Source organism: Cobetia sp. ICG0124 (assembly GCF_004006355.1).
In the GTDB taxonomy this organism is placed as follows: Bacteria; Pseudomonadota; Gammaproteobacteria; order Pseudomonadales; family Halomonadaceae; genus Cobetia; species Cobetia marina.
Genome location: NZ_CP024893.1, coordinates 862,199 through 918,187 on the forward strand (window position 1 = coordinate 862,199; position 55,989 = coordinate 918,187).

At 63.7% G+C, this 55,989-nt stretch carries 52 protein-coding genes, 5 pseudogenes and 2 riboswitches (2 of these 59 only partly in view); of the genes and pseudogenes, 36 read left to right on the top strand and 21 right to left on the bottom strand.

Translation table 11 applies throughout. The features are described from left to right. The 4 genes in view from pgi to edd are tightly spaced (at most 45 nt apart) and all read right to left on the bottom strand, a layout consistent with a single transcriptional unit that may run on beyond the window. Positions 1 to 1,032, bottom strand: the 5' portion of a protein-coding gene (pgi, locus tag CU110_RS03900) for a glucose-6-phosphate isomerase (RefSeq protein WP_127734618.1). 603 nt of this gene lie to the left of the window's left edge; the window shows 1,032 of its 1,635 coding nt (coding positions 1-1,032); the start codon lies at positions 1,030 to 1,032; its stop codon lies off the left edge, out of view. Further along, positions 1,020 to 1,913, bottom strand: a complete 894-nt coding sequence (locus CU110_RS03905) for a D-hexose-6-phosphate mutarotase (protein WP_127734620.1) — start codon at positions 1,911 to 1,913, stop codon at positions 1,020 to 1,022. The genes pgi and CU110_RS03905 overlap by 13 nt, the downstream gene beginning before the upstream one ends. A gap of 45 nt (positions 1,914 to 1,958) precedes the next feature. Next, complete coding sequence (glk, locus tag CU110_RS03910) at positions 1,959 to 2,975, bottom strand: glucokinase (protein WP_084208028.1); 1,017 nt, start codon at positions 2,973 to 2,975, stop codon at positions 1,959 to 1,961. Further along, a complete protein-coding gene (gene edd, locus CU110_RS03915) occupies positions 2,972 to 4,831 on the bottom strand; it encodes a phosphogluconate dehydratase (protein ID WP_127734622.1) in 1,860 nt (619 codons plus the stop codon). Before edd ends, glk begins: the two co-directional genes overlap by 4 nt. 230 nt (positions 4,832 to 5,061) lie before the next feature. Here edd and gap point away from each other — a divergent pair, with 230 nt between their 5' ends. The 4 genes from gap to CU110_RS03935 all read left to right on the top strand — a co-directional run bounded on the left by gap (position 5,062) and on the right by CU110_RS03935 (position 8,347). Beyond that, positions 5,062 to 6,066, top strand: a complete 1,005-nt coding sequence (gene gap / locus CU110_RS03920; RefSeq protein WP_084208030.1) for a type I glyceraldehyde-3-phosphate dehydrogenase — start codon at positions 5,062 to 5,064, stop codon at positions 6,064 to 6,066. Between the two features lie 239 nt (positions 6,067 to 6,305). After that, entirely contained in the window at positions 6,306 to 6,515 is a 210-nt protein-coding gene (locus CU110_RS03925) for a hypothetical protein (protein ID WP_127734624.1), read from the top strand. Beyond that, entirely contained in the window at positions 6,475 to 7,569 is a 1,095-nt protein-coding gene (locus CU110_RS03930; RefSeq protein ID WP_127734626.1) for a GGDEF domain-containing protein, read from the top strand. The genes CU110_RS03925 and CU110_RS03930 overlap by 41 nt, the downstream gene beginning before the upstream one ends. Further along, positions 7,520 to 8,347, top strand: a complete 828-nt coding sequence (locus tag CU110_RS03935; RefSeq protein ID WP_164850266.1) for a dienelactone hydrolase family protein — start codon at positions 7,520 to 7,522, stop codon at positions 8,345 to 8,347. Before CU110_RS03930 ends, CU110_RS03935 begins: the two co-directional genes overlap by 50 nt. Here the strand turns inward: CU110_RS03935 and pncB are convergent. After that, entirely contained in the window at positions 8,319 to 9,503 is a 1,185-nt protein-coding gene (gene pncB / locus CU110_RS03940; protein ID WP_127734630.1) for a nicotinate phosphoribosyltransferase, read from the bottom strand. The genes CU110_RS03935 and pncB overlap by 29 nt on opposite strands. A gap of 68 nt (positions 9,504 to 9,571) precedes the next feature. Between pncB and CU110_RS03945 the strand changes: the two genes are divergently transcribed. From CU110_RS03945 to CU110_RS03960, 4 genes are all read left to right on the top strand, one after another. After that, positions 9,572 to 10,819, top strand: a complete 1,248-nt coding sequence (locus CU110_RS03945) for a GNAT family N-acetyltransferase (RefSeq protein ID WP_240665470.1) — start codon at positions 9,572 to 9,574, stop codon at positions 10,817 to 10,819. Beyond that, entirely contained in the window at positions 10,783 to 11,106 is a 324-nt protein-coding gene (locus CU110_RS03950) for a phasin family protein (RefSeq protein WP_240665471.1), read from the top strand. Before CU110_RS03945 ends, CU110_RS03950 begins: the two co-directional genes overlap by 37 nt. A 334-nt stretch (positions 11,107 to 11,440) precedes the next feature. Beyond that, entirely contained in the window at positions 11,441 to 11,947 is a 507-nt protein-coding gene (locus CU110_RS03955; RefSeq protein WP_127734635.1) for a hypothetical protein, read from the top strand. 87 nt (positions 11,948 to 12,034) lie between these two features. After that, positions 12,035 to 12,313 (top strand): peptidylprolyl isomerase, encoded by a 279-nt coding sequence (locus tag CU110_RS03960; protein WP_043331408.1) that lies wholly within the window; start codon positions 12,035 to 12,037, stop codon positions 12,311 to 12,313. 46 nt (positions 12,314 to 12,359) lie between these two features. Here CU110_RS03960 and thiC read toward each other — a convergent pair whose 3' ends face one another. The 6 genes from thiC to CU110_RS03990 all read right to left on the bottom strand — a co-directional run bounded on the left by thiC (position 12,360) and on the right by CU110_RS03990 (position 19,161). After that, positions 12,360 to 14,369: a phosphomethylpyrimidine synthase ThiC gene (thiC, locus tag CU110_RS03965; RefSeq protein ID WP_084208037.1), complete on the bottom strand. Its 2,010-nt coding sequence runs from the start codon at positions 14,367 to 14,369 to the stop codon at positions 12,360 to 12,362. A 126-nt stretch (positions 14,370 to 14,495) separates the two neighbouring features. Further along, positions 14,496 to 14,636, bottom strand: a riboswitch (TPP riboswitch). 40 nt (positions 14,637 to 14,676) lie between these two features. Then, positions 14,677 to 15,336 (bottom strand): thiaminase II, encoded by a 660-nt coding sequence (gene tenA / locus CU110_RS03970; RefSeq protein WP_077375119.1) that lies wholly within the window; start codon positions 15,334 to 15,336, stop codon positions 14,677 to 14,679. 24 nt (positions 15,337 to 15,360) lie between these two features. Then, a riboswitch (TPP riboswitch) is annotated at positions 15,361 to 15,499 on the bottom strand. Between the two features lie 53 nt (positions 15,500 to 15,552). Then, positions 15,553 to 15,927, bottom strand: a complete 375-nt coding sequence (locus CU110_RS03975; RefSeq protein WP_127734637.1) for a DUF2064 domain-containing protein — start codon at positions 15,925 to 15,927, stop codon at positions 15,553 to 15,555. Between the two features lie 329 nt (positions 15,928 to 16,256). After that, positions 16,257 to 16,967 (bottom strand): TIGR04283 family arsenosugar biosynthesis glycosyltransferase, encoded by a 711-nt coding sequence (locus CU110_RS03980; RefSeq protein ID WP_127734639.1) that lies wholly within the window; start codon positions 16,965 to 16,967, stop codon positions 16,257 to 16,259. 34 nt (positions 16,968 to 17,001) lie between these two features. Beyond that, a complete protein-coding gene (locus CU110_RS03985; RefSeq protein ID WP_084208039.1) occupies positions 17,002 to 18,048 on the bottom strand; it encodes a hypothetical protein in 1,047 nt (348 codons plus the stop codon). A gap of 78 nt (positions 18,049 to 18,126) precedes the next feature. Continuing rightward, a complete protein-coding gene (locus CU110_RS03990; protein WP_240499668.1) occupies positions 18,127 to 19,161 on the bottom strand; it encodes a lysophospholipid acyltransferase family protein in 1,035 nt (344 codons plus the stop codon). 113 nt (positions 19,162 to 19,274) lie between these two features. On the opposite strand from CU110_RS03990, the gene CU110_RS16535 reads away from it, so the two are divergent. Continuing rightward, entirely contained in the window at positions 19,275 to 21,425 is a 2,151-nt protein-coding gene (locus tag CU110_RS16535; RefSeq protein WP_164850268.1) for an MFS transporter, read from the top strand. Here the strand turns inward: CU110_RS16535 and CU110_RS04000 are convergent. After that, positions 21,422 to 22,093, bottom strand: coding sequence for a 2OG-Fe(II) oxygenase (locus tag CU110_RS04000; protein WP_127734643.1), 672 nt, complete (start codon positions 22,091 to 22,093; stop codon positions 21,422 to 21,424). The genes CU110_RS16535 and CU110_RS04000 overlap by 4 nt on opposite strands. Further along, complete coding sequence (locus CU110_RS04005) at positions 22,077 to 22,706, bottom strand: CoA pyrophosphatase (RefSeq protein WP_077375099.1); 630 nt, start codon at positions 22,704 to 22,706, stop codon at positions 22,077 to 22,079. The genes CU110_RS04000 and CU110_RS04005 overlap by 17 nt, the downstream gene beginning before the upstream one ends. An 83-nt stretch (positions 22,707 to 22,789) precedes the next feature. On the opposite strand from CU110_RS04005, the gene CU110_RS04010 reads away from it, so the two are divergent. After that, the gene (locus tag CU110_RS04010) at positions 22,790 to 23,419 is read left to right on the top strand and encodes an NUDIX hydrolase (RefSeq protein WP_127734645.1); all 630 of its coding nucleotides are present in this window, start codon (positions 22,790 to 22,792) and stop codon (positions 23,417 to 23,419) included. Here CU110_RS04010 and CU110_RS04015 read toward each other — a convergent pair. Continuing rightward, positions 23,374 to 23,685: an NGG1p interacting factor NIF3 gene (locus tag CU110_RS04015; RefSeq protein WP_084208043.1), complete on the bottom strand. Its 312-nt coding sequence runs from the start codon at positions 23,683 to 23,685 to the stop codon at positions 23,374 to 23,376. The two genes, CU110_RS04010 and CU110_RS04015, sit on opposite strands and share 46 nt — an antisense overlap. Positions 23,686 to 23,771: 86 nt before the next feature. Between CU110_RS04015 and ftsB the strand changes: the two genes are divergently transcribed. The 14 genes and pseudogenes from ftsB (at position 23,772) to CU110_RS04085 (ending at position 35,318) form a co-directional block, all read left to right on the top strand. Next, positions 23,772 to 24,146 (top strand): cell division protein FtsB, encoded by a 375-nt coding sequence (ftsB, locus tag CU110_RS04020; RefSeq protein WP_077375092.1) that lies wholly within the window; start codon positions 23,772 to 23,774, stop codon positions 24,144 to 24,146. Positions 24,147 to 24,214: 68 nt separating this feature from the next. After that, a pseudogene (locus tag CU110_RS04025) lies at positions 24,215 to 24,888 on the top strand (2-C-methyl-D-erythritol 4-phosphate cytidylyltransferase). Positions 24,889 to 24,965: 77 nt separating this feature from the next. Next, complete coding sequence (gene ispF, locus CU110_RS04030; RefSeq protein ID WP_205632762.1) at positions 24,966 to 25,472, top strand: 2-C-methyl-D-erythritol 2,4-cyclodiphosphate synthase; 507 nt, start codon at positions 24,966 to 24,968, stop codon at positions 25,470 to 25,472. After that, the gene (locus tag CU110_RS04035) at positions 25,465 to 26,640 is read left to right on the top strand and encodes a tRNA pseudouridine(13) synthase TruD (protein ID WP_338079147.1); all 1,176 of its coding nucleotides are present in this window, start codon (positions 25,465 to 25,467) and stop codon (positions 26,638 to 26,640) included. Before ispF ends, CU110_RS04035 begins: the two co-directional genes overlap by 8 nt. A 19-nt stretch (positions 26,641 to 26,659) precedes the next feature. Next, positions 26,660 to 27,406 carry a 5'/3'-nucleotidase SurE gene (gene surE / locus CU110_RS04040; RefSeq protein WP_077375086.1) on the top strand — a complete coding sequence of 249 codons (747 nt, stop codon included), beginning with the start codon at positions 26,660 to 26,662 and terminating at the stop codon, positions 27,404 to 27,406. A gap of 4 nt (positions 27,407 to 27,410) precedes the next feature. Beyond that, a pseudogene (locus CU110_RS04045) lies at positions 27,411 to 28,102 on the top strand (protein-L-isoaspartate(D-aspartate) O-methyltransferase). Next, complete coding sequence (locus CU110_RS04050) at positions 28,099 to 29,052, top strand: DUF368 domain-containing protein (protein ID WP_240499669.1); 954 nt, start codon at positions 28,099 to 28,101, stop codon at positions 29,050 to 29,052. The pseudogene CU110_RS04045 and the gene CU110_RS04050 overlap by 4 nt, the downstream one beginning before the upstream one ends. Beyond that, positions 29,045 to 30,079, top strand: a complete 1,035-nt coding sequence (locus CU110_RS04055) for a peptidoglycan DD-metalloendopeptidase family protein (protein WP_240665472.1) — start codon at positions 29,045 to 29,047, stop codon at positions 30,077 to 30,079. Before CU110_RS04050 ends, CU110_RS04055 begins: the two co-directional genes overlap by 8 nt. 61 nt (positions 30,080 to 30,140) lie before the next feature. Further along, positions 30,141 to 31,117 (top strand): annotated as a pseudogene (gene rpoS / locus CU110_RS04060) (RNA polymerase sigma factor RpoS). A gap of 78 nt (positions 31,118 to 31,195) precedes the next feature. Beyond that, complete coding sequence (locus CU110_RS04065) at positions 31,196 to 32,566, top strand: TolC family outer membrane protein (RefSeq protein ID WP_077375077.1); 1,371 nt, start codon at positions 31,196 to 31,198, stop codon at positions 32,564 to 32,566. A 68-nt stretch (positions 32,567 to 32,634) separates the two neighbouring features. Continuing rightward, the gene (gene alr, locus CU110_RS04070; RefSeq protein ID WP_084208045.1) at positions 32,635 to 33,768 is read left to right on the top strand and encodes an alanine racemase; all 1,134 of its coding nucleotides are present in this window, start codon (positions 32,635 to 32,637) and stop codon (positions 33,766 to 33,768) included. A 60-nt stretch (positions 33,769 to 33,828) separates the two neighbouring features. After that, positions 33,829 to 34,746 (top strand): LpxL/LpxP family Kdo(2)-lipid IV(A) lauroyl/palmitoleoyl acyltransferase, encoded by a 918-nt coding sequence (gene lpxL / locus CU110_RS04075; RefSeq protein WP_077375072.1) that lies wholly within the window; start codon positions 33,829 to 33,831, stop codon positions 34,744 to 34,746. 8 nt (positions 34,747 to 34,754) lie between these two features. Continuing rightward, positions 34,755 to 35,147, top strand: coding sequence for a hypothetical protein (locus CU110_RS04080; RefSeq protein ID WP_127734647.1), 393 nt, complete (start codon positions 34,755 to 34,757; stop codon positions 35,145 to 35,147). A gap of 9 nt (positions 35,148 to 35,156) precedes the next feature. Beyond that, positions 35,157 to 35,318: a DUF1328 domain-containing protein gene (locus CU110_RS04085; protein WP_084208047.1), complete on the top strand. Its 162-nt coding sequence runs from the start codon at positions 35,157 to 35,159 to the stop codon at positions 35,316 to 35,318. Here the strand turns inward: CU110_RS04085 and CU110_RS04090 are convergent, their stop codons facing one another. The 5 genes from CU110_RS04090 to CU110_RS04110 all read right to left on the bottom strand — a co-directional run bounded on the left by CU110_RS04090 (position 35,319) and on the right by CU110_RS04110 (position 40,692). Then, positions 35,319 to 36,695 carry a DUF2254 domain-containing protein gene (locus CU110_RS04090; RefSeq protein ID WP_127734649.1) on the bottom strand — a complete coding sequence of 459 codons (1,377 nt, stop codon included), beginning with the start codon at positions 36,693 to 36,695 and terminating at the stop codon, positions 35,319 to 35,321. A 14-nt stretch (positions 36,696 to 36,709) separates the two neighbouring features. Next, positions 36,710 to 38,371: an energy-dependent translational throttle protein EttA gene (ettA, locus tag CU110_RS04095; protein ID WP_077375059.1), complete on the bottom strand. Its 1,662-nt coding sequence runs from the start codon at positions 38,369 to 38,371 to the stop codon at positions 36,710 to 36,712. A gap of 82 nt (positions 38,372 to 38,453) precedes the next feature. Continuing rightward, entirely contained in the window at positions 38,454 to 38,699 is a 246-nt protein-coding gene (locus CU110_RS04100) for a hypothetical protein (protein WP_077375056.1), read from the bottom strand. A gap of 66 nt (positions 38,700 to 38,765) precedes the next feature. Continuing rightward, on the bottom strand, positions 38,766 to 39,206 hold the full coding sequence (locus CU110_RS04105; protein WP_077375053.1) for a PAS domain-containing protein: 441 nt from the start codon (positions 39,204 to 39,206) through the stop codon (positions 38,766 to 38,768). 184 nt (positions 39,207 to 39,390) lie between these two features. Next, positions 39,391 to 40,692, bottom strand: a complete 1,302-nt coding sequence (locus tag CU110_RS04110; protein ID WP_084208048.1) for an MFS transporter — start codon at positions 40,690 to 40,692, stop codon at positions 39,391 to 39,393. Positions 40,693 to 40,740: 48 nt separating this feature from the next. Between CU110_RS04110 and CU110_RS04115 the strand changes: the two are divergent. Then, positions 40,741 to 40,941: pseudogene (locus CU110_RS04115) on the top strand (Rdx family protein); the annotation flags it as partial. A 117-nt stretch (positions 40,942 to 41,058) separates the two neighbouring features. Here CU110_RS04115 and CU110_RS04120 read toward each other — a convergent pair. Beyond that, a complete protein-coding gene (locus CU110_RS04120) occupies positions 41,059 to 42,069 on the bottom strand; it encodes a zinc transporter ZntB (RefSeq protein ID WP_127734651.1) in 1,011 nt (336 codons plus the stop codon). Between the two features lie 3 nt (positions 42,070 to 42,072). On the opposite strand from CU110_RS04120, the gene CU110_RS04125 reads away from it, so the two are divergent. Continuing rightward, the gene (locus CU110_RS04125; RefSeq protein ID WP_084208049.1) at positions 42,073 to 42,993 is read left to right on the top strand and encodes a DMT family transporter; all 921 of its coding nucleotides are present in this window, start codon (positions 42,073 to 42,075) and stop codon (positions 42,991 to 42,993) included. Between the two features lie 36 nt (positions 42,994 to 43,029). On the opposite strand, the gene ppk2 is transcribed toward CU110_RS04125, so the two are convergent. Beyond that, a complete protein-coding gene (gene ppk2, locus CU110_RS17850) occupies positions 43,030 to 44,577 on the bottom strand; it encodes a polyphosphate kinase 2 (RefSeq protein ID WP_346427159.1) in 1,548 nt (515 codons plus the stop codon). 138 nt (positions 44,578 to 44,715) lie between these two features. On the opposite strand from ppk2, the gene CU110_RS04135 reads away from it, so the two are divergent. From CU110_RS04135 to CU110_RS04170, 10 genes and pseudogenes are all read left to right on the top strand, one after another. Beyond that, a complete protein-coding gene (locus CU110_RS04135; protein WP_127734653.1) occupies positions 44,716 to 45,450 on the top strand; it encodes an ABC transporter ATP-binding protein in 735 nt (244 codons plus the stop codon). Continuing rightward, positions 45,443 to 45,997, top strand: a complete 555-nt coding sequence (locus CU110_RS17855; RefSeq protein ID WP_346427160.1) for a hypothetical protein — start codon at positions 45,443 to 45,445, stop codon at positions 45,995 to 45,997. The genes CU110_RS04135 and CU110_RS17855 overlap by 8 nt, the downstream gene beginning before the upstream one ends. After that, entirely contained in the window at positions 45,903 to 47,975 is a 2,073-nt protein-coding gene (locus tag CU110_RS04140; RefSeq protein ID WP_346427161.1) for an FtsX-like permease family protein, read from the top strand. Before CU110_RS17855 ends, CU110_RS04140 begins: the two co-directional genes overlap by 95 nt. A 225-nt stretch (positions 47,976 to 48,200) precedes the next feature. Then, the gene (glyA, locus tag CU110_RS04145) at positions 48,201 to 49,463 is read left to right on the top strand and encodes a serine hydroxymethyltransferase (protein ID WP_077375029.1); all 1,263 of its coding nucleotides are present in this window, start codon (positions 48,201 to 48,203) and stop codon (positions 49,461 to 49,463) included. Between the two features lie 246 nt (positions 49,464 to 49,709). Further along, positions 49,710 to 50,597, top strand: a complete 888-nt coding sequence (locus CU110_RS04150) for an FCD domain-containing protein (RefSeq protein WP_084209624.1) — start codon at positions 49,710 to 49,712, stop codon at positions 50,595 to 50,597. Between the two features lie 141 nt (positions 50,598 to 50,738). Next, on the top strand, positions 50,739 to 51,707 hold the full coding sequence (locus CU110_RS04155; RefSeq protein ID WP_205632764.1) for a TRAP transporter substrate-binding protein: 969 nt from the start codon (positions 50,739 to 50,741) through the stop codon (positions 51,705 to 51,707). Between the two features lie 221 nt (positions 51,708 to 51,928). Then, positions 51,929 to 52,324 (top strand): annotated as a pseudogene (locus CU110_RS16540) (TRAP transporter small permease); the annotation flags it as partial. Positions 52,325 to 52,393: 69 nt separating this feature from the next. Next, a complete protein-coding gene (locus tag CU110_RS04160; protein WP_077375014.1) occupies positions 52,394 to 53,695 on the top strand; it encodes a TRAP transporter large permease subunit in 1,302 nt (433 codons plus the stop codon). Between the two features lie 304 nt (positions 53,696 to 53,999). Beyond that, positions 54,000 to 54,896 carry an HAD-IIB family hydrolase gene (locus tag CU110_RS04165; protein ID WP_164850270.1) on the top strand — a complete coding sequence of 299 codons (897 nt, stop codon included), beginning with the start codon at positions 54,000 to 54,002 and terminating at the stop codon, positions 54,894 to 54,896. Between the two features lie 41 nt (positions 54,897 to 54,937). After that, a protein-coding gene (locus CU110_RS04170) for a glycosyl transferase (RefSeq protein ID WP_077375009.1) crosses the window boundary here: on the top strand, positions 54,938 to 55,989 show its 5' portion. It continues 160 nt past the right edge of the window; only the first 1,052 of its 1,212 coding nucleotides appear in the window; the start codon lies at positions 54,938 to 54,940; the stop codon falls past the right edge of the window.

Consider the following 55,989-nt stretch of genomic DNA (forward strand, 5'->3'; position numbering starts at 1 on the left):
GGGCAGCTGATGCAGGGCTTGATCGTAGGGCACGATGGCCTGGGTTTCGGCACCCATGAAGTTGATGTACCAGATACCGATGAGGGCCATCAGGACCGGCATGTTCTCGCCTAGCGGCGCTTCGATGAAGTGCTGGTCCATCTCATAGGCGCCTTCCAGCAGTTCCATGAAGCCGTCATAGCCGATGGAGAGGGCGATCGGCAGACCGATGGATGACCACATGGAATAGCGGCCCCCGACCCAGGCCCAGAATTCGAAGACGTTCTCTTCGCGGATGCCGAATTCCTTGGCCGCCTTGCGGTTGGTGGAGGCCGCGACGAAGTGGGCGCCGACGTCGGCATCCTGACCTGCCTGCTCCAGGAACCAGCGACGTGCTGACTTCGCATTGAGCAGGGTCTCCTGCGTGGAGAAGGTCTTGGTGGAGACGATGAACAGGGTCGTGGCCGGATCGAGGCGCTTGAGCACCTTCTGGATGTGGTTGCCATCCACGTTGGAGACGAAGTGGAAGTTCAGCTCCGGATGACGATGCTTGAGCAGGGCGCGGCAGGCCATGTTGGGGCCGAGGTCGGAGCCTCCGATGCCGATATTGACGACATCGCGGATGCGTTGTCCGTCATAGCCTTTCCATTCGCCGCTGCGCACGCTTTCGCAGAAGGCGCGGATCTGCTCGCGAGTGCTGTGGATCTCCGGCATCACGTCCTTGCCGTCGACGATGACCGGCGTATTGGACTGGCTGCGCAGGGCCGTGTGAAGGACGGGGCGATTCTCGGTCACGTTGATGATGTCACCCGAGAACATCTGGGAGCGACGCTGAACGAGGGCAGAGTGGTCTGCCAGCTCGATCAGTGCCTTCATCACTTCGTCGGAAATGTGGTGCTTGGAATAGTCGAGGAACAGGCCGCCGACCCGGAGACTCATCTTCTCGAAGCGCTTGGGGTCCGCGGCAAAGTAGTCGCGAATACGGTCGTTGCGGGTTACCTCGCCTAGCCGGGTCAGCGCCTGCCAGGAAACACTACGGGTCAATTGCAGCATGGAAGTGTCCATCGTATGGGTTGTGGAAGAGGGGAGATGTGCTGTACCAGCAGATGTTGCGCGCCCGGCGGCAGCCAGACGGGGTCAAGGCGGGTACAGGCAGTCTCGACACACAGGAAGCCACGGGCGTTCTCGACGCTGGTATCGGCCGGCGGTGCATCGCCCGGGTGCCAGACGACCGTGGAGTCGGAGCCCTGCTTTGCAATGCGCAGTCTGCGCTGGCCATCCTCGAGCACCTGGACCTGGCTTGACTGGTAGATGCGATCCAGCGGGCCGCGAATGCCCAGCTCGCCTTGCTGATCAAGACGCGAGAAGTCCTGACGCTTGTCCAGATAGCTGGCGCCGGCGAGGCCGGTGACGCGGCACTGGAAGGCATCTTCCACGGCAAAGTAGGTATGCAGGGCGCCGGTCATCTTGACCGGGTCCTCGCCGCGATTTTCCGTGATCAGCTCCACCTTCAGAAAGTGGCGACCCGCGAAGATGACGACGCGAGGCGAGAGTGCCGCGTGCAGGGGAGATTGCGGAGAGGCGTGGATCTCGACGCCTTCCTCCTCGTCTTCCTCTACCGCGTCGATGCGCCACTCGGCCTTGCGCGCCGGGCCATGCAGCTCTGTCTCGCCCTCAGGATACTCGTCAGCGAACCAGGGCCAGCACAGCGGAATGCCGCCACGAATGCTGCCCGGAAGCGTCGCCGGCGTCTCGGTGACCCACAGCCAGGGGCGCTGGGAGGCTGGCTGGTAATGCAGCACCTGGGCGCCCTGGTGGCAGACGACCAGCTCGCCCCAGGCGCGGTTGAGGATCAGGAGCATGCGGCCTTGCCATTCGCAGGTACGTTGGCCGCTCGTGGCATCCACCAGTGCGCGCAGACTTTCAGGAATCATCTCGAGCTTCCTCGACGGTTCAGGAGCGTGGCCGACGGCATCGCGTCAGGCCACCTCTTCATTGTGCAGTGCCTCGGCGGCCCCCAGCAGACCGGTCCACGGCGCGGTCACCACCCAGGTAGGGATCGCGGCATTGTAACGGCTCATGCGGTTCTTGTCGGCGAAGGCGCGGCGAAAATCGCTTTGCCCGAGCAGGTCAAGGTTGCGCGGCAGGACGCCGCCGCAGAGATACACGCCGCCACGCGCGCCGAGCGCCAGGGCAAGATCCCCGGCCACGTCTCCCAGAATCTTCATGAAGCGCAGCACGGCATCGCAAGCCAGGCTGTCCTTGGGTTGCCCGTGCGCATCGCGGGCATGGGCGGCCTGGCTGACGTCCGCGGCACTTTCGAGCGGAGTCGGCAGGCCGCGCAGTTCGCCCAGCGCCCGGTAGATCTCGAGCATTCCCTGGCCACAGAGCAGGCGTTCCACCGAGACTCTGCCGTGCCAGCGCCGGAAGATCTTCAGCAGCGCATCCTCGAGCGCATCGGTGGGGGCAAAACTGACATGCCCACCTTCGGTGGCCAGCGGAATCCAGTTGTGGGTGCCATGTACCAGACCCGCGACACCCAGCCCTGTTCCCGGGCCCATGATCAGACGGGGGGCGGCATCATTGCCCGCTCCTTCCGTGAGTTCCTCACCGATGGGCAGTCGCTCATCGGGCTCGATGTGCGGCACGCCCAGTGCCATGGCGGTGAAGTCATTGAGGCACTTGAAGCGTGTCAGGCCCAAGGATTCGCGCACGTCGCTCTTGGCGAATGACCAATGGTTGTTGGTCATGCTGACCTGCTCCTCATGGACCGGGCAGGCAAAGGCGAGGCAGGCCTCCTTGGGTTGTTCGTCAGGGGCAAGCCCCAGTCTCTGGTAGTAGGCCTGGACGGCCTCCACGAGTCCGGAATGCTCGGCGCAGGCCAGCGTGTGGATGTCATGGAGGGTGTGGCTGCCCGGCTGGACAAGCGCCAGCCGGGCATTGGTACCACCAATGTCGCCTACCAAGGCAAAGCGGCTCGGTGTCTCACGAGTCATCGTGTGGCGTCCTGGTCGTGGCCGCTGCCGGGCTGGTCGCCGTAGCCTGCGAAGCTGGAGGCACCTTCTTCGGCGCCACCGACCAGGGAGCGCATCCCGGAGAACAGCTCACGGCCCAGGCCATGGTGGTAGCTGTCACGGGAGATGCCTTCGGCCTCACGAGCCTGCCATTCGCCTTCCTCGACCAGGGCTTCCAGTGTGCCGGCGTTGGCATCCAGACGAACGATATCGCCTTCGCGCAGTCGTGCCAGCGGCCCACCGTCCAGCGCTTCCGGGGTCATGTGGATGGCGGCCGGCACCTTGCCGGAGGCGCCGGACATGCGGCCATCCGTCACCAGCGCGACCTTGAAACCGCGGTCCTGCAGGATACCGAGATAGGGCGTCAGCTTGTGCAGTTCCGGCATGCCGTTGGCGCGCGGACCCTGATAGCGGACCACGGCGACCATGTCCTGTTCCAGTTCGCCGGCCTCGAAGGCGGCCTTGAGCTCGTCCTGATCGCTGAACAGCTTCACGGGGGCTTCGACGAGGCGGTGCTCTTCCTTGACGGCGGAGACCTTGATCACGCCACGCCCCAGATTGCCTTCGAGCACGGTCAGGCCGCCTGTCGGTGCGAACGGATTGGCGACCGGACGCAGCACGTCCTCGTCGAGGCTGTCGGTGGGGCCATCCTTCCAGACCAGCTTGCCGCTCTCGAGGAAGGGCTCACGCACGTAGCCGGCCAGGGTGCCGCCGTCCTGGGTGGTGATGTCGTGCAGCAGTCCCGCCTTGAGCAGCTCGCGAATCAGGAAGCTCATGCCACCGGCTGCCTGGAAGTGGTTGATGTCAGCCTGACCGTTGGGATAGATGCGCGTCAGGCTGGGGACCACGGCGGAAAGCTCGGTGAAGTCATCCCAGGTGATGGTCACGCCTGCCGCACCCGCCATCGCGACCAGATGCAGGGTGTGGTTGGTGGAGCCGCCGGAGGCCAGCAGGCCGACCATGGCGTTGACGATGGCGCGAGCGTCGATCTGGCGATAGAAGGGACGATAGTCGCCGCCGACTTCGCTGTTGCGGATGGTCTGCTCGGCAGCGTGACGGGTCAGGGCGTCGCGCAGCGGGGTGCCCGGATTGACGAAGGAGGCGCCCGGCAGGTGCAGGCCCATCAATTCGATCATCAGCTGGTTGGAGTTGGCGGTGCCATAGAAGGTGCAGGTGCCCGGACTGTGGTAGGAGGCGGACTCGGCTTCCAGCAGCGCGTCGCGGCCCACCTTGCCTTCGGCGAACAGCTGACGTACCCGCGCCTTCTCGTTGTTGGGCAGGCCGGAGGGCATCGGGCCCGCGGGCACGAACAGGCTCGGCAGGTGACCGAAGCGCGCCGCGGCGATGAACAGGCCCGGCACGATCTTGTCGCAGACACCCAGGAACAGGGCGCCGTCGAACATGTTGTGTGACAGGCCGATGGCGGCGGCCATGGCGATCAGGTCGCGGGAGAACAATGACAGTTCCATGCCCGGCTGCCCCTGGGTCACGCCATCACACATCGCGGGTACGCCGCCGGCGAACTGGGCCGTGGACCCCATCGCCTGCACCGCTTCCTTGATGATGCGCGGGTAATCCTCGAATGGCTGGTGCGCGGACAACATGTCGTTATATGACGAAATAATGCCGAGGTTGGCCGAGTTCATCAGCTTGAGGCGATTCTTGTCGGTCTCACCGCAGGCAGCGAAGCCGTGCGCCAGGTTGCCGCAGGAGAGTTCGGAACGATGGACGCCACGGCGTTGCTGGCTTTCCATCAGTTGCTCATAGGCAGCACGACGTTCGCTGGAGCGATCAATGATGCGCTGAGTCACGCGCTCGACGGTCGGATTGACGGACATGCTCTTACCTCATGGGTCAGGCGGCGCAGGGCGCCGAGGCTGGCGAAGAAAGCAGGCTACAGTAGCGCGTCACGTTGCTCAGGAAACGCATTTGTTCGAAATATTCGGTAAACTTAACAAAAAAACTGCTTGAAGACTGGACGACTTTCGGCCAAATTAACGTAAAAGCGTGTAGGATACTTTCATGAGCCACGTTGCCTGCACCTGCCATACGCCACAGGAGTTGAGTCATGACATTACGCGTCGCCATCAACGGTTTTGGTCGCATCGGTCGCAACGTGCTGCGTGCGCTGTATGAAGGCCAATACAATGATCGCATTCAGGTCGTTGCCATCAACGATCTGGGAGATCCGAAGCTCAACGCTCATCTGTTGAGCCGCGACACCGTGCATGGTCGTTTCGCCGAGACGGTCTCTCATGACGAAGAGAACCTGTTCGTCGGTGAAGACAAGATTCGTATCCTGGCGGAACGCGATCCGGCCAAACTGCCGTGGTCCAGCCTGAATGTTGACCTGGTGATGGAATGCACGGGTCTGTTCACCAAGCGTGCCGCTGCCGCCAAGCATATCGAAGCCGGCGCCAAGCGTGTGCTGATCTCCGCGCCGAGCGGTGATGCCGATGCCACCATCGTGTTCGGTGTCAACGAAGACACGCTGAAGGCGGAGCATCAGGTCGTGTCCAACGCGTCCTGCACCACCAACTGCCTGGCACCGGTCGCCAAGGCGCTGAACGACGAAGTCGGCATCGAGAACGGTCTGATGACCACCATCCATGCCTACACCAACGATCAGAACCTGTCGGATGTCTACCACTCCGACCCGTACCGTGCCCGCAGTGCCACGCACTCCATGATTCCGACCAAGACCGGTGCCGCGGCAGCCGTGGGCCTGGTGCTGCCGGAACTCAATGGCAAGCTGGACGGTCTGGCGATTCGCGTGCCGGTGATCAATGTCTCGCTGGTCGATCTGACCTTCACGGCCTCTCGCGAGACCTCCATCGAAGAGATCAATGCCATCGTGACCAAGGCTGCCGAAGGCTCCAGCGTGCTGGCCGTCAACGAGCTGCCGCTGGTGTCCATCGACTTCAACCACGATGCGCATTCCTCCACCTTCGACAGCAACCACACTCGCGTCAGCGAAGGGCGTCTGGTCAAGGTCATGGCGTGGTACGACAACGAATGGGGCTTCTCCAATCGCATGCTCGACACCGCACTGGCCATGCAGGCCGCCAAGTAAGGACAGGCTCCCCCCAGGTGAGGACGAGTGGCCCGAGGATTCTCGCGTCGCGCTCAGGCTCCACGGACAAGGCAATGTCACTCGTCCCCTCTCAATCGTGTGTCGGTCAGGGTTGGCGCCAAGACCGGCTTCGATGCTGCTCGGAATGACATCGCGTCATCCACTCTTTGAACCTCCCAGTCATGGGAGGTTTTTTTTTTCTCGGCAGATCTCTTGACTTCCAAAGCAGGCTGTCTCAGATGCACGATGCCATTCGCGAAGCCCACGAACTGATCGGTGCGACGCTGCGCGATCCCGGGACACAACGTCAGGGACGCGTGGTCGGCATGGATCTCGGGCGTGTGCAGCCGGCCATCTATGTTCTCTGGCAGGAGAGTGCCGCCGCAGAGCGCATTGACATGACGCCGGATGACTTTCGTTCATTGCTGGAGCACTCCCGCGCCCGTTGAGGATGCCTCGCGCTTCCTGTCGCATCTCAATGACCAGGAGCGGCAAAGACTGCTTGAATCGGCACGCGCCAGTGCCGAAACCCAGTCGCCCTGGGAGCCGGATATCTACTATGAGCATCCAGATGGGGAAACCCGGCGACTGGCCTGCGTGGCCTTGCCCCAACCGATGGACCCCATCGATGGCAGCGTGACATGGAATGGTTACTGTGACGACATCACGGCGCGCCATCACATCGAGCGGGCGCTGCGTCAGAGCGAGGAGCGCTATCGATTCATTCTCGATTCCGTCAGCGACATGGTCAGCATTGAAGGCAGTGACGGGATCTGTCAGTACATCAGCCCATCCGTCGAGAGGCTTTGCGGGTTTGGCGTGAATGACATCGAGGGCAGCGAGATCAAGCTGCTGATTCATCCGGATGACAGAGACCGCGTCGCCAGGAAGGTCCATCGTTCCGCCTGCCTTGGAGAGGTCTTTCGTGTCGACTTCCGAATTCTCCACAAGCAGGGCCATACGCTGTGGTTCGAATCCATCTCCACGCCCTCGATGGACCCCAAGACCGGCCGCTATCTCCGGATTCTGTCGGTCTCGCGCAATATCAATGAACGCAAGCTGATCGAACAGCGGCGCGAGCATGAAGCCATGACGGACGCGATGACCGGTGCCATGACCCGCAGCTGCTTCCTCTCCATGCTGGATACGTTGCTGGTATCCGCCTCGCGGGACCAGATTGCCCTGGTCCTGTTCGATGTGGATCACTTCAAGCGGGTCAATGACAGCTTCGGTCATGCCGCCGGGGACCAGTTGTTGAGTGGGTTGGGCGGCATCTGTCAGCAGCAATTGCGGCGCAATGACTATTTCGGGCGATTGGGGGGCGAGGAATTCGGCATCTTGCTGGCTGATGCCGGGGTCGCTACCGCTGTCGGCATGGCAGAGCGTCTGCGTCAGAAGATTGCACAAGGAGTGGGCGATGCGTATGTTACGTGGCTGGTGCGCCGGAAGTCTGTTGTTTGCACAATCGGTGCTGTCCGCGGGGCAGGCATTGGCGGCCGATGATGGCACCCTCGTCGACCGTCTCGAAGGGCCGCAGGTCGTCACCGAGGTCGTGACCTATCGTGCCAATGGTGAGGAGCATGTCGGGCTGATCGCGCGTGATGCCAAGGCCAAGGGGCGTCGCCCCGGCATACTGCTGGTCCATGAGTGGTGGGGGCTCAACAGTTATGCTCGCAAGCGCGCGGAGCAGCTGGCGGGGCTCGGCTATGTCGTGATGGCGGTAGACATGTACGGTGAAGGCCGCACGGCGGAGCATCCCGAGGATGCCAAGGCCTTCTCGTCGGCGGTGATGAGTGACTGGCCGAAGGCCGAATCCAGCTTCAATTCGGCGCTGGCGGTGCTGCGTTCTCGCCCCGAGGTGGATGGTGACCGCCTTGCGGCCATCGGCTATTGCTTCGGGGGAGGTGTCGTGTTGAACATGGCGCTTTCCGGCGCTCCGCTCAAGGCTGTCGTCAGCTTCCACGGCAGCCCTGGAATCGCCGTCGAGAATCCCGAGCCCTTCGCCGGACGCGTCGTGATCCAGAATGGCGAGGCGGATTCTCTGGTATCGCAGCAAGGATTGGACACGCTGCTGTCTACCTTTGAATCCCTCGGTACGCGGACGACCCTGATCCAGTATCCGGGGGCGAAGCATGCGTTCACCAATCCGGAGTCGGATGCCAAGGCCGCCAGGTACGACCTCCCGCTCGGCTATGATGCGTCGGCGGATGCTGCCTCCTGGCAGGTCATGCTCAATCTGTTCAATGGCGTGTTCAAGTCACCGAAGAATCCAGCTCCTTGAGCGAGAGCACCTGATGCGCGAGACGAATCATGTCCGGATCACCCGTATGCTTGCTGGACACATCCGACAGCTTGATCACCGGCACCCAATCCTGACCCTCGGGCCGGGCTTCCGTCATCTTGATGACCATGTTCATCGGCTGGGGGCCGACGTCATTGGTGAAATTGGTGCCGATCCCGAACGACATGCCGATACGACCGGCACAGTAGCGCACGATACGGTCAACCTTGTCGGTATCCAGACCATCCGAGAAGATGATCGTCTTGGTCTTGGGATCAATGCCCAGCGACTCATAGTGGCGAATGGTCGCTTCGGCAAACTCGATGGGATCACCGCTGTCGTGCCGTACCCCATCAAACAGCTTGGCGAACTTCTTGTCGAAGCTTCTGAAGAAGGCACGACTGGTAAAGGTATCTGAAAGCGCGATCCCCAGATCACCCCGGTAGACCTTCACCCAGTTTTCCAGCGCCAGGATGTTGGCCATCTTGAACCCGAAGCGCGCTGCATGAAACATGAACCACTCGTGAGCATGCGTCCCGATGGGCTTGGTGCCATGACGCTGGGCCATGTGGACATTGCTGGTGCCGATGAAGCAGCCACGGCCCTGTTCCTTGAGGGCGGCCACTACCTGATCATGGACCGCATAGGAATGGCGACGACGCGTCCCGAACTCGGCGACACGTACCCCCAGACGCTTGTAGTGCTCGATCTTGGTCAGCGTACTGTCACGCACGCTCTTGTCGCTGTCACGCTGATCGCCACCAAGGCGGTACCAGAGCTCACTGATCATCGCCATCAGCGGGACTTCCCACAGGATGGTGCGGTACCAGTAGCCCTCGATATGGACCTCAAGCTCCTCACCCGACTGGGTGATGGTGATTTCCGCGGGATCGAAGCGAAAGCCGGCAAGAAAGTCACGATAGGTGGGGTCGAGGAAGGGGCACTGTTGCTCCAGAAACTCCTTTTCCTCAGCACTCAGCGCCAGGCGTGCCATGTCATCCACGGCCGCGCGCAGTGCTTCGCCGAATCCCGGGGGGAAGGCATGCTGGCCCCGGTTGATGAAGGCGTAACGGGTGCGTGCGTAGGGAAACAGTTTCACCACCGCGTTCTGCATGGTGAACTTGTAGAAATCATTATCGAGAATCGAGTGCAGCATCGAGGCTCGCTCAGGTATGAGGCGGCTCACAGGAGCCGGAATCGCTGGCGGGGAACTGGCATCTGGACGTGCTCTCGTCGATCAGCGCTGTCACGCCCGCAGAATGGGATGCGCTGGCGGGAAAAGAGTATCCCTTTCTGCAACATGCCTATCTTCGTGCACTGGAAGACAGCGGCGCGGCCTGCGCGTCTACGGGCTGGTACCCGGCGCACTTGCTGGTGCGTGACGAGTCAGGACGGCTTGTCGCCGGCTTGCTGCGCTATCTCAAGCTGCACTCGCGGGGCGAGTATGTCTTTGATCAGCAATGGGCCGAGGCGCTGGAGCAGGCCGGTGGGCGTTATTATCCCAAGCAGCTGTCGGCAGTTCCCTTCACGCCGAGCGCTGGTCCGCGGCTGGTCCTGGCCTCATCGGAGACGGGAGGCCCTTCCCGCCGAGCGTTGCTTGCCTGGTTGTGGCCCAGGCTTCAGGCCGGCGTGGCACCCGCCGTCGACGCAGGCGGGCCCTTGCGACGCTTTGAGCACAGTGGCTTTCATCTGTTGTTCGCGGATCTTGACGAGTGCCGCGACTGGCAAGCCGTCAGTCCGCAGCTGATGCTGCGTGGTGGCATGCAGTATCACTGGCAGTCGCGAGGTGAGCGAGACTTCGATGAGTGGCTGGGCAGTCTGCGCTCCAAGCGACGCAAGGAGATCCGCCGCGAGCGCCGCAAGGTGCTCGAGCAGGGCATCACCCTCGCGCGTCTCAGCGGTGAAGCCATCGGTGAGAGCGATCTCGAAGCTTTCCATCGCTGTTACTGCATGACTTATCTGGAGCGCGGACAACGGCCCTACCTGACACTGGCGTTCTTTCAGCGCTTAAGGCGCAGCATGCCCGAACAGCTGCTGCTGGTGCAGGCGCGTGATGAACATGGCGATCCTGTGGCGGCTGCGTTGTGCCTTGTCGGTGCCGATTGCCTCTATGGGCGCTGGTGGGGCAGTGAAGTGCAGGCGGACTGCCTGCATTTCGAGGTCTGCTATTACCAGGGGCTGGAGTTCTGCCTTGAGCGGGGACTGACGCGCTTTGATCCGGGCACACAGGGTGAGCACAAGATCAGCCGCGGCTTCTCGGCCTATGACACCTGGTCATTGCACTGGCTGGTACATCCCGGACTGCAGTCAGCCGTGGCTGACGCGCTTGAGGAGGAAGCGCGCTGGTTGAGCGGGGCGCGACGCCAGGTGGAGGCGATGCTGCCCTATCCATGTTCAACACCAATCTTGAGAAGACCACTCAGCAGTTCGACGACATGTTCTTCGCTCCGCTGCGTGCTTTCAGCGCCCTGAGCCTCGATTACAGCGAGAAGCTGGTCAGCGCCCAGATGGATCTGACCAAGTCCTACGTTGACACCTCCATGGCGCAGGCGCGTTCCATGCTCGAGATCAAGGACAGCGAAGGCCTGAAGAACTTCGTCAAGGAACAGCAGGAGACGGTCAAGTCTCTGGGCGAGAAGCTTCAGAACGACACCCAGAAGGTGGTCGAGCTGAACCAGGAATACGCCAAGAAAGGTCAGGAACTGGCAGAGAACAATGCCAAGTCCGCCTCCGAGGCCATGCAGAAAGTCGCCAAGTAAGCGGCTGCTGCTGACGCTCTCAGGCGAGCGTCTACAACGCCCATCCGGTCTTCCGGGTGGGCGTTCGCGCGTCTGGAGTCTTGAATCTGATGGCTCGTTGCGGGAGGAGGAAGCGTTGGCACCATCCCCTTGAGCGTCAAGGCAATGATGGCGGTGAGCGGGTAATATCGCAGTGAGCGCGCTGACGCTATCGGTCGGTCTTATCCGGCAGGGCTATCAGGCAGCGTTACCAGGCAGCGTTACCAGGTCATGTCACCGCAAGTGACGGTCATGGATGATCGAGCAAGGCTCCCCGGCGGCATATGTCGGGAGGCATCAACACAAGGAGTGTGTGATGAATTCTGTCAGTGCGGCATTGGCAGCATTAATGGACGCGGTATCCGGCATGAGTGGGCAATTCGGGGAGGGGGTAGCGTCTCATCTGACGTCGACAGCAGGGCTTCAGCGAGAACATGTCGAGACCCGCTATCAAGGGCAGATGATCGATTTCGATACCTTGCAGTGGCGTGTTCTCAATGACTCCGTGTGTGCCAACCAGCGGCAGAATGCCATGGCACATACCCGCTGCAGCCAGGCGGCCAGTGAGATGTTCGCTTCCACCTGTCAGGAAATGACCGCCAATCCTCCGACCCTGCCCTCCCAGCGTTACCACAGTACGCGGCGCATGGCCTGCCATGCGGCGGTCAGCTATCAGCCCAGCATCGGCAATATCCAGTGGGCTGAATCATCAGGTGCCGATCAACTGGCAGAGGCGGAATGCAATGCTGCCACAGCGGCGTTGCTGGGCAGCAGCGACCTTGATGCCATCCAGTATCAGCGCCGGGTCTGTGGCGGACGCTAGCGGCGAGCGTCGCCTTGGGCCACAATGTGCTGCCACGCCGCCGGTGATTGCCGGCGGCATTTATTCGATCAGTGACAGGTGATAGACATGGCACAGGCCACAGCGCGTCATATTCTCGTTTCCAGCGAAGAACAGTGTGCAGCTCTCAAGACCGAAATCGAGAACGGCCGCGATTTCGCTGATGCCGCTCGCGAGCACTCCTCCTGCCCGTCCGGTCGCAGTGGCGGTGACCTGGGCGCCTTCGGCCCGGGCATGATGGTCAAGGAATTCGACGAAGTCGTGTTCAGCGCACCGATCAACACCGTGCAGGGCCCGGTGAAGACTCAGTTCGGTTATCACCTGCTGGAAGTCACCAGCCGCACGTGATCTCTGGATCACGCTCATGACACGTCATGAGCGGTTGGCAGTCTACCTATACCTCCTGATAGAGCTGGCTGCCTTCGCGCTTGAACTTGTCAGCCTGCTCCTGCATGCCGGCCATCACGCTGTCGGCGTCACCGGTCAGGCCGTGTTCGTTGGCGTAGTCGCGGACTTCCTGGGTGATCTTCATCGAGCAGAACTTCGGCCCGCACATGGAGCAGAAGTGGGCGACCTTGGCCGAATCCTTGGGCAGCGTCTCGTCGTGGAAGCTGCGCGCGGTGTCCGGGTCAAGGCCCAGATTGAACTGGTCTTCCCAGCGGAACTCGAAGCGTGCCTTGGAGAGTGCATTGTCACGACGTTGCGCGCCCGGATGCCCCTTGGCCAGATCCGCGGCATGCGCGGCGATCTTGTAGGTGATGATGCCAGTCTTGACGTCGTCCTTGTTGGGCAGGCCCAGGTGCTCCTTGGGGGTCACGTAGCAGAGCATGGCGCAGCCGAACCAGCCGATCATCGCGGCACCGATACCGGAGGTGATGTGGTCGTAGCCCGGGGCGATGTCGGTGGTCAGCGGGCCGAGGGTGTAGAAGGGCGCCTCGTCGCACTCGCTGAGCTGCTTGTCCATGTTCTCCTTGATCAGGTGCATCGGCACGTGACCCGGACCTTCGATCATGACCTGGACATCGTGCTGCCAGGCGATCTTCGTCAGCTCGCCGAGCGTCTCGAGTTCGCCGAACTGGGCGGCGTCATTGGCATCGGCCACCGAGCCCGGGCGCAGGCCATCGCCCAGTGACAGGCTGATGTCGTAGGCCTTGCAGATCTCGCAGATGTCCTCGAAGTGGCGATAGAGGAAGCTTTCCTCGTGATGCGCCAGACACCACTTGGCCATGATCGAGCCACCGCGCGAGACGATGCCGGTCACGCGGCTGGCGGTCAGCGGCACATAGCGCAGCAGGACGCCGGCGTGGATGGTGAAGTAGTCGACGCCTTGCTCGGCCTGCTCGATCAGCGTGTCGCGGAAGATCTCCCAGTCGAGATTCTCGGCCACGCCATCGACCTTCTCCAGCGCCTGATAGATCGGCACCGTGCCGATGGGCACGGGAGAGTTGCGCAGAATCCATTCACGGGTCTCGTGGATGTTGGCGCCGGTCGAGAGATCCATCACGGTGTCGGAGCCCCAGCGGATCGCCCAGGTCATCTTGTCGACCTCTTCCTCGATGGAGGAGGTGACCGCCGAGTTGCCCAGGTTACCGTTGACCTTCACCAGGAAGTTGCGGCCGATGATCATCGGCTCGCTTTCCGGGTGATTGATGTTGGCGGGAATGATGGCGCGGCCACGCGCGACTTCCTCACGCACGAATTCGGCGGTGATCTCGTCGGGCAGGTTGGCGCCGAAGCTGTGACCCGGGTGCTGGTGGCCCAGAATGCTCTCGACGGAGTCGCTGCCCTGATATTCCTCACGCAGCGCGATACGACGCTGATTCTCACGAATCGCGATGTACTCCATCTCCGGCGTGATAATGCCCTGGCGCGCATAGTGCAGCTGGGTGACATTCTTGCCCGGCAGGGCACGACGCGGGCGGTGGTCCAGCTCGAAACGCAGGGACGACAGGCGCAGGTCGGCCTGGCGCACGCGACCATATTCGCTGCTCAGCTGATTGAGCTGTTCGGTATCGCCGCGCTCCTCGATCCACTTCTCGCGCAGTGGCGCCAGCCCGCGACGAATGTCGATCTCGACCGCCGGGTCGGTGTAGGGGCCGGAGGTGTCGTAGACGACGATCGGCGGATTCTCTTCCAGACCGCTGGAGGTCTGGGTCGGCGAGCAGCCGATCTCGCGCATGGGCACGCGGATGTCCGGGCGGGAGCCTTCGATGTAGATCTTGCGCGAGCCGCTCAGCGGCGCGATGGCGGCGGCGTCGACTTGGGCTTCACTGGCGAGATGGCGACTGCCATCCTTGCGACCGGCACGTGCGCGCGCCTTCGGCGCAGCCTCAGGCTGGGGGGCGAGCGACGGTTCTGCGGCGTTGGTGGCTTGCGGATCTTGAGTCGTGGGGGTAGTGCTCATGCAGGTCTCCTCAAAGGGCGACGTCACGGCAGACGTCATCATGGGAAGACCGTGCGCAGGGAGAGGATGGCCATCGCCGACTCCTTGCCAACAGGTGGCCCGGGAGCGAGGCGGCCGCGGGCAGCGGCTGACCATCAGCTTGATTCCTACGCCGGTCCTAACCGGTTCAGGTTCCACGGGACCCCTTGCTGGCAGCCTCGCCCATTTGGCGGCGAGGTGATGCATGCAGGATCTCAGCCGGTTCCACCGGCACCCCGTCAAGCGTGCTCAGAATTCAATGCGGGCATGGGCGACGGCCTGCCACGGATCAGTCGCGATCAAGGCCCATCTGCCAGAAGTCGATCTCGAGACGCGTCGCATCGCGGAAGACATCCACCAGCTCGCCCAGCCGGCGCTCCGAGACCTCCGAGAGCCGAGCGTCCAGCCATTCACGTTCGGCGTCCACCGCTTCCTTGAAGTCATCGCTGGAGTACATCGCGATCCAGTCCGCGTACGGATTGTCCTCGATCTCGGTGGTGTCCTGATCCAGCAGCCACTCGGCGATCTCGCCGTAGCCGATCAGGCAGGGCGCGAGCGCCACGTGCAGATCGAGAAGATCGCCGCGCTGGCCGCAATCCAGTACGTAACGGGTATAGGCCAGGGTGGCGCGGGATTCCGGCAGCTCACTCAGGTCATCCTCGCTGATGCCCCACTCGCTGCAGTAGCCGATATGCAGATCGAGCTCGGTATTGAGGATGGTGTCGAGACTGGCCGTGGCCTGACGCAGCTCCGCGAGGGTGCGGCTCTTGTAGGCGGCAAGCGCCCAGGCGCGCGCGAAGTGGATCAGGAACAGGTAGTCCTGCTGCAGGTAATGGCGGAAGGACTCCTCTGGCAGACGACCTTCCCCGAGCTGGCGAACGAAGTCATGCTCGAGATAGTCGCGCCATTCCTCGGCGCAGGCACTGGTCAGGTCTGAAAAGCTGGGCATGGAAGAGGTGAAGATGATGTGCGGCAACACTTCGCGCTTGATCCCTACGCCGGTACTAACCGGATCAGGTTCGGCGGGATCGTCATTCACGCACCTCGATGCAAGGCCTCGAACAGTGCGAATGACATCTCAGCCGGTCTTACCGGCACCCCGTCAAGCTGTGACTCAGACGTCACGATATCTCGAGTGTAACAGTCCTGCGGTGCAGGAAAGATGTCATGCAGGCTGACAGGAGGAGAGGTTCGCCATCAGGGCTGGGAAGTGTCGCCTCAGGCGCACCAGATCGTGAGGCTCATCGACATCCCAGCTGACAGGCAGGCAACCGACGCTTCTGCCTGCCTGAGCCAGCAGTGCAAGAGTCTCCCGGCTCACGTCGGCATGGCTCCAGTGATCCAGCTGGAAGGCCGCCGGGCAGGCTGCTTTCAGGCCAATCAATCCGTATCCCCCGTCTTCGCTGGGCTGCAGCACCGCCTCATGGTCATGCAGGCACCGCGCCGCCTCGCGCAGACGTTGACTGTCCAATGCGGGCAGGTCAGAGCCCATCAGCAGCACGGGGCCTGCGGGCAGGTGGCGCAGCATGGCCTGATGCATGCGCTCCCCAAGCCCACCCTGTGGCTGTGCCTCGAGCGTGACGCAACTGATCCTCAAGGTCCGTCAGCAGGGCTGCCTGCTCAGGTTGCTGCCGGGCGTGCTCGGGGGAGGGAGTCAGCATCACGACCACCTTGCCGAGGCGTGAGGCGCAGGCCTGCTGAACGATTCTGCGCAGCATGCGCGAGTAGAGGCGTGCCGCCCCCTCGGGACCGAGGGCAGGGATCAGCCGCGTCTTGCATTGTCCGGCCAGTGGCAGGCGGCCGAAGATGATGAGCGTCGGGCGCATGTCATACGCGGCCGTGTCGGTTTCCCTGTCAGCAAGCGAGGCTTCAGGCATGAGGCAAGCCACGCTGTTCACACGCCTGAGCGGCGGCACCATAACCATAGAGGCGCGCCAGACGGACAGGAGATACGCCACCCCAGGCTGCCAGGCGCAGCCCCCACATCTTGAGGATGGTGCGACAGACGCCATGGGTTTCCCAGCGTCTTCCACTGGTAGTGACTCTGGCGGAGAGGTTCAGCGGCGAGGTCAGTCGCTTGAGCCTGACGCTCAGCTGGATGTCCTCCATCAGGGGCACGACGGGAAAGCCCTCGATGGCCTCGAAGGTGGAGCGTCGTACGAACTGGGTCTGATCACCCGTGCTGATGCTGGTCAGGCGTGAGCGCAGATTCATCAGCGTGGCGATCACGGGCAGCAGCGGAGAATCTCCTTCGATGTCGACATCGAAGCGACCCCAGTCGCACTCGCGATGCTCGACGAGGGTCTCTGACAGTACCGAGAGGACATATGCCGGCAGGCGCGTGTCAGCATGCAGGAACAGCAGCCATTGGCCACGAGCCTGAGAGGCACCGGCGTTCATCTGCGTTGCCCGGCCCGGATCACTGCTCAGGCAGCGATCGCACAGCGGCGTTGCCAGCTCGCGGGTAGTATCCGTGGAGCCGCCATCGACCACGATGACCTCGCAATCCCCGCTCGCGCGCATTGGGCTCAAGGCGATCAAGGCCGAGACGATACCGGATGCCTCGTTGTGGACTGGCATGATGATGCTCAGCCACGGGGGGCGCGTCAGGAGGTCACTGAGAAAAGGTGATCCGATAGAGTCCTGAGGCTCCGGTATCGCTGGTCAGGTAGAGGCTGCCATCCTTGCCGAATGCTACATCCAGTGGGCGTATCCAGCGCTCGCCGCTGCTGCTGTCCTGCAGGCCGGTCAGTACCGGCACTAGGCGTGCTTCAGTGTCTGGCGTCGCCAGCTTGAGGCCCAGCAGGCGAGGCTCACGACGACTGGCGGGGTCTCCCCACGCCTTGCCGGACGGTGCCGTGCCCCAGCTGCCGTGGACTGCCACCACGACATCCATGTCAGCAGCCAATGGATGCCCTGGCGGTACCACCGCGATTCCCATCGGCGCACTGCGAGCGGGGATCTCGGCCAGTGGCGGTGCAATCTCGTCACGCTCGCGCGGTGAATCGCTCGTGATGCAATCATCTGCCTGCCAGCGGCCATCGATCCACTGATACCAGGGCATGCCATGGAAGCTGCCTTCGCGGGCAGCGACCACCAGCTCGCGGGGATGCTCGTAGCCCCAATGGTCCGGTCCGTTGTTGGTGGCCAGCAGGCGCGTCTCTCCTGTCGCCAGTGCCTGCCAGACCAGGCCGACGGGGTTGCGCAGACCACTCGCCCACGCACGCCACTCGGGAGGCTCGCCACTTTCCTCAAGGCGCATCACTCCCCCACGGCGCTGTTGCTGTGGATAGCGAGGCGAGGTGCCCGCCAGATATTGATCGGAGCAGTTGCCCTGGATCCCCAGCGCCAGATACAGGCCATTGTCAGGGCCCAGGCTCAGCGTACGCGAGTTGTGGCCGCCGCCGCCGGGAATCGCGATCACGCGGTGGAAGTCGCTCGGGGCAAGGGAGATCCCGGGATGGTAGTCCGCGACCAGCAGGGCGTCCGTGGTCGCGACATACAGGCGCGCATCGCGGACGACGGCAGAGTGGGGATAGCCTTCCAGCTCGACCAGCACTTCCATGCGCTTGAGGCTGCCATCATCGGCCAGCTGGCCTCGGTAGAGCTTGCCGGCCCGCGAGCCGATCAACACCTCATCGTGAGCGGTGAGGTGCAGCATGCGAGGCGCCTGAAGCGATGCCAGCCGAGTCATGCCGGCCCCTGGTGGCAGCCTCAGGGAGGGGGCGTCCTCGGGAACTCAGGAGCGCTTCGCGTTGCGGCGGCGGTACTTGAGGTGGCGGCGCCAGCCCTTGAGGGAAAGCCAGGAGTCGTCCCGAGGATAGAAGCGCTTCTCACGCCAGCCCGGCTGCTCGTCCAGTTCTTCCGGGCTCTTGCGCCAGCGCTTGTATTCCCATTGATACTGCGCGGGCGCCAAGGCGATCGCGGCTTCCACTGAGGCATTCACTCCCCGCGCCGAGATGACCTCGTCTTCAGTGTAGACCGCCTCATCCGCGGCGAGGAAGTGGATGGCGAAGCCATGGCCATCTTCCAGGCGTTGAGCGACACCGGTCACCACGCGGGCGTCGGTTCTCGCCACCAGCTTGGGGAGCAGAGTGGCGGTGTAGGCGGGGCGGCCGTAGAAGTCGGCGAAGACACCGCTGCCGCGTCCCGGTTCCTGATCCGGCAGGATGCCGATCGCCTCGGCGCGCTTGAGCGCCTTCAGCAACGCTGCCACGCCGCGGGAGTTGGTAGGCACCAGTCTCGCCCCCATGCGCTCACGCCCGTTGCGAATGATCGGGTCGAGCCGCTCGAACTTGGGCGGCTCGTACATGGCAGTGAAGGGGAAATGGCTCGAGAGCCAGAAATTGAGCACTTCCCAGTTGCCGAAGTGCGGCGCCAGCACGATCACGCCACGTCCCTCGGCACGGGCTTCGTCGAGCAGATTGCGACCGTGCACCTCGAGAATCGAATCGCGCACCGCGTCTTCATCACCCAGCCATACCTTGCCCAGCTCCAGCATGGTGGCGGTGGAGTGCGCGAGGCTCTCGGTCACGAGGCGTGCGCGTGCCTCACGCGGCTGATGAGGGAAGGCCTGGCCAAGATTTCTGCGCGTGACGCGCCGTTCCCGCGGATTGAGCAGTTGCACGAGACGCGCGACCGGGCGCGCCATCCACCACAGCTGGCGGGTGGTCAGGCCCGAGAGTCGCTGCCATAGCCAGGCGACGGCGTTGGCCTTGAGAGGTAAAAGGCGTTGTTCCATGGCCTTTTCAAAACGCTTGAGAGTCTTTTCCATCGTCACACATGAAGTTCCGGTGGTCTGGCGTGAGATACCGCACTGGTCAGAGGGCGAGTCCTGCGCTGTGCCCGTTATGCGCGACGCATGGCAGTCAACCGGTGCTTCATCTGGTGCAACGACGCAAGCCATGTCCGCAGACCGGTCAGCGTCCGCCTGCCGACGAGCGTGATTACCTGCGGTGTGGCGAATGTCATCTGCTGTATCTCGCGCCCTCTCAACGACTGGATGCCCGCGCAGAGCAGGACATCTACGACCAGCACGAGAACGACCCGGCAGACCCGCGCTATCGCACCTTCCTGTCCAGGCTGTTCACGCCGATGTGCGAGCGGCTGGCGGCCGGTGCCAGCGGGCTCGATTTCGGTTGTGGGCCGGGGCCAGCCCTGGCACGGATGTTCGAGGAAGTCGGCCACCCGATGGCATTGCATGATCTGTATTACCACCCGAACCCGGCAGCGCTCGCCCGTCAGCATGATTTCATCGTCAGTACCGAGGTGATCGAGCATCTCTACGCGCCCGGCGATGTCTTCCGTCAGTGGCTTGGGTGTCTCAAACCCGGTGGCCTGCTGGGGATCATGACGCAACCCGCCGCGGATGATCTGGATGCGCTCAAGCGTTGGCACTATCTGCGTGACCCGACCCATGTCTGCCTGTTCAGCCCGACGACCTTCGCCTGGCTGGCGCGGACCCATGGCCTGGCCTTCGAGCAGGTTGCGAGCGATAGCGTCATCTTCCGTGTTCCTGACGCAAAAACACTTGGATTTGGCGCAGACTGTCACTATATTGCCCGCGCCTTGCGAGATTCCTGCAGGGCGCTTCCCTCTCCCGTAGCTCTCCGCACCTTGCGGCATTGGCCGAACGCAGTCCTGCGCCTGGCCGAGGAACTGGTCATGCCCCGTCATCTGTTGTTGATGTCTCTCGCGCCCTTGCTGGGCCTTGCCTTGCTGGGGATCGGCAATGCCATGCTGACTTCGCTGGTCCCCCTGCGGCTGTCTGCCGCCGGTGTCTCGAGCGAGGCGATCGGCCTGATCAGCTCCGCCTACTATCTGGGGCTTGGACTGGGAGCGCTGGTCAACGACCGCCTGCTGCTGCGCATCGGACACATCCGCGCCTACGCCGGCTTCGCCTCGCTGGTGGCAGTCGCCGCCCTGGCCATGGGACTGGGGGATCATCCCGTGGTGTGGTTCCTGCTGCGCATGATGATCGGCTGGTCGCTGGTCGGCGTCTATCTGGTCATCGAGAGCTGGTTGCTGAGTGCCGCCGACCCCGCCGTACGCGGACGCCTGCTGGCGCTTTACATGATCGTGCTTTATGGCGCGGGCGTGCTGGGGCAGCTGCTGCTGGGAGTAACCGCCATGCTGAGTCTCGAGGCGGCCTTCATGCTGGTGGCGATGCTGGCGGCGGCGTCCGTATTGCCGCTGGTGCTGCTGCCGCGCGTATCACCGCTGATCGAGCAATCCGAGCCGTTGAGCCCCTGGCGTCTGATTCGCATCACGCCGACCGGCGTGTTTGGTTGCCTGGCCTCGGGGCTGGTGGTGGCAGTGCTCTACAGCCTGCTGCCCTTGGCATTGGGGGAGGGCGGCGTGCTGGACACCGCGGAGATCGGGCAGCGCATGGCGCTGGTGATTCTCGGCGGCATGCTGCTGCAGTACCCCATCGGGCGCTGGTCTGACAGTCATGATCGTCAGCAGGTATTGATCATCCTGTCGGTGGCCATCATCGGGTTCGCCGCCTTGCTGATGGGGCCGGCACGCGAAGGCATCGCGCAGTTGACGGTGTTGTTCCTGCTCGGCGGCGCGGCCTTCACGCTCTATCCGGTCGCGGTCAGCCATGCGGCAGACCGTGCCCCCGCCGGGGCGCTGGTGCGCATGAGTCAGGGATTGTTGCTGATCAATGCCGTGGGCTCGACCCTGTCACCGCCGGCCGTATCACTGCCGATGGCCGAGATGGGTGCCATGCCCGGCATGGCGCTGAGTCTGGCGGTGATGGGCGGTGGCATGCTGGCCTTCTTCGTCTGGCGACGCGTGATGCGTCCGGCGCCGCAGCCGCTGGCCCCCTTCGAGACCCATGCGCCACAGACGCCCCTGGGAACGGAGCTTGCCGTCGGGCCGGAACTGGTCGAGGCCGCCGAGGAGCACCTGCGGGATGCCGAGGTCAATGACCCGCTGGTCGAGGTGACTCGCGAGCTGGCCGTCGACATGCCGGAGCTGATCACCGAGGCGTCCCTGGATAGTCTCGAGGAGATCGAGACTCATGAGGACTAGCGGGAGGGGTCGACCAGGTTGCCCTGCGAGGCGTTGCGGCGGAACCAGCCGGTCACGCTGGCGCGCGCCTGTTTCGTCGGCAGCACCTCGTGGGGGATCCGTTCGGAAAGGAAGCACACGAAGGTCCCGGCCTCGGGGGTGACACGCCGGATTTCACGGCTGTCATCTTCGGGGTCGTAGAGCACGATCTCGCCGCCGGCGTCCGCCGGCCAGTCGGCATTGAGATAGAGCACGCTGGAAATCAGGCGATTGCCACGCCCGCGGAAGCTGTCCAGATGCTTGCGATAGAAGCTGCCGACTGGATAGTGGGCAAAATGCGCCTCGTACTCGAACAGCCCCAGATAGAGGGCACGGTTGAGTTCATCCTTGAGGGCATTCATCGCCTCCAGGTAGGCACGCTGGGCACGCGAATCGCGATCCAGCCAGCGAATCGCATCCCCGCGGATGTCCGGGCGAAGGTCATGCTCTCGCCCGCGTCCGATTCCCGCAGCCGTCAGTCGCTGATGGCTCTCCAGCGCCCGCAACTCGTCATTGAGATGGCGGATCAGGTGTGCCGGCAGAAAGTCCGGGCGCACGCTGTAGCCATGCTCGACCAGTTCATCGATCAGCAGGTTGAGCGCGGTGGGGTCCAGCAGTGGGGCGGGTGGAGGCTCATGCCCGTGGTGCATGGGGGCGAGGTGGTAGGTGGCGCAACGGAGCCCCGGGCGGTGGCGGGGAGGACAGGCTGATGGTGTGTCCGAACCCGATGGCCATCATCTCCACCAGCATCATCGCGGAAAGCCCCCACAGCAGCTGCCCGGCCACCTGATAGCCGGGCACGTACCAGGTGTCATCGCCCACGCGGATGACGTCGGTGTGGGCGCGTTCATCGCGCAGCAGCATGCTCAGTGGCATCTCGAAGATATGCGCTATCTCGCCGGGGTCGGCGCGCAGCGGCAGGTCGGGAGCGATGCGTCCCACGAAAGGCGTCACGGTCATGCCGTGCAGCGAGATCACATCGCTCAGTTGCCCGTATATCTCCACTTCGCCGGAGGGCAGGGACACTTCCTCCTCGGCTTCACGCAGCGCCGTGGCCAGCAGACTGATATCCTCCGGCTCCGCCTTGCCACCGGGGAAGGCGACCTGGCCGGCATGCTGACTCAGGTGACTGGCGCGTTGCGTGAGCAGCAGCGTCGGTTCCGGGCGGTCGATCAACGCGATGAGTACCGCAGCGCGTGGCTGGTCGTTGCTCACGATACGGGGGTGATGGGATTGCAGGCGCTGGCGCAGAGCTTCTAGCATGTCGGGTCCTCGTTGACCTTCATCTTGTGGCGTGGGATGTGAGGCGGTCAAGATGGGCGTTCAAGAGTTTCACGGGAGAGCGAATGAACTACTGCAGCCATTGTGGTGAGACGGTGCGTCTGGCGGTGCCACAAGGAGATGATCGACTGCGCTACCTGTGTGATAGCTGCGGCACCATCCATTATCAGAATCCACGCATCATCGCCGGTACCCTGCCGATACGCGATGGCAAGGTGCTGCTGTGTCGCCGCGCCATCGAGCCGCGCCTGGGGTACTGGACACTGCCGGCCGGTTTCATGGAGAACGCGGAGACCACCAGTGAGGCCGCTGCCCGCGAGACACGTGAGGAAGCGGGGGCCGAGGTCAACCTCCAGGGCCTCTACACCCTGATTGATCTGCCGCACATCAATCAGGTCTACATGCTGTTTCGCGCCGAATTGACCAGTGATTTCTCCGCGGGTATCGAAAGTCTCGAGGTGGCGCTGTTCGCCGAAGAGGAGATTCCCTGGCAGTCACTGGCCTTCCCGACCATGGAAGTGACGCTGAGGCGCTATTTCGAGGACCGTCGTGCCCGCCAGGGAGAAGGCGAATTCCCGTTGCATCTGGAACAGATCGATCTCGAGACGCGCGAGCGCTTCTTCAAGACGACACATCTACCCAAGCACCTTCAGAAGCTTTCCAGTCGCCAGCAGTCAATCGGCACTTCCTCGTAGGGGTGCGCCTCGCGCAGTGCGGCCACTGCCGTGCGAATCAGCGCGTCCTCACACACCATCTCGACCTTGACCTCCTCGACACGTTCCAGCGTGCCGCGTTCGCCGATATGCGGATTGGCACCGGCCAGCGGACGAAACTGCCCCGTGCCGCGCGTCTCGAAGCAGCAGGCCTCGTACTCGCCCATGCGTCCGGCACCCGTGGCGAAAAGCGCTTCCTTGACACCTTCCAGTGCTTCGTGTGGAACGAAGAATGCCAGTTTGTACATGGTGGGCCTCCTTGAGGGATGGCAGAGCCTGCGCGGCGTCCCCTGATGATGGCATAATGCCCGCTGCAACGGCCAAGGACACTGCCATGCTCAAATGGATCAATATCTCACTGCTGCTACTGCTGGCTCTGCTCCAGTACCGGCTGTGGTGGGGCGAAAATGGCGTCACCGAATTGTTCGACATCCGTGCCCGCGTGCAGCAGCTCTCCAGGGAAGCGGCGCAGCTGGACAACCGCAATCAACGCCTGGGCGCTGAAGTGGTCGACCTCAAGAATGGTCTGGCGGCCATCGAGGAGCGTGCGCGCAACGATCTCGGCATGGTGCGCAAGGATGAGCAGTTCCTGTGGGTGCCCAACGTCGAGGTACCCAAGCGCCAGGTCTCGTCCGCGGATGAAGTGGCGGAAGGGGCGCTGGAAGGCAAGGGACTGGAAGAGGGCCTGCCCAAGGTGCTCAACCCATGACTCGCATGAATGATGCCCCGGCGCCGCGTCTCTGGTATCTGGTGCCCGCCGCAGGCGTGGGAAGCCGCATGCAGGCTGACCGTCCCAAGCAGTATCTGGAACTGACGCCCGGCGGCAGTGTCCTGGAGGCGACCCTCACCACCCTCAGGCGCGCATTGCCCGAGGCCGGGTTGTGTCTGGTGCTGGGCGCGGAGGATGCCTATTTCACGCCGACGATGGTGCCATGGCAGGAGTGGCTGCGTGCCGATGGTGGCAGCGAGCGTGCCGACAGCGTGCTGGCAGGACTCGAGTGTCTGAGCCGAGTGGCGAGTGATGATGACCTCGTGCTGGTACACGATGTGGCGCGTCCCTGTGTCCGCGAGAGCGACATCCAGGCGCTGGTCAAGGCGGCACGCGAGAGTGATGACGGCGCCATCCTGGCCGCTCCCGCCAGTGACACCATGAAGCGGGCCGCGCGCAGCGCATCGCGCATACCGAATCCCGGACAGGGCTGTGGCATGCCTTCACGCCCCAGGCATTTCCGCTGGGCCTGTTGCGCACGGCGCTGCGTGCCGCCCTCGCGGAGCAGCCCGAGCGCATCACCGATGAGGCCTCGGCACTCGAGGCCTGTGGACGATCCCCCGTGCTGGTGCCCGCGGCGCGCGACAATCTCAAGATCACCCATCCGGAAGACCTCGCCATGGCGCGCCTGTTGCTGGCGGCCCGCGAGGATCACGCCGACAGACCCCGGACACCTGCCTGACATGATGGATCACCCCGTGACCCCCGACACTTCGAGTTCCACCCCCGACCTCCCCCGCGACCTCCGGGCATGTCCCGATGTCACTGCGCATCGGGCATGGCTTCGATGTCCACCGTTTCGGCGACGGCGATCATCTGATGATCGGCGGCGTGAAGATCCCCTACGAACATAGCTTCGTGGCGCATTCCGATGGCGATGTATTGCTGCATGCGTTGTGCGATGCGCTGCTCGGGGCCTGCGGGATGGGCGACATCGGCAAGCATTTCCCGGATACCGACAGCGAGTGGTCCGAGGCGGACAGTCGCGGCCTGCTGCGCCACGTCGTCGGGCTGATCAATGCCGCTGGTTTCGGGGTCGGCAATGTCGATCTCACCGTGATGGCGCAGGCCCCCAAGATGGCGCCGCACATCCAGGCGATGCGTGAGGTGATCGCCGAGGACCTGCGTGTGCCGGTGGCGGTCGTCAACGTCAAGGCCACCACGACCGAGCGTCTCGGTTTCACCGGTCGCAAGGAAGGCATCGCCGCCGAGGCCGTGGCGGTGCTTGGCAGGCTGCCCGCCGCGGGTGGAGCCGAGCATGTCTGAAGTGAATGCCATGTCTGAGCCGCCCGAGTCCGATGCGCTGTCTGTCGCGGCGCGAACGGCACTGGAAGCCGCCGGCAGCGAGCCATGGGTCAAGGAAGCCGAGCTGATGCAGCGCTGGCCGCATGCCCATGGGGGCCCGCTGGGCGCAGGTGACTTCCGACACACGCCGGAAGACTTTCGCGTCACGGAATTGATGGACTTCGTGCCCGAAGGTCACGGGGAGCACCAGTGGCTCTGGATCGAGAAGCGCGGTCTGACCACTGACGAGCTGTGCCGCGAACTGGCAGGTCTTTGTGACGTGGCACCGCGTGACATCGGCGTGGCGGGACTCAAGGACAAGCAGGCGATTACCCAGCAGTGGGTCTCGGTATGGTTGCCGGGGCGTGAAGCCCCTGAGCATCTGAGTGAGGCCTTGGCCGAGAAGGGGGCCCGCGTGCTGGCCAGCGTGCGGCACCCGCGCAAGCTCAAGCGTGGCGTGCATCGCGGCAATCGCTTTGCGCTGCGAGTGAGCGGCGAGGCCGTGGCCCATCCGGATTTCGAGACTCGCTGGCAGACATTGATACGCGATGGGGTGCCCAACTATTTCGGTCCGCAGCGTTTCGGGCACCAGGGGCATAACCTGGGGCGTGCACGCGCCGTACTGATACGTGGCTGGCGCAAGCGTGATGATCGCAGCGGCATGCTGCTGTCCACCGCGCGCAGCTTCCTGTTCAACGAAGTGCTGGCCGCGCGTCTCAAGGCTGGCTGCTGGGCGACGGCGTTGAGCGGTGAGGTGTTCGCGCTCGACGGGACGGGATCGCGCTTCGTCACCGATGGCAGCGAAGCTGTCGAGACGCTGACCCGGCGCCTTGCCGACGGGGATATCCACCCCACGGGCCCGCTGTGGGGCACCGGCCGTGGCGAGTCCCATGCGCAGGTCGCGGCGCTTGAGCAGGTGCTGGCGTCCAGCTGGCCTCAGCTCTGTGACGGCCTCGAGAAGGCTGGCGTGAAGGCCGAGCGTCGGCCACTGCGCCTGATGCCTGCCAATGCTCGCCTGGAGTGGGACATCACGCCGGCCCAGGCCGATGCCGAGGCGACTGCGGCCAGTGCGTGGCTGCATTTCGATCTTCCGCGCGGCAGCTTCGCCACCGGCCTGTTGCGTGAGCTGATTGCCCACCCGCTGCTGTAGCGCATGAACAGGTGAGACGATGCGCAAGATTCTGCTTTCCAATGATGATGGGGTACATGCCCCCGGGCTCAAGGCCCTGCATGATGCGCTGTGTGATCACGCGCGAATTCGCGTGGTGGCACCGGACCGTGATCGTTCGGGTGCCAGCAACTCCCTGACCCTGAGTCGCCCGCTGATGCTGTCCGCGATGGACAACGGTTTCTACAGTGTCGACGGCACCCCTGCCGATTGCGTCTATCTGGGGGTCAACGGTGTCTGGGACGAGAAACCGGATATCGTGATCTCCGGCATCAACCACGGTGCCAACCTGGGAGACGATGTGCTGTATTCCGGCACTGTGGCAGCGGCGATGGAAGGCCGCTCGCTGGGCATGTCGGCGATCGCGATGTCGCTGTGTGGCAAGACCCATTTCGAGACGGCAGGGCGTGTGGCGGCGAGTCTGGTCGGCGCGGCCGAGACGCTGGCCTTGCCGCCGCGTTCGCTGCTCAACGTCAATGTGCCGGATGTTCCCTGGCACGAGATCCGCGGATTTCGCGTCACGCGTCAGGGGCATCGTGGTCCGGCGGGCGCACCGATCGCCGTGCGGGACCCTCGCGGGCGCACCCGGTACTGGATCGCGCTGGCCGGGGACGGAGTCGACGATGGTGAGGACACCGATTTCGCGGCCATCGCGGCCGGCTATGTGTCCATCACGCCGTTGATGACCGACCTGACCTCCCATGCGGCGCGTCAGGATGTGGAGCAGTGGCTGGAAGCACTGAGTTGAGCCCATGCGCCTGGAGCGCCCGAATGCCGCGCAGTTGAGCGGTATCGGCATGACCTCTCAACGGACGCGTGATCGCATGGTCACGCGACTGGAAGAGGCTGGCATCCAGGACGAGCGGGTACTGGATCTGATGGCGGCGGAACCGCGCCATCTGTTTCTCGATGAGGCGCTGGCGCATCGCGCCTATGAGGATACCGCCCTGCCGCTGGGGCAGGGGCAGACATTGTCGCAGCCCTACATGCATGCCCGCATGACGGAGCTGGCTTTGGCCTCGGCACCGCGCCCGCGCGAGCAGTGTCGGGTGCTGGAGGTCGGCACCGGTTCGGGCTACCAGACCCTGCTGCTGGCGCGGCTGTTCGGTCAGGTGGCCTCGCTGGAGCGCATCGCCTTGTTGCATCTGCGTGCCCGGCAGCGGCTTGAGTGGTTCGGGCTGGACAATGTCCAGCTGCGTCACGCCGATGGCGGGCACGGCTGGCAGCGGGGTTTGATCTGGTGGTGGTGACGGCATGTGCCTCGCACTTGCCGCAGGCATTGCTCCAGCAGCTGGCACCGGAGGGAGTGATGATCGTGCCATTGGCGGAAGACGGCAGTGATCGTCAATGGCTGACACGAGTGCGCCACGTCGGCGACACTCAGGATATTCAGCGGCTCGAGGCTGTGCGCTTCGTGCCGTTGCTCGAGGGAGTGATCAGGTGAAACGAGCATTGAGCGTGTTCTTCAAGGGGGCGGGCATGGGCGCTGCCGATGCCGTGCCCGGCGTCTCGGGAGGCACGATAGCCTTCGTGACGGGCATCTATGAAGAATTGATCGAAACCATCAAGCGCTTCGGACCTTCCGCCATCGGTGTCTGGCGTCAACAGGGCGTCAAGGCGTTGTGGCAGCACTTGAATCTGGCGTTCTTGCTACCGCTTGCCGCCGGCATTCTCGCCAGCCTGATCAGCGTGGCGCACCTCGTCACCTGGCTGATGGAGGCGCAGCCGCTGCTGCTCAATGCCTTCTTCTTCGGTCTGGTGGTGTGTTCCGGTGTGGTCGTGGCGCGGCGCATTACCGGCTTCAGGGTCGGGTATCTGGTGTGGCTGGTGCTGGGGCTGGTACTGGCCAGTCAGCTGCCCAGCCTTCTGCCAGCGGGCACTGATGCGCCCTGGGTCATCGTCGCCGGGGGGGCCATCGCCATCAGTGCCATGTTGCTGCCGGGCGTTTCCGGCAGCTTCCTGCTGTTGACCATGGGCCTCTATGGCACCGTGATGACAGGTATCAAGAGCTTCGATCTGACGCTGATCCTGTTGTTCGGAAGTGGCTGCGCCATCGGACTGTTCACCTTCTCGCGTGTACTGTCATGGTTGTTTCGTCACCATCACACCGCGACACTGATGCTGCTGGTCGGCTTCATCCTCGGCTCGCTGCCGGTGCTGTGGCCCTGGCGCACGATCACCGATTATCGACTGGGCCCCAAGGGGGAGCAGGTACCGCTAGATTATCAATTCATGATGCCGGAGACCTATACCAGCGTGACGGGTGAGCCTGCCCAGTTGTGGGCGGCGCTTGCCCTGATGCTGGCAGGTATCCTGCTGGTCTGGTTCGCGGGTGAGCGCTCAGGACCGGATGATTCTTCCAGTGATTCCCGCAAGGAGCAGGAACATGCCTGACATGATGGACAAGGGATTCAAGCTGGCGCTGGCGGGTCTGGCGCTGGGCGCTCTGACGGCGTGCAGTACCGCCACGACGCGTCCGCAGATCCAGGATCTCAGTGGTGGTACGACACGCATCACTGCAGACAGCTATACGGTCCAGCGCGGTGACACGCTCTATGGCATCGCCTGGCAGAGTGGCCAGGACTTCCGTGACGTGGCGCGCATGAATGGCCTGCGCCCGCCCTACACCTTGCAGCCCGGGCAGACTCTGCGCCTCGACCCTCAGGCACCGTTGCCCGCGAATGCCGGCGGCAGCGATGACGCCATCGCCAGCGGCGGCGAGGTGCCGGACTGGCTGGCTCCGGATGAGTCGGCCATTGCTCAGCAGAAGCAGCGTGCTTCCCAGGCGCAGTCCCTGACCACCGGTAGCGGCGGCGTCGCGGCGGCTGCCACGGGCGCGGCCGCTGCTGCGGGCGTCGGCCCGGGGCCCGTGTATCAGGAAGGCAGTGAAGAGGCGCTGGCGGAGTCTGCGCGTGCAGCGGCCAAGGCCGAGCGTGACAAGGCGGCGGCAAACGTGAAAAGTGCCTCCGACAAGGTTGAAAAGGGCACCAACGTTGCGGGCGCCACACCCGAGGCGGCACCGGCCAAGAAAACCTATGTGCCGGTAAAAAACGTTGACTGGCAGTGGCCTACGCAAGGCGAGATCATCGGCAAATTCGGTGAGTCCGAGAGTGTGACGGGCGGCATTGATATCGCTGGTCAAAAGGGGCAACCTGTCAAGGCAGCAGGGCCGGGGATTGTGGTCTACGCGGGGAGTGGAGTGCGCGGTTACGGCAACCTCATCATCCTCAAGCACAATGACCGTTATCTGAGTGCCTACGCCCACAACGACAGCCTCCGCGTCTCGGAGAATGATGTTGTCGAGGCCGGACAGGTAATCGCCACTCTGGGAGCCACTGACGCCGAACGTGCGCAGCTGCATTTCGAGATCCGCGAGGATGGGCAGCCGAAGGATCCCTTGAAGTTCCTGCCCAAGCGCTGACGTCCACCGCTGCCACAACAAGAAGTTCCTGGCACCAGACCAGAGACAACGGGGTATCGACATGAGCATGCTGGAAAAGGATATCGATCAGGCCGAGGTGGAGCTGTCCCTCGATGATGGCGAGGAAGACGATACGCTTGAGGCTGAAGCGGAAGAGGCGGCATTCGAACGCGCCCTGAACCGTGAAGAGCGCAAGCACTACCAGAGCCTGGATGCAACGCAGATCTACCTCAACGAGATCGGCTTCTCGCCATTGCTCAAACCGGAAGAGGAAGTCTATTTCGGGCGACTGGCGCAGGCGGGAGACCCTGCCGGTCGGCAGCGCATGATCGAATCCAACCTGCGTCTGGTGGTCAAGATCGCACGGCGCTATCTGAATCGCGGATTGTCACTGCTCGACCTGATCGAGGAGGGCAATCTGGGCCTGATGACGCGCGGTGGAGAAATTCGAGCCCCGAGCGCGGTTTCCGCTTCTCGACCTACGCCACCTGGTGGATCCGTCAGACCATCGAGCGCGCGTTGATGAATCAGACGCGCACCATCCGGTTGCCGATTCATGTCGTGAAGGAGCTCAACATCTATCTGCGCGCTGCTCGCCAGTTGACGCAGAAGCTTGACCACGAGGCGACGGCCGAGGAAATCGCCGATTTCCTCGACAAGCCGGTGGAGACGGTCAAGAAGATGCTGGGGCTCAATGAGCGAGTGTCCTCGGTGGACTATCCGATGGGCGGCGAGAGTGACAAGCCGTTGATCGAGACGATCGCCGATGAAAATGACACCAGCCCCGAGTCCAGTCTGGTCGATGTCGACGTCAAGGCACATGTCGATGAGTGGCTGGCGGAGCTGACCGACAAGCAGATGGAAGTGGTGGTACGCCGCTTCGGGCTACGGGGTCACGAAGCCGCCACGCTGGAGGAGGTCGGCGAGGAGATCGGTCTGACGCGTGAGCGAGTGCGTCAGATTCAGGTCGAGGCGCTCAAGAAACTGCGTCGCATGCTCGAGAAACAGGGCCTGTCGCTGGAATCCATCTTCGAATGATTCGCTGACAAATGAAGTTAGCCAACTAACTGGACGCCTTGCAAGGCGACGATTAGACTGAGTCCTTTTTACGCATACATGGCCAACATACGCATACTGCCTCTGGTGCTGGCGATGGGTTTCGCGACCCAGGCCCAGGCTGCCGATCTGCTCGACATTACCCGTGATGCGCTGACCCACAATGCCAGCCTGTCGTCCTCTCGCTCTCTGTATCAGAGCGTCGAGGACAACGAGCGGATCGAGCTTTCGGATCTGCTGCCACAGATCTCGGCCACCGGCACCGTGTCACGCACCGATGTCACGGGCAATTCCCAGAGCGGTGTGGAAGGGGATTACACCGACAGCAACATCGTGCTCAACGTGAATCAGCAGCTGTTCGACGCTGCCGACTGGTATGAGCTGGCGACCAGCAAGGACAGTACCGAGCAGCAGAAACTGCTGCTGGATTCCGATCAGCAGCAGCTGTTGTACGATGTGGCCTCCGCGTACTTCACCATCCTCAACAACCGGGATGTGCTGGATGCGCGCATCGCGCAGGAGAAGGCCTTTTCCCGTCAGCTGGATCAGGCCAATCAGCAGTTCGAGGTCGGGCTGATCGCGATCACCGATGTCCAGGAGGCCAGAGCGTCCTTTGATGACGCACGCGCCCAGCGGATTGCCGCGGAAGCCGACCTGCAGGTCAGCTTCGAGGCACTTCAGCAATTGACCGGCCAGCAATACGATTCCATCGATGGGCTGGAAGAGGATCTCGCCATCGAAGCGCCGGTGCCCGCCAGTCGTGGCAAGTGGGTCGAGATGGCGTTGGTCAACAATCCCTTGATCGGTGCCGCGCAGAAGGGTGTCGATGTCGCCAAGGGTGACGTCAAGACCTCGCGTGCCGGTCATCTGCCGGAAGTCGGTGCCTTCGCGACCTACTCCTATGATGAAACCGACGTCGCATCCTCCGGGGGATATCAGGAATACAACCAGATCGGTATCCAGGCGTCATTGCCGATCTATACCGGTGGTCGCACATCCGCGCAGGTACGCCAGAGCACGCACCTGCTGGAGCAGAGCCAGTACGACCTGCTGGACCAGCAGCGTTCCACCACCCAGAGCGTGCGTTCGCTCTACAGTCAGGTCCGCAGCGACGTCCTGACGGTCAAGGCGCGCAAGCAGGCCATCGTCTCCAGCCGCAGCGCGCTGGAAGCCACGCGCTCGGGGTATGAAGTCGGTACCCGTAACATCGTCGATGTGCTGGATGCCGAGCAGGCGCTCTATCAGGCCCTGGCGGACTATGCCTCCTCGCGTTACACCTACGTGCTGGATCTGCTCAACCTGCGCCAGGCGGCGGGCATCATCGACGTCAACACCGTGCGCGATCTGAACGAGAGCCTCAAGCGCGATCGTCAGGTATCACTGGTTCTGCAGGACGAAGACGATACCGAGCTGGATGGCCCGGCCCAGTGATCGTTTGGTGGTTTTCACCGTGACCTTGGCGCGATGATGGAAAATAATTGATGGTCTGGAGTTGCCTCATGTCCCGCCCGTTGCGTGCTGATATTGATCTGGATGCCCTGCGCCACAATTATCAGCTGGCCTGTGAGCTGGCGCCGAATTCCCGCTCGCTCGCCGTGATCAAGGCTGACGCCTATGGCCACGGGGCCGTGGCATGTGCCCGTGCGCTGGCAGATCTGGCACCGGCATTTGCCGTCGCGACCATCGAAGAAGCGCTCGCGCTGCGGGAAGGCGGTATCACGCATCCGGTGGTATTGCTCGAAGGTGTCTTCGAGGCATCGGAATACCAGCTGGCGGCGCAGCATGACTTCTGGTGTGCCATCCACAGTGAATGGCAGCTGGCCGCCCTGGAGGCGGCAACGCTCCCCGGGCCGATATCCTGCTGGATCAAGTTCGATTCCGGCATGCATCGTCTCGGCTTCGATGCCGAGCAGGCCAGGGCGGTCAAGGAACGCCTGGTGGCGAGTGGCAAGGCGCAGGACCTTCACCTGATGACGCATTTCGCCACGGCCGACAGCCTGACGCCCGATTATTTCCAGCATCAGATGGCGGCAGTGGAAGCGCTTGCCGCTGAGCTTGCCCTGCCACTCTGTCTGGCCAACTCCCCGGCGACGCTTGCCTGGCCGCAATCGCATGCCGCCTGGAATCGTCCCGGCATCATGCTGTACGGCGCGGACCCGCTGGAAGGGGCCAATGATGCCAGCCGCCGTCTGAAGCCGGTGATGACCCTGTCTTCCGCCATCATTGCCGTACGCGAGATCGCCATCGGCGAGCCGGTGGGCTATGCCGGACGTTTCGTGGCGACGCGTCCGACACGTATCGGTGTCGTCGCCTGTGGCTATGGGGATGGCTACGATCGCCATGCGGTGGACGGGACCCCCGTACTGGTCGATGGCCAGGAAACCGTGCTGGCCGGCAAGGTGTCGATGGACATGCTGACGGTGGATATCACCGACCTGCCGGAAGCGGGCGTCGGTTCTCGCGTGGTGCTGTGGGGCGAGGGGTTGGAGGTCAATCGCGTGGCCGCCAGTTGTGACACCATCAGCTATACCCTGCTGACAGGGATCCTGCCGCGTGTTCCCAAGCATTATCACGGTAGTCAGGCACGCGAGGCGGACCCGATGGCCTCTCAGGCAGTGGATACGTGCGCCTGACCTGACGGCAGGGCTCGGGCGGTCTACAATGGCCGCCGTTGCCCGTTGAACGAGAGAGTCATGGCCAAGAAGACCTACCCCGAGAGTTTTGCGCATCCCCGTTACTGGCCGGCCTGGCTGGGAATCGGGGCCATGAAGGCCTCGGCCTTCCTGCCCTGGTGCGCCAAGCTGTGGCTGGGGCGCGGCATCGGTGAGCTGGCATGGCGTTTCGGCAAGCGTCGTCGCCATATCACGGACACCAATCTCAAGCTGTGCTTCCCCGAATGGAGCGAAGCGGAGCGTGCGCGTCAGGTACGCAAGACCTTCCATGCCAACGGCATCGGCATCTTCGAGACCGCCACGGGGTGGTGTCGAGACCCGGAGCACATGCGCGACCGCGTGACCTTCAAGGGTCAGGAGCACATGGAGCGCGCCATGGCGCAGGGCAAGGGCGCGCTCATCGTGGGCATCCATTTCTCGACACTGGATCTCGGTGGCGCACTGCACTCGCTGTTCTTCCCGGCCGATGTCGTCTATCGCCCGCATGACAACCCGCTGTTCGAGCGTTTCATGACGCGCGCGCGCAATGGCATCTTCGGCACCGCCATCGACCGTCATGACCTGCGGGGTGTGGTGCGCCGCATCAAGAGCGGGCATGGCGTGTGGTATTCGCCGGATCAGGATTTCGGTCGGGACGTCAGCGTCTTCGCGCCGTTCTTCGGTATCGATGCCGCCTCCATCAAGCTGACGGCCAAGATCGCCCGCATGACAGGGGCGCCGGTGATGCCCTTGATGTTCCATCGCAATCCGGACAATCGTACCTATACGCTGGAGTATCTCCCGGCACTCGACAACTTCCCGAGTGGCGATGATGTCGCAGATGCCACGCGCATCAATGCCTTCATCGAGGGGGCGATCCGCAAGCATCCCGAGCAGTACCTGTGGTTGCATCGCCGTTTCAAGACTCGTCCAGAGAAATCCGATCCGTCCCTGTATTGAGGTGAACCATGAGCAATGACACGTCTTCTCTCGCCACTCTGGCCGATGTCGAAGCACGCCTGGCGGCCGGCGATACCTTCGTCCTCAATCAGATTGCGCAGTGGTGCCCGGACTGCACCGTGCGTCAGCGTCCGGCGCTGCCGGCCTTCGAGGCGGCCCTGGCGCGAGGTGGTCTGCCGCTGGTGAGTCTGTGCGTGCAGGAGACTCGCGGAGTCTATCTGAGTGAGGCACATGCGCAGCTGAGCGAGCGCATCGGTGGGGCGGGCTATCCGCGTACGCTGCTGGTGAAGGAAGGGCGGCCTGCCAGCGTGGACAGTGGCCTGAATCGGGTCGAGGTCATGAGCGAGCCGGAGCTCATCGCCTATGCCGAGGCCATGATCGCGGCGCTGTACATGACATAAGGAATTGCCATGCTCAACTATGCCATCATCTTTCTGATCGTTGCCGTGATTGCCGCCGTACTCGGCTTTGGCGGTATCGCGGGTACTGCGGCCACCATCGCCAAGGTACTGTTCGTCGTCTTCCTGGTGCTGTTCCTGGTGTCGTTCTTCAAGGGGCGTCGCAAGCCCTGATCACCACGGGGTACCTGGCAGCGTCAGACGATGATGCCCGGCCTTGAGGCCCTGCTCGATGAAGCGCCTGTCCACCTCGAACTGTGCCTGGGCAAGGATGGCCTCCACCACCTTGTCGGCATGTTGTTGCAGCAATGCCAGTTGCGCGTCATCGCTGCCCAGCAGTGACAGTGTCTTGAGCAGCGAGAGCAGCGCCAGACAGATCGAGAGGTCATCACGACCATAGTGCAGGATGGGGGAGATGCTGCGGTAGAGCAGACTGTCGAAGCTCTCCATCTCCCAGCTGACCCGTATGTGATCTTCCTCATCCACGCAGCAGTTGCACAGGGGCAGCTGCATGCGCTCACTGAGCAGTTCGGTGAGTTGATGCAGGCACAGGCGTGCGGTGCCCGGATCATTGATGCCGGGAGACAGCGCCTTGATGGCGACTTCCATCAGCTGGGTCAGGCCGTGCTCGTGAAGGTCATCGACGGATTCCCCATCCAGATAGCCCAGTGCCGCGCGCAGCTTCTTGATCAGTCCTGCCTGATGGTGCTCATCGAGCTCATCACCCGCCGAGACGCCTTCGGGCAGGCCCGCAGGCCATTCGATGCGCATCAGCGGCATGCCACTGACGATGAAGGCCCCGAGCGCGAAGTCCAGGTGCACGATCATGTCGTGGTCGATGGCCAGCTGGCGAAGGGCCGCGAAATCGACCTGCTGCACATAGCCGCGTCGCTTTGCTCTCAGCAGCTGACAGCGTGACGTGTCGCGAGTGATCTGGCGCTCGCCGAAACCGTCGTGGCGATTGCGCTCTCGCAGTCGTTCAAGCGAGACCCGCGTGCGCCCGGACAGGCGGCGAGCCACGGCATTGATCTGCACGGATTGTGATGCCTGGTGGATGAAGTAGATGAACATCCCGAGGCAATTGACCATCATCAACACGCCCAGATAGACCGCGATGGAGCGCCATAGCGTTGGCGAATCGCCGGTATTGGGTACCATCAGGTTGATGAGCAGGAACAGCAGACTGCCCAGATAATGTCCCAGCACCAGCTGATGGTGACGCTCGGTCACCAGCCCCAGCAGCAACTTGTGGGAGAACTGTGCGCCCGCCTGGGTCAGCACGCTCATCACCATGGTGAAACTGAAGACCATCAGCGAAATGAGCCCGCCGACCAGTGCCGCCAGCAGGGTGCGCGGCGTGTCGTGCTCCTTGAAGGTCAGGGCATTCAGCATCTCGCTGGCTGGCAATTCATGTGGCTCGGGGAGGCCGGAAGGCAGCACCGAGATCAAGCCAAGCAGGATATAGAGCGTCGCCAGCAGGCTTGGCAGATAGGCGATGCTGGTGGTGAAGGTGCGTAACCACATCAGCGGCTGTTGCAGCCAGCGATTCATGGGCAATTCCTGAATCAGGCATCGATACGCTTGTACTTCATGCGCTTGGGCGCATCGTTGCCGACACGCGCATGGTAATCCTCTTCGTACTCGCTGTAGCTGCCCTCGAAGAACACCACGTTGGAGTCCCCTTCGTAGGCGAGGATGTGGGTCGCGATGCGATCCAGGAACCAGCGGTCGTGCGAGATGACCAGTGCACAGCCCGGGAAGGCGAGCAGCGCCTCTTCCAGTGCACGCAGGGTCTCGATGTCCAGATCGTTGGACGGCTCATCCAGCAGCAGCACGTTGGCGGCCTGCTTGAGCGTCTGCGCCAGCTGCAGACGACCACGCTCACCACCGGACAGATCAGACAGACGCTTCTGCTGATCCGTGCCCTTGAAGTTGAAGCGGCCGACATAGGCGCGCGACGAGACTTCATGGCCATTGATGTTGAGCATGTCCTGGCCGCCGGAGACGGCTTCCCAGACAGTCTGATTGTCTTCCAGGCCATCACGCAGCTGCTCGACGTAGGCGATCTTGACGGTCTCGCCCAGCACCACTTCGCCGCTGTCCGGGGTTTCCTTGCCGGTCACCAGCTTGAACAGCGTGGACTTGCCCGCACCGTTGCCGCCGACGATACCGACGATGGCACCCTGGGGAATGGTGAAGGACAGGTCGTCGAACAGCAGCTTGTCCTCGAAACGCTTGGTGACGTTGTGCAGCTCGATGACCTTGTCGCCCAGACGCGGTCCCGGCGGAATGTAGATCTCGTTGGTCTCGTTGCGCTTCTGGAAATCACCGGACTGCATTTCCTCGAAGCGGTTGAGACGCGCCTTGCTCTTGGCCTGACGACCCTTGGGATTCTGGCGAACCCACTCGAGCTCCTGCTGGATGGCCTTGTTGCGTGAGGCTTCCTGCTTGGCTTCCTGCTGCAGGCGAGCGTCCTTCTGCTCCAGCCACGAGGAATAGTTGCCTTCGAAGGGAATGCCCTGGCCACGGTCGAGCTCGAGAATCCAGCCCGCGACATTGTCGAGGAAGTAACGGTCGTGGGTGATGGCGACCACGGTGCCGGCGTAATCGTGCAGGAAGCGCTCCAGCCAGGCGACGGACTCGGCGTCCAGGTGGTTGGTCGGCTCATCCAGCAGCAGCATGTCGGGGCTCGAGAGCAGCAGGCGGCAGAGGGCGACACGGCGGCGTTCACCACCGGACAGCACGCCGACATTGGCATCCCACGGCGGCAGGCGCAGCGCTTCGGCGGCCACTTCCAGCTTGCGCTCGAGGTTGTGGGCGTCGGAGGCCTGGATCAGGTCCTCGAGCTTGGCCTGACGCGCGGCGAGGGCGTCGAAGTCGGCGTCCGGCTCGGCGTAGGCGGCATAGACTTCATCCAGCTCCGCCTGGGCATTCTTGATGTGGGCCAGAGATTCCTCGACGCACTCGCGCACGTTCTTGGAATCATCGAGCTCCGGCTCCTGGGGGAGGTAGCCGACATTGAGGCCCGGCATGGGACGCGCTTCGCCGTTGTAGTCCTGATCCACGCCGGCCATGATGCGCAGCAGCGAGGACTTGCCCGAGCCGTTGAGACCGAGCACACCGATCTTGGCACCCGGGAAGAAGGACAGCGAGATGTCCTTGAGAATCTCGCGCTTCGGGGGGACGACCTTGCCCACCCGGTTCATGGTATAGACGTATTGCGCCATGGAATCCCAATTTGGTTGGAGAATGGAATGACGCGCTGATGATAGTGCCCGTGGTCACGCTTGACCAGTCAGGGCGAGGCGCTCACTCCTCCTCTCCCCAGTCACTGGCGTCCAGCAGGTCATCATCATCCGCTTCATCGTCCCAGCCTTCACGGATGGAGCGTGCCAGCGCACGTTCTTCCAGCAGGGCTTCGAGGCGCTGGCGTGAGTCGCTGCGCTGGGGCCTGGCGGGGGTGGAGCTGGAAGACAGTTCGAAGTCCACGTCGTTGGTGGCTTCCTCCGCCAGGGCGGTAGCATCGATATCGTCGAGGAATTGTTCGCGGGCCATGGGCGGACCTCCCGATCATGAATCAGTCTGCCAGACGCGAGGCGTCAGACACCGCCTGCGCAGTGATCACTCGACATCGCTCTTGCGGGCTTCCCGCAGGCGCTCCAGCTCCTCATGCGCGGTCATCAGGCTGGTGACATCCTTTTGGACACCGACGAAGTACTGGAGATTGTCGTGCTCGTCGAAGACCGGTGTCATGGAGAGTTCGTTCCAGAACAGGCTGCCATCCTTGCGATAGTTGCGCAGTATCTCGCGGCACGGGCGCTTGTCGCGCAGCGCGGCACGGATGTTGTCCAGCTGTGGCTGGTCACGGTCGTCATTCTGCAGAAAACGGCAATCGCGGTAGAGAATCTCGTCGGCGCTGTAACCGGTAAGGCGCTCGAAGCCCTGATTCACGTAGATCAGGATGTTCTCGTCACCTTCCTGTTCGGCCACCACGATGCCATCGTCCGAGGCATTCACCACTCTCTCGAGCAGCTCGGGGCTGATCATGTGGGGTCTTTTCATCTGGCACTGATCCTTGCGGCTAAAGAACCCGGCCCTTGTGACCGAGCCCGAGAGTACGGGTATCGGGTGCCTGTCCGTGTGCCCGGACATTCCAGCACCATCATCGGTTTCACTATGGCGGGGAGACGCGGCTTATGCAATCGCAGCCGCTAATGTGTCGGGGGCCAGCGTCTGTCCCGGGCCCTCAGTCGTCTTCCACTTCCGGCAGACGTTGCGCACACAGGGCGGCCGCCGTGGCGACACCGGCCAGAATCAGCAGCAGCCACTCGCTGCCCAGCCATTGGGCCAGACCGCCGATGGCCAGACCCAGCACCAGCATCAGCACGCCGGTGAGGGTGTTGGACAGAGCCACGTAGAGCGCGCGATTGTCAGCGCTGGCGAGATCCACCACGTAGGTCTTGCGTCCCAGACGGATGCCGGAATGTGCGATCACCAGCAACCCGTAGACCACGGCATAACTCCAGACGCTGTCGGAAAGCGCTCCGGGCCACCACACCATGCTGCCGGCCAGCGCGCAGCACACGGCGGCACCGGCGCCGGCGTTGCGCATCACGCGCCGACTCGAGGTATCGGCAAGCTTGCCCCAGATGGGGCTGGCGACCATGCCCGCCAGGCCTGACACGACCACCAGTACCCCGAGTCCGCCGAGGCTTTCGCCACTCTGCTGCTGGCCCAGCAGCGCGATGTAGGGGAGGGCCAGGGCACTTGAGAGCAACAGCGCACGCGCCAGATTGAAATTGCGGAAGGCGGCGTCATGGCGCAGCTGGCTGAACCCCTGGCGCACGGTGTCCCAGGCATTGGCACCGCCGCTGGTGGCGCCGCGATCTTCCTTGATCAGCGCCGCGCAGAAAGCATTCAGGCTCCAGCCCAGTGCCGCGATCGCCATCAGGGTGGCAAGCACCTGTTGACCGGGCTGCTCGCCCAGCAGCATCAGAACACCCCCCGCGAGCAACGTCATGGCGCCGGCCAGGCTGCCACTCCATCCCATCAGGCGGCCACGGCGCTGCTTGGCGATCGTCTTGCCCAGCACGTCCTTGGTGGCGATGGAGGCCACGCCACGCCCCAGTGACAGCACGACCAGACACCCCAGCACCAGGCCACCGGCCAGGCTGCCGCCCAGGCCACTGTCACCGTCGCCTCGAGAGAGCAGCGTGATGATCACCAGGCTGAAGGCCATCAGCGCTTGCAGCACGGACCCCGCGACCCAGACCCATTTGCGCCGCGGGAGCGGGCGGATGAAGCCCGCCACCACCAGTTGCGGCAGCAGGGCGCCGGCTTCACGAATCGGCACCAGCAGCCCCACCATCCACACCGGGGCGCCGATCAATCCCAGCAGCCACGGCAGCACCAGGCGTGCACTTGCCAGCTCGTCGGCCAGCTTGGTCCCCAGCGAGGCCAGCAGATGGCGCCAGACATTGCCGGGCTGCTGATGGCAGGCATCCTCGGAGATATCCTTGCACATGCGCGAGTCTTCATCGCCGGTCATGCGCTCGAAGAAGCGGCTCTGGGCGCCGCGATTGGAACGCTCGCTCTCATGGATCAACCGTCCACGCTCAAGATTCGCATTCACTACTGCACCGGCTGCAACTGGCTGCTGCGCGCGGCCTGGTATGCCCAGGAACTGCTCTCCACCTTCGGGGAAGCGCTGGATGAGGTCGCTCTCGCGCCCAGTCACGGCGGACACTTCGAGGTGCTCTGCCAGCCTGCGCCTGACGCCGAATGGCAGGTGCTCTGGGAGCGCAAGCGGGATGGCGGCTTCCCGGACAGCCGTGACCTCAAGCAACGCGTGCGTGATGTGCTCGACCCGGAGCGCGATCTCGGTCATATCGACCGCGCCAGCCGCGAACAGGGCTCACCACCATTTCTTGCGCTTGAGCAGCCACATCTGCATCGCGACGACCCCAAGCGTCATGCCGACGAACAGCGTGAAGCCCCATGGGCTCTCGCTGCCGGGAATCCCGCCGACATTGACGCCCAGCAGTCCGGTGAGGAAGCCCAGCGGCAGGAAGACGGCGGTGATGACGGAGAGCAGGTACATGCGCTGGTTGAGCTGCTCGTTGTGCTCACTCATGCGCTGCTCGTGAAGGATCAGGGCGCGTTCCTGCATGGCCTGAAAGTCCTCCACGTAACGCGACAGCTGGTTGGCGATCTCGCGCAGGTCCAGTCGCGCCTGCTCATCGATCCACAAGGGCCCCTGAGCCAGCTGGGCCAGGCAGTCGCGCTGAGGCCCCATGAAGCGCCGCAGGGTGATCAACGGGCGGCGCAGCCGCGTGATGTCGTCGGGATCGATCTCCACGTCATTGAGCTGATCCTCCTCGAGGATCGCCAGTTGATCGTCAAGGCGGTGGCTTAGCTCGGCGACGCGATCGACCAGCGCATCGCTGATCATCGCCAGCAGCCAGGAGATGTTTTCGGCTCCCTGGCCGGCTTCCAGCTGCTCGCGTACCTGGGTGATCGACTGGAAGGGGCGTCGGCGCAGGGTGATCAGGCGAGTCGGGCTCATCCACAGGCGCAGGGACAGCAGGTCTTCCGGCGCGGCACCCGGGTTGAGATTGATGCCGCGCAGGGTGGTGACGATGCCGCCGCCGAAACGTGCGACGCGTGGGCGTGTGTCCAGCTCGGTGAGGGCCTCGATGCTGGGATCATCCAGCTGCGCGATGCCGGCGAGATAATCATTGACGTCGCCTCGCGTGTAATCGAGGTGCATCCAGATCAAGGCCTCCGGCTCCTGCCAGGCCTGGCGCAGCTCATCATCGCTCAAGAGGGTCGCGCTGCCCTTGCCGTCGAGACGGTAGGCGCTGACCAGCGCCGTGGAGGGGGGATCCACCGCCAGGATGGCGGTGTCCGAATTGCGAGGAAGCATGCCATGAGTCAGGACAGGGAGGCCATGCTCTATGGTCTGGGAGCGGTCGGGTTGTGGTCGACCGTGGCAACGGCCTTCAAGCTGGCGCTGGCGCAGATGTCTCCGCTGGAGCTGGTGTGGCTGGCAGCGCTGGTCTCCTGGCTGTTGATCGGCGTGCTGATGTGGCGTCAGGGTCGGCTGCGCGAGGCGCTCGCCAGCGGCTGGAAAGGCGGCTGGCGGACAGCGGCCTGGGCCGGACTGATGAACCCGGTCGGCTATTATCTGGTGCTGTTCGGCGCCTATGCACGTCTGCCGGGGCAGGAGGCCATGGCGCTCAACTATACCTGGGCACTGGCGATGGCCTTTCTTGCCGTGCCGATCCTCGCGCAGCGCCTGACGCGCATCGATGTCGCGGCAGGGCTGATCGCCTACGCCGGGGTGTGGACCATCGCCACCCGCGGGCAGGTGTTCGATGTCGCCTTCGCCGACCCCCTCGGCGTCGGACTGGCGCTGGGCTCGACCCTGCTGTGGGCCCTCTACTGGCTGCTGAACGCGCGGGATGCCCGCGCCCCGCTGGTCGCCCAGTGGCAGAACTTCAGCGTCGCCTTGCCGGTCCTGACCTTGCTGGTGGCCATCGGGCCGGGGTTTGGCAACTTCATCGGGGAAGACGCCAATCCTCAGGCGCTGATGGCCGGGCTCTATGTCGGCCTGTGCGAGATGGGCATCGCCTTCGTGCTCTGGCAGCTGGCGGTCCACAAGGTGTCGCGTACCGCCAAGGTCTCCAATCTGATCTTCCTGTCTCCCCCCGTGTCGTTGACGCTGCTGCACTTCATCGTCGGCGAGCCGATCCTGACCTCGACACTCGCGGGGCTGGTGCTGATTCTGGCAGGCCTGGGCCTGCAGCAGCTGCAGAAGGCGCCGGAGACACTGTCACACACGACATGAGCGCGCCCCGCCCGCGCCTGCATCCTCAGGGGCGTACTAGTCCGTGGGCAGGATCAGACGGCCGGCATCCACCACGATCAATGGGTCCGGCGTGCCGATCAGCCGTGTGTCCTTGCCGGGGTAGTCGAGCTGGCTGAGCACATGGCGCAGTGCGCCGATGCGAGCACGACGCTTGTCATCGGAGCGAATCAGCGTCCAGGGCGCGTGGCGACTGTGGGTACGCGCGAACATCGCCTCGGCCGCGGTGGTGTAGTCGTCCCACTTCTCCTGGGCCACGGCGTCCATCGGTGACAGTTTCCAGCGCGTCAGTGGGTCGGCGGCGCGCTTGGCGAAACGATTGGACTGCTCTTCCCGGGAGACCGAGAAATAGAGCTTGACCAGATGCAGGCCATCCTCGACCCACAGGCGCTCCTGCTGTGGCACCTGGATGAGAAAACGCTCGACCTCGTCAGGGCTGGCGAAGCGCATCACCGCCTCGACTCCTGCACGGTTGTACCAGCTGCGATCGAACAGCACGACTTCACCACTGGTGGGAAAGCGCGAGACGTAGCGCTGGAAGTACCACTGTCCCTTCTCCGTCTCGTTGGGCTTGTCCAGTGCCACGATGCGCGCGAAACGCGGGTTGAGGTATTCCATGAAGCGCTTGATGGTACCGCCCTTGCCGGCGGCGTCACGCCCCTCGAACACGATGGCAAGCCGCTCGCCACTGTCACGCAGCCAATGCTGGACCTTGAGCAGCTCGATCTGCAGGGCCCGCTTCTCGGCCTCGTAGACCTTGCGCTTGAGCCGCTTGTCGTAAGGGTAGGCGTCGCTGGAGACCGGCCCGAGCGTCATGTGGGGAGTTTCGGTGGCAGGTAGCGCGAGCGGCTTGAGCGTCGGCCAGATGTTGTCCAGCAACCTCGGCTGGGCCTTGGCCGTCGGGTGGATACGGTCCTGTTGCATCAGTTTCTGGCCGGCCGGTGCCGTGGCGATGCCCTCGAGAATGAAGGGCACCAACGGCACGGAGTATTCGTCGGCCAGCGCCCGATAGACTTGGCGGAAGGCGTCGGTATAGGCCGGGCCATAGTTGGGCGGGATCTCGATCCCCAGCAGCACGGGCTGGGCGCCGGCATCTTCCACGGCATCGATCATGCTGGCCAGATTGGATTGCATGCGCGCAGGTGGAAGGCCGCGCAGGCCATCGTTGCCGCCCAGTTCGATCATTACCAGCGAAGGGTCGTGTCGGTCGAGCAGTGCCGGCAGGCGATTCAGGCCGCCTTCGGTGGTATCGCCGCTGATGCTGGCATTGATGACCTCCGGCGCATCGTTGCCCAGGGTGTCCTCGAGGCGCTCGTCGAGCAACGCGACCCAACCCCGGCTGCTGTCGATGCCGTAGCCGGCCGAGAGGGAGTCGCCGACCACCAGCCAGGGAGCCGGCGCCTCTGCCAGCGCCACCTGAGGCGCCAGCACGGCCACGAGGGTCAGTGCCGAACTGGCAAGCGCATTGCGCAGCCGCGTGAGTCCGGCAGTCTTGCGCGCGGCGCGCGGTTCGGCGACTCGGGACAGACGTTGCGTTTCACGGCGATTCACCAGCCATCTCTGCATTCCTCATCTCCATCATCTGCACACGTTTCACATCCGTTTCGGGGACTGGCGTTCATGGCCATCCCGTTCACTACCATAAGCGAGCAGACACGATGTCACATAACGCCTCCATTAACGACGCCCCCTTTGCGTCGGATCATGCGTCCGCCGACGGCAGTCCTCAATGTCACGGGTCTGACCCAGCGTGTCGCCAGCGGTGACGGCCAGTTGACCATTCTTGAAGATCTAGAGCTTGCCGTGGCAGCCGGCGAGAGCGTGGCGATCATCGGGGCCAGCGGTTCCGGAAAATCCACGCTGCTGGGGTTGCTGGCGGGGCTGGACAGTCCGACCCAGGGCGATATTCGCCTGTTCGGCACCTCGCTTGCCGGATTGGATGAAGACGGGCGTGCGGCGCTGCGCGCGGGGCAGGTGGGCTTCGTGTTCCAGAATTTCCAGCTGCTGCCGACCCTGACGGCGTTGGAGAACGTGCTGATGCCGCTGGAGCTGGCGCCCCGGGGCGATATCGAGGCCAAGGCACGTGACTGGCTGGCGCGGGTCGGGCTGGGAGAGCGTCTTGATCACCTGCCGCGTCATCTGTCTGGCGGCGAGCAGCAGCGGGTGGCGATCGCCCGCGCTTTCGTGGCGGGACCGGGGCTGGTGTTCGCCGATGAGCCCACCGGCAATCTGGATACCGCTACCGGTGATCGCATCGCGGAGCTGCTGTTCACGCTCAACCGTGAGCGCGGCACCACGCTGATTCTGGTCACCCATGATCTGACCCTGGCCAGGCGCTGTGATCGCTGTCTGACGCTGGAAGCCGGCAAGCTGGTCGAATGGCAGGACGATGCCTCGGCACCTGCGGTAGCCACACCGCAAGGAGGGCAGCATGACTGATGCCAGCATGACATCTGACGCGCGATCGCCGCGCGGGGGCGCCATGCGTCTGCCGCTTGCGTTGCGTGGCCTGCTGCGGGACCTGCGTGCCAGTGATGTGCGGGCGCTGTTTCTGGCGTTGATGCTGGCGGTGGCCGCGACCACCATGATCGGCTTCTTTCTGGATCGTCTGGATCGTGGCCTCACGCGCCAGGCGGGACAGCTGCTGGGGGGAGATCTGGTGCTGGAGTCCAGCAATCCACTGGACCCGCGTTTCCGGCAGGCCTTCGAGGAGGCCGGGCTCGAGATGTCGCCGCAGCTGGGCATGGTCTCGATGGCCTCGCATGGCGACAGCTTCGTGCTCTCGAGCCTCAAGGCAGTCTCGCCGGGGTATCCGCTGATGGGGCAGGTCGAGCTTGCCTCCGATACCCGCCACGCGCCCCGCCATCCCGCCACCCGGGGAGGCCTGGCTGGTGCCACGCCTGGCCACGGCGCTGGGAGTGTCGCCGGGGGATACCCTCACCGTGGGACGCAAGACCCTGACCCTGACCGGCCTGATCACTCGTGAGCCGGACCAGCAGGGCGGTTTCTCCGAATTCAGCCCGCGCCTGATGTTCAACATGGCGGATCTCGAGGCGACCGGTCTGATCCAGCCCGGTTCACGCATGGAATATCGCCTGCTGGCCGCTGGCGATCCGGCGGCGGTGCAGCAGGCGCGCGATGCCATCGCGCCGCTGCTGGCGAGTGCCGACAATGCCGAGGTGCGCCTCAAGGACGTGCGTGAGGATCGCCCGCGACTGGGGCGCTCATTGGAGCGTGCCGACAAGTATCTGAGTCTGGCCGGGCTGGTGGCGGTGCTGCTGGCCGGGGTCGCGGTGGCGATGTCGACGCGCCGCTATGTGGAACGCCATCTGGACAGTGCCGCGCTATGGCGCTGCTTCGGGGCTTCCCAGCGTCAGCTGTCACGGTTGTTTGCCGCTCAGCTTGGCTGGCTGGCGCTGCTGGCCAGCACCCTGGGGGCCGTATTGGGGCTGCTGGGGCAGATGGGGCTGGTGGCACTGCTGGAGCGCTTCCTGCCGCTGGAGCTGCCGGCGCCGGGCCCCTTGCCGCTGGCATTGGGGATTCTGACGGCACTGGCGGTGCTGGCCGGCTTCGCCGGTCCGATGCTGCTGCGCCTGCGTCAGGTCAGTGCGCTCAAGGTGCTGCGGCGTGAACTGGCCCCGCTGCCGGCCTCGGCGTGGGTGGTGGTGGCGATGGCCAGTCTGGTGTTCGGCGCCTTGATGTGGCTCTACTCGGGCGATCTCATGCTGGCGGCCGGGTTGCTGGTCGGCGGCATCATCGGGCTGGGTCTGTTGCTGGTGGTGGGGCAGCTGCTGCTGTCACTGATGGTCAAGGTGGTGGCGCGTACGCGGGGACAGGGTGGCTGGAGTCGGCCGGTCCGTCTGGCGGGCGGGTTGCTGGCGCGGCGTCGCGGCGCCAGTCTCGGTCAGCTGGTGGCCTTCGCCGTCACCTTCGCGGCCGTGGCACTGATCGCGCTGGTGCGTGGTGATCTGATCAGCCGCTGGCAGGCGCAGATTCCGGCCAATGCCCCCAACCACTTCGCCATCAACATCCAGCCGGGCCAGCAGCAGGCCTTCGGCGAGGAGCTGTCGGCCATCGTGGAGGCGCAAGGCACCGGGGAGGCTGAAGCCTCACGCGGCGTGCCCCAGCGAGAGCTCAATCTCACCTGGCATCGTGATCTGCCTGATCACAACCGCGTGACGGCAGGTGACTGGGCGCCGCTCGAGGACTTCGCGGATGCCGAACCCTCGCGCCGTCAGGCCATCGCCGAGGCGCAGGGGGTGCCGGTCTCGATGGAGGAAGACCTGGCGCAGCGCATGGGACTGTCCATCGGCGATAGCCTGTCGTTCACCATCGGCAGCGAGACCCTCAAGGCGCAGGTGGTCAATCTGCGCCATGTGGACTGGGACAGCTTCATGCCCAACTTCTATGTGATCTTCCCGCCCGGGGCGCTCGAGAGCTTCGCCCACAGCTACATGACGGCGTTTCATCTCGAGGAGGAGGGAGCGCTGGCACCGCTGGTGCGCGATTACCCCAGCGTGTCCCTGATCAACATCGACGCGATTCTCACGCGGGTGCAGGAGCTGATCGCCCAGGTCTCGCGGGCCGTCGAGCTGATTCTCGGTCTGGTACTGCTGGCCGGTGCCAGCGTGCTCTACGCGGCCCTGGTGGCCAGCCGCCCCGCACGAGAACACGAAGGCGCGCTCTACAAGGTATTCGGTGCCGGGCAGAGCCTGCTGGCCCGTCTGCAGGCTGCCGAGTTCGTGCTGCTGGGGGCATTGAGCGGTCTGCTGGGTGCGATGCTGGCGGAAGGCGCGGCGGTCGGGCTCTATTCCGGCTGGCTGGGCCTGCCGGTGGTGCTGCATCCGTGGCTGTGGCTCGGCCTGCCGCTGATCGGCGCTGTGCTGGTCGGCGGGCTGGGCTTCTGGCTGTCGCGGGAAGTGCGCCGCCAGCCGCCCATGGCAGGGCTGCGCGCCCTGCAGTGAGCACGGAAAGGCAGCATCAGCGCAGTGCATGACGCCGCCGCAGGATGGCCTCGGCCTCGGGATCGTCGTGTCGATCGTGAGGCCATCTTGCGTTAACAATGATGCTGATTCATGTGAATCGGACCGCCGGCTGAGGTATCATGCTGGTCCTGATCTTACCCCTAGATGGCGATCCGGCCGCGCCGGAATTCGCTGTCGTCATCACCCTTCAGGCGAGGACACCCGATGTTCACCCGTGACATGCAGATTGCCGGTTTTGATGATGCGCTCCTGAGCGCCATGGACGACGAAGTCGTTCGCCAGGAAGCTCACATCGAGCTGATCGCCTCCGAGAACTACGCCAGCCCCCGTGTCATGCAGGCGCAAGGCTCCCAGCTGACCAACAAGTACGCGGAAGGCTACCCGGGCAAGCGTTACTACGGCGGTTGCGAGTTCGTCGACAAGGTCGAGCAGCTGGCCATCGATCGCGCCTGCGAACTGTTCGGTGCCACCTACGCCAACGTTCAGCCGCACGCCGGTTCCCAGGCCAACAGTGCCGTCTTCCAGGCGCTGGTCTCGCCGGGCGACACCATTCTGGGCATGAGCCTGGACGCGGGTGGTCACCTGACTCACGGTGCACGTCCGAACTTCTCCGGCAAGCACTACAACGCCGTGCAGTACGGTCTGGGCGAGAACGGCCTGATCGACTACGCCGAAGTCGCGCGTCTGGCGCGTGAGCACAAGCCGAAGATGATCATCGCCGGCTTCTCCGCCTACTCCCAGATCATCGACTGGGCCGAGTTCCGCAAGATCGCCGACGAAGTCGGTGCCTACCTGCTGGTCGACATGGCCCACGTGGCCGGTCTGGTCGCCGCCGGTGTCTACCCGAGCCCGCTGCCCCACGCCCACGTCGTCACCACCACCACGCACAAGACCCTGCGCGGTCCGCGTGGCGGCCTGATCCTGTCTGCCGAAGGCAATGCCGACATCGAGAAGAAGCTGAACTCCGCCGTCTTCCCGGGTGGCCAGGGTGGTCCGCTGATGCACGTCATCGCGGCCAAGGCGATCTGCTTCAAGGAAGCGATGGATCCGTCCTTCAAGACCTACCAGCAGCAGGTCGTCAAGAACGCCCAGGCCATGGCGTCCGTGTTCCTGGAGCGTGGCTTCGAAGTCGTCTCCGGCGGCACCGAGGATCACCTGTTCCTGCTGTCACTGGTCAAGCAGGGCCTGACCGGCAAGGACGCTGATGCGGCACTGGGCCGTGCCCACATCACCGTCAACAAGAATGCCGTGCCGGGTGACCCGCAGTCGCCGTTCGTCACCTCCGGTCTGCGTATCGGCACCCCGGCCGTCACCACGCGCGGCTTCAAGGAGCAGGAGTGTCTGGATCTGGCGGGCTGGATCTGCGACATCCTCGAGGCGATGGTCGCTGGCGATTCCGCCGCTGCCGAAGCCGAGGTACAGGCCAAGGTCTCCGAGGTCTGTGCACGTCTGCCGGTCTACGCCTGAGAACGCCTGTCGCGAAAGCGGCAGGCGTTTTTTTGTGCCCGGCTCACGTCCAGTGAATAATCCTTGCGCAACATGGAGTTGCGTAAAGGTGTGACCAAAGTCGGGTCTCACCCTTGGTCTAAGGTGTCTTGTTGGCATGTCTGACATGGGCTATTCCTTGACGGACAAGAGCGCACCGCGACCCATCCTGCGAGGGAGGTGAGCGAGCCACAATTGACGCGCCACGCCATCAAGGAACGTTCGATCATGCCCACGCCACCCAGGAGTGCTGCAGGCGGCCACCCGCGTGCCAGCACGTCATCCCCAACGTCAGCGTCCGCCAGTGAATCGTCGACCACCGCCCGTGTCGATGTGGCGGAATGGCTGGCGCAGGCCATCTTCGAGAATCGTTATCCGCCGGGCAGTCTGATCCCTCGTGAGCTGGATCTCTGCGATCAGCACGCCCAGAGCCGCGCCACCGTACGCACCGCGATCCAGAGTCTGGTCAATGCCGGCATCCTGACCCGCACCACCGGGCAGGGCACGCGCGTTAATCCGCTCAGCGAGTGGCATCTGCTCGACCCACGCGTCACCGGCTGGATGACACGCTATGCGATGCCGCATCCGCAGCTGGCACGGGATATCTACGCCTTCCGCATTTCCATCGAACCCTTCGTTGCCGCACTGGCGGCCACCGAGGCCACCGCCCAGGACCTGTCCGCCATCGAGCAGGCCTACGACGGCATGGCGGCGGCGGTGCATGGCGGCAGCGCCATGGAGGAGTTCGATCGCGCCGATATCGCCTTCCATGACGCCATCTTCGCCGCGACCCACAACGTCATCTGGGCGCAGCTCGGCCATGTGCTCAAGCCCTCGATCAGCCTGCTGGTGGCGACTTCCAATCACAATGCCTCGGAGCTGGGCGACAGTCTCGGTCGCCATCGTGCGGTGATGGAGGCGATTCGTCTGCGCCAGCCGGAGGCGGCCCATGCCGCGACCCTGCATGTGCTGGATCGCACCGGGCGCGATCTCGGGCTCGCCATGCCCGAGGTGGCCGATGGGCCGCACGGTGTCGGGCGCGCCCAGGAGCCGCTGGAGCTGCTACGTCGTTTCGGTCAGCTGCCCAGTCTCTCCGCCCCTCTGTCAAGAGAGTGACCCGCGCCCTGTAACACGTCATAACAACACGCCAGGAGTTCCACCATGCCGCATTCCACCACGTCCCAACGTCCGTCCCTCGCCTCCGGGCGTTTCGCGCTCAAGGCGCTTGCCCTTTCCACGGCGCTGGCCGCCAGTGCGATGGCCGCGCCCAGCTGGGCGGCCGAGTACGAATGGACCTTCCAGACCTCGGAAACGGCCGGTGAGCCGCAGTTCGAGGTCAAGAAGGCCTGGGCCGAGAACATCAAGACCATGTCGGATGGGCGCATCGCCATCGAGATCCTGCCGGTCAATGCCGTGGTACAGGCCAACCAGACGCTGGACGCCGTCAGCTCCGGCATCCTGCAGGGCCACCTGACGGACCCGTCCTACTTCTCGGGCCAGAATCCGGCCTTCGGCATGCTAGGCAACCTGGTGGGTGCCTGGGGGGATCCGCTGGAATATCTCGAGTACATGCAGCACGGCGGTGGTGAGGCGCTCTACAACGAGCTGGTCGAGCCCTACGGCGTGCATCTGATCGGCGCAGGCGCCACCGGGCTTGAGTCCTTCGTCTCCAAGAAGCCGGTGCGTACCGTCGATGACCTCAAGGGCCTCAAGGTGCGTGCGCCGGAAGGCATGGTCTACAACATCTTCCAGAAGGCCGGTGCAGCCCCCGTCAACCTGCCGGGCTCCGAGGTCTACACCGGTCTCGAGAAGGGCGTGATCGACGCGGCGGATTACACCGTGTTCGCCACCAATGATGACCAGGGCCTGCACAGCTTCGCCAAGTACCCGTCCTATCCGGGCTTCCACTCGCTGCCGATGGTGGCGGTGTCGATGAACAAGGACATCTGGGACGGCCTGCCGGCGGATCTCAAGGCGATCATGGAGACCGCGACTGACTCGATGGCCTACGACATGGTCTTCACCCTCAAGGCGCGTGACCTCAAGGCGGTGAGCGCGGCGCGAGCCAATCCGGATATCGAGGTGATCGACATGGCGCCGGAAGAACGCGCCAAGTTCCGTCGCATCGCCCAGCAGGAGTGGAAGGTATGGGCCGAGAAGAACGAGCTGACCGGCAAGGTCTACGAGTCCGTGGTCACCTTCCTCACCGACCGCAACCTGATGTAAGCAAAGACGCGGGAGATGATGATCGGCGTGCTCACTGGGCGCGCCGATCCTCCTTGAGCAAGCCAGTTAGCAAGGAATTCGATATGGCAGAACATGATGTGGCGTCGCCGGGCCTGCCGGAGGCGTCGGATGACCACGACCCGAATCTGGGCACGCGCACGCCGCTGGACCGACTGGTCGGCAAGGGCACGCGCGCCGCGGCGTGGCTGGTATTGCTGGCGATGGCGATCAGCGTGTTCGAGGTGGTGATGCGCTATGGCCTCGACTCGCCGACCTCCTGGGTCCACGAGACGGTGATCTTCCTGGTCGCGACCAGCTTCGCGCTGGGCGGGCCGGCGGCGCTGGCCAACAACCGCCACATTCGCGTGCGTGTGCTCTACGACCTGGTCGGCACGCGCTTTCGCTACGTGCTGGACTGCTTCAATGACGTGATGACGCTCGTGTTCTGCATGGCGATGAGTTACGCAGGCTGGGTGATGTTCTGGCGCGCCTCGCACAGCCCGCTGGGCGAATGGCAGCTGGAGCGCTCCGGTACCTCGTGGAACCCGCCGTTTCCAGCGCTGACCAAGGGCGTGATCCTGTTCGCGCTGGCGGTGATGACCCTGCAGGCGCTGTGGCATCTCTACCAGACCTTCTTCTCTCCCCGTCCGCCCGAAGGGGGAAGTGACGCACAAGGAGCAGCGCTGATGGATATCGCAACGGCTACCATGCTGCTGGTCGGCGGCATCTTCGCGCTGCTGGTCACCGGCCTGCCGCTGGCCTTCGTCACCGGCCTGGTCGCGCTGGCCTACACCTTCGGCTGGTTCGGCCCGATGGCGCTGCCGCTGGTCACCAGTCGTGTCTATGGCTTCGTCACCGAGTATTCGCTGGTGGCGGTGCCGATGTTCGTGTTGATGGCCTCGCTGCTGGATCGCTCGGGGATCGCCAAGGACCTGTTCAATGCCATGCGCGTGATGGCAGGTCGCCTGCCCGGCGGCGTGGCGATCCAGACCATCGTGGTGGCGTTCTTCCTGGCGGCGATGTCCGGCATCATCGGCGGCGAGATCGTGCTGCTGGGGATTCTGGCGCTGCCGCAGATGCTCCGGCTCGGCTATGACAAGCACATCGCCATCGGCGTGGTGTGTGCCGGGGGCTCGCTGGGCACCATGATGCCGCCCTCCATCGTGCTGATCATCTATGGCCTGATCGCCAACCAGTCGATTGCCGATCTGTTCACCGCGGCGATCACCCCGGCCATCGTGCTGATGGCAAGCTATATCCTCTATGTGCTGATCCGCTGCCTGCGCAATCCCGCGCTGGGGCCGGTGATGCCCGAGGAGGAACGGCGTGCCAGCTTCCAGAGCAAGCGTGAGCTGCTCAAGGCCGTCGGCGTGCCGGCGATCATCGCGGGACTGGTGCTGGGTTCCATCTATGGTGGGGTGGCCTCGGTGACGGAGGCAGCGGCGATGGGCAGCTTCGGCGTGCTGGTGGCGGTGATGCTGCGGGGTGAATTCTCCATCACCCTGATGCAGCGTGCGCTGTCCCAGACCATGAACACCTGCGGCATGATCATCTGGATCGGTATCGGGGCGGCGGCGCTGGTCGGGGTCTACAACCTGATGGGCGGCAACCGCTTCGTGTCGAGCATGATTCTCGGCCTCGATATCCCGCCGCTGGCGATCATCATGGTGATGATGGCGATCCTGCTGCTGCTGGGGCTGTTCCTCGACTGGATCGGCATCGCGATGCTGACCCTGCCGATCTTCGTGCCGATCATCATCCAACTTGGCTATGACCCGGTATGGTTCGGCGTGCTGTTCGCGGTCAACATGCAGGTGTCCTTCCTGTCGCCTCCCTTCGGGCCTGCCGCCTTCTATCTGAAAGGCGTGGCACCGGAAGGCATCAGTCTCAAGGATATCTTCGTCTCGCTGCTGCCGTTCATCGCCATCCAGCTGTGCGTGCTGGCGATGTTGCTGCTGTGGCCGCAACTGTCACTGTGGCTGGTCTAGTCTCAACAGATGTTGCCTGATGGCCGAAGACTCGACGCCCTCGCAGATGCGAGGGCGTCGTCGTTCGTGACGACAGGTTTGCGCTGCAATGTGGCGACGCGACATGCATCAGGGGATTTGTGCTCATTGTTGGTGCAAGCAAGCCGGCGGTGAATCAGAGTTGAGAGTTGAGAGGCCAGACTGTCATTGCGACTGCACCATCTTGGCACATTCCCTGCAATGCTCTTGGCAGGCTTGCCTGGCGCAACGAGACCGCACCGCGGGGATGCCTGGCACGCTGCAGCACTTCATGAGGAGAGTTCACATGTCAGAGACTCAAGCACCGCTGTTGTTGCTGACCGACCTGGATGGCTCGCTGCTGGACCATCACGATTACTCGCCGGGTCCGGCGCGCAGCTGGCTGACCCGCCTGCGTGCTCGCGGCGCCTGGGTCGTGCCCAATACCTCCAAGACCGCGGCTGAACTCACGCCCTTGATGCGCTCGCTGGGGCTGGCGGGTCAGCCCTGGATCGCCGAGAACGGAGGCGTCGTGGCGCTGCCGGCCTCCTGGCTCAGTGCCTATCCACTGGAGGAGGCCAGTGCCCCGGATGCGCACGGCCTGTGCCGTATCGCGGTGGCCATGCCGCGCCGCGCGATTCTCGAGGTGCTGGAGGGACTGAGCGAGGAATTCGCCTTTGAAGGCTTTGCCGCGATGTCGGTGGCAAGAATCAGCGAGCTGACGGGGCTGGGAGAGGCGGATGCGGCGCTGGCGGGGGAGCGTGATGCCAGTGAACCGCTGGTATGGCAGGACGCGCCGGAGCGCCTCGAGGAGTTCCGCACGCGCCTGGCCAGCCATGGCCTCAAGCTGACGCGGGGCGGGCGTTTCCATCATGTGACGGGCGACACTGACAAGGGGGTGGCGGCGCGCTATCTGATCGCGCGCTACCGGCTCTGTGAGCGGGTGCGTCCCTGGACACTGGGCTTCGGTGATGGCGCCAATGATCTGCCATTGCTGGCCGCGGTCGACAACGCTGTCCTGATCCCCAGCGTCGGTGATACCTCACAGCGCGATCGGGAGCTTGCCGAGTATCCGCTACTGGCGGATGAACGCCGCTGTTTTCGCGCCAATCACCCCGGGCCGCAGGGATGGGTCGAGGGATTACGTCACTGGCTGGCCAATGGCCAGCCGGAAGAATGGACATCCAGAGGCCTGCGCGCCTGACGCCTGCCTGATGCGTGTCTTCGGTATGACAAGGAGCTGACATGAGCGATTTTTACCAGAATGGCATCATCACCAACTTCCATAACCTGACCGACCGTCCGGTGGAGGACCTTGAAGCGGATCTGATGCGCTTCTCCCGCAAGCGGCCGATGAGCCTGATTCTGCCCTCGCTGTATTCCGAGCTGGAAGGCCCCGCGCTCAAGCACATCGTCGATGAGCTGGCGCAGGTGCCGTATCTCAGCGAGATCGTGATCGGGCTGGATCGTGCCGACCGCGACCAGTTCGAGCATGCCAAGGAGTTCTTCTCTCACCTGCCACAGCATCACCGTATCCTGTGGAACGACGGGCCGCGCCTGCGTGCACTGGATGAAGAGCTGACCGAGCATGGTCTGGCACCGATGGAGGCCGGCAAGGGGCGCAACGTCTGGTATTGCTCCGGTTACGTGCAGTCATCAGGCATCGCCGAGGCGGTGGCACTGCATGACTGCGATATCGTCACCTATGATCGCGGCCTGCTGGCGCGTCTGATCTACCCGGTCGCCCATCCGCAGTTCAACTACGAATTCTGCAAGGGCTACTATTCGCGCATCGCCCAGGGCAAGCTCAATGGTCGCGTGGCACGTCTGATGGTCACGCCGTTGATCCGTGCGCTCAAGAAGGTCTATGGCCCGCTGCCGTATCTGGATTATCTCGACAGCTATCGTTATCCGCTGTCCGGTGAGTTCTCGATGCGCACCGACGTGCTGGCGGACATTCGCATCCCCAGCGACTGGGGGCTGGAGATCGGCGTGCTGTCCGAGGTGCATCGCAACTATTCCACCAAGCGTCTGTGCCAGGTGGACATCGCCGATGCCTATGATCACAAGCATCAGCCGCTGTCCGAGGAAGATGCGCTGGGCGGCCTCAATCGCATGAGTCTGGATATCGCCAAGGCCATGTATCGCAAGCTGGCGACGCTGGGGGTCGAGATCCATGGCGAGACTTTCCGCACCATCAAGGCGACCTACTATCGCATCGCGCTGGATCTGATCGAGACCTATTACAACGACGCCGTCATGAATGGCCTGACGGTGGATCGTCACAGCGAGGAAGC

Bases quoted from the DNA above. Each gene is read 5' to 3' on its own strand.
- surE (WP_077375086.1), top strand. From the start codon at position 26,660: ATGCGCAAGATTCTGCTTTCCAATGATGATGGGGTACATGCCCCCGGG.
- CU110_RS04000 (WP_127734643.1), bottom strand. From the start codon at position 22,093: ATGCACCACGGGCATGAGCCTCCACCCGCCCCACTGCTGGACCCCACC.
- CU110_RS04155 (WP_205632764.1), top strand. From the start codon at position 50,739: ATGGCCGCGCCCAGCTGGGCGGCCGAGTACGAATGGACCTTCCAGACC.
- glyA (WP_077375029.1), top strand. From the start codon at position 48,201: ATGTTCACCCGTGACATGCAGATTGCCGGTTTTGATGATGCGCTCCTG.
- CU110_RS03950 (WP_240665471.1), top strand. From the start codon at position 10,783: ATGTTCTTCGCTCCGCTGCGTGCTTTCAGCGCCCTGAGCCTCGATTAC.
- CU110_RS04110 (WP_084208048.1), bottom strand. From the start codon at position 40,692: ATGACCGGCGATGAAGACTCGCGCATGTGCAAGGATATCTCCGAGGAT.
- ftsB (WP_077375092.1), top strand. From the start codon at position 23,772: ATGCTCAAATGGATCAATATCTCACTGCTGCTACTGCTGGCTCTGCTC.
- CU110_RS03905 (WP_127734620.1), bottom strand. From the start codon at position 1,913: ATGATTCCTGAAAGTCTGCGCGCACTGGTGGATGCCACGAGCGGCCAA.
- CU110_RS04090 (WP_127734649.1), bottom strand. From the start codon at position 36,695: ATGAATCGCTGGCTGCAACAGCCGCTGATGTGGTTACGCACCTTCACC.
- ispF (WP_205632762.1), top strand. From the start codon at position 24,966: ATGTCACTGCGCATCGGGCATGGCTTCGATGTCCACCGTTTCGGCGAC.
- pncB (WP_127734630.1), bottom strand. From the start codon at position 9,503: ATGCTGCACTCGATTCTCGATAATGATTTCTACAAGTTCACCATGCAG.
- ppk2 (WP_346427159.1), bottom strand. From the start codon at position 44,577: ATGCAGAGATGGCTGGTGAATCGCCGTGAAACGCAACGTCTGTCCCGA.
- CU110_RS03925 (WP_127734624.1), top strand. From the start codon at position 6,306: ATGCACGATGCCATTCGCGAAGCCCACGAACTGATCGGTGCGACGCTG.
- glk (WP_084208028.1), bottom strand. From the start codon at position 2,975: ATGACTCGTGAGACACCGAGCCGCTTTGCCTTGGTAGGCGACATTGGT.
- CU110_RS04065 (WP_077375077.1), top strand. From the start codon at position 31,196: ATGGCCAACATACGCATACTGCCTCTGGTGCTGGCGATGGGTTTCGCG.
- CU110_RS03975 (WP_127734637.1), bottom strand. From the start codon at position 15,927: ATGCATCAGGCCATGCTGCGCCACCTGCCCGCAGGCCCCGTGCTGCTG.
- CU110_RS03990 (WP_240499668.1), bottom strand. From the start codon at position 19,161: ATGGAAAAGACTCTCAAGCGTTTTGAAAAGGCCATGGAACAACGCCTT.
- CU110_RS04125 (WP_084208049.1), top strand. From the start codon at position 42,073: ATGAGTCAGGACAGGGAGGCCATGCTCTATGGTCTGGGAGCGGTCGGG.
- CU110_RS03955 (WP_127734635.1), top strand. From the start codon at position 11,441: ATGAATTCTGTCAGTGCGGCATTGGCAGCATTAATGGACGCGGTATCC.
- CU110_RS04100 (WP_077375056.1), bottom strand. From the start codon at position 38,699: ATGGCCCGCGAACAATTCCTCGACGATATCGATGCTACCGCCCTGGCG.
- tenA (WP_077375119.1), bottom strand. From the start codon at position 15,336: ATGCCCAGCTTTTCAGACCTGACCAGTGCCTGCGCCGAGGAATGGCGC.
- CU110_RS03960 (WP_043331408.1), top strand. From the start codon at position 12,035: ATGGCACAGGCCACAGCGCGTCATATTCTCGTTTCCAGCGAAGAACAG.
- alr (WP_084208045.1), top strand. From the start codon at position 32,635: ATGTCCCGCCCGTTGCGTGCTGATATTGATCTGGATGCCCTGCGCCAC.
- CU110_RS04120 (WP_127734651.1), bottom strand. From the start codon at position 42,069: ATGCTTCCTCGCAATTCGGACACCGCCATCCTGGCGGTGGATCCCCCC.
- edd (WP_127734622.1), bottom strand. From the start codon at position 4,831: ATGTCCGTCAATCCGACCGTCGAGCGCGTGACTCAGCGCATCATTGAT.
- CU110_RS17855 (WP_346427160.1), top strand. From the start codon at position 45,443: ATGACTGATGCCAGCATGACATCTGACGCGCGATCGCCGCGCGGGGGC.
- CU110_RS04085 (WP_084208047.1), top strand. From the start codon at position 35,157: ATGCTCAACTATGCCATCATCTTTCTGATCGTTGCCGTGATTGCCGCC.
- thiC (WP_084208037.1), bottom strand. From the start codon at position 14,369: ATGAGCACTACCCCCACGACTCAAGATCCGCAAGCCACCAACGCCGCA.
- CU110_RS04135 (WP_127734653.1), top strand. From the start codon at position 44,716: ATGCGTCCGCCGACGGCAGTCCTCAATGTCACGGGTCTGACCCAGCGT.
- gap (WP_084208030.1), top strand. From the start codon at position 5,062: ATGACATTACGCGTCGCCATCAACGGTTTTGGTCGCATCGGTCGCAAC.
- CU110_RS04005 (WP_077375099.1), bottom strand. From the start codon at position 22,706: ATGCTAGAAGCTCTGCGCCAGCGCCTGCAATCCCATCACCCCCGTATC.
- ettA (WP_077375059.1), bottom strand. From the start codon at position 38,371: ATGGCGCAATACGTCTATACCATGAACCGGGTGGGCAAGGTCGTCCCC.
- CU110_RS03985 (WP_084208039.1), bottom strand. From the start codon at position 18,048: ATGCTGCACCTCACCGCTCACGATGAGGTGTTGATCGGCTCGCGGGCC.
- CU110_RS04105 (WP_077375053.1), bottom strand. From the start codon at position 39,206: ATGAAAAGACCCCACATGATCAGCCCCGAGCTGCTCGAGAGAGTGGTG.
- CU110_RS04165 (WP_164850270.1), top strand. From the start codon at position 54,000: ATGTCAGAGACTCAAGCACCGCTGTTGTTGCTGACCGACCTGGATGGC.
- CU110_RS04010 (WP_127734645.1), top strand. From the start codon at position 22,790: ATGAACTACTGCAGCCATTGTGGTGAGACGGTGCGTCTGGCGGTGCCA.
- CU110_RS04150 (WP_084209624.1), top strand. From the start codon at position 49,710: ATGCCCACGCCACCCAGGAGTGCTGCAGGCGGCCACCCGCGTGCCAGC.
- CU110_RS04035 (WP_338079147.1), top strand. From the start codon at position 25,465: ATGTCTGAAGTGAATGCCATGTCTGAGCCGCCCGAGTCCGATGCGCTG.
- CU110_RS04015 (WP_084208043.1), bottom strand. From the start codon at position 23,685: ATGTACAAACTGGCATTCTTCGTTCCACACGAAGCACTGGAAGGTGTC.
- CU110_RS04160 (WP_077375014.1), top strand. From the start codon at position 52,394: ATGGATATCGCAACGGCTACCATGCTGCTGGTCGGCGGCATCTTCGCG.
- CU110_RS04055 (WP_240665472.1), top strand. From the start codon at position 29,045: ATGCCTGACATGATGGACAAGGGATTCAAGCTGGCGCTGGCGGGTCTG.
- CU110_RS03930 (WP_127734626.1), top strand. From the start codon at position 6,475: ATGACTTTCGTTCATTGCTGGAGCACTCCCGCGCCCGTTGAGGATGCC.
- CU110_RS04080 (WP_127734647.1), top strand. From the start codon at position 34,755: ATGAGCAATGACACGTCTTCTCTCGCCACTCTGGCCGATGTCGAAGCA.
- CU110_RS03980 (WP_127734639.1), bottom strand. From the start codon at position 16,967: ATGCCAGTCCACAACGAGGCATCCGGTATCGTCTCGGCCTTGATCGCC.
- lpxL (WP_077375072.1), top strand. From the start codon at position 33,829: ATGGCCAAGAAGACCTACCCCGAGAGTTTTGCGCATCCCCGTTACTGG.